The organism is Paenibacillus dokdonensis (genome assembly GCF_004916975.1).
Taxonomy (GTDB): domain Bacteria; phylum Bacillota; class Bacilli; order Paenibacillales; family Paenibacillaceae; genus Paenibacillus_AQ; species Paenibacillus_AQ dokdonensis.
Genome location: NZ_STGQ01000001.1, coordinates 1,953,762 through 2,011,432, shown reverse-complemented (window position 1 = coordinate 2,011,432; position 57,671 = coordinate 1,953,762). Strand labels below are relative to the sequence as shown.

The 57,671-nt window shown below is 45.4% G+C and carries 52 protein-coding genes, 2 pseudogenes and 1 other annotated feature (1 of these 55 only partly in view); of the genes and pseudogenes, 11 read left to right on the top strand and 43 right to left on the bottom strand.

Going from position 1 to position 57,671, the window contains the following annotated elements; all coding sequences use genetic code 11:
• Positions 1-204: 204 nt before the first annotated feature.
• Positions 205-900: pseudogene (locus tag E6W40_RS09360) on the bottom strand (aspartate/glutamate racemase family protein).
• Between the two features lie 533 nt (positions 901-1,433).
• Positions 1,434-2,273 (bottom strand): helix-turn-helix transcriptional regulator, encoded by an 840-nt coding sequence (locus tag E6W40_RS09355; RefSeq protein ID WP_136605235.1) that lies wholly within the window; start codon positions 2,271-2,273, stop codon positions 1,434-1,436.
• Positions 2,274-2,396: 123 nt separating this feature from the next.
• Between E6W40_RS09355 and E6W40_RS09350 the strand changes: the two genes are divergently transcribed.
• Positions 2,397-3,398 carry a Gfo/Idh/MocA family protein gene (locus tag E6W40_RS09350; protein ID WP_136605234.1) on the top strand — a complete coding sequence of 334 codons (1,002 nt, stop codon included), beginning with the start codon at positions 2,397-2,399 and terminating at the stop codon, positions 3,396-3,398.
• 26 nt (positions 3,399-3,424) lie between these two features.
• The gene (locus tag E6W40_RS09345) at positions 3,425-4,363 is read left to right on the top strand and encodes an aldo/keto reductase (protein ID WP_136605233.1); all 939 of its coding nucleotides are present in this window, start codon (positions 3,425-3,427) and stop codon (positions 4,361-4,363) included.
• A 26-nt stretch (positions 4,364-4,389) separates the two neighbouring features.
• Here E6W40_RS09345 and E6W40_RS09340 read toward each other — a convergent pair whose 3' ends face one another.
• The 6 genes from E6W40_RS09340 to E6W40_RS09315 all read right to left on the bottom strand — a co-directional run bounded on the left by E6W40_RS09340 (position 4,390) and on the right by E6W40_RS09315 (position 11,117).
• On the bottom strand, positions 4,390-5,841 hold the full coding sequence (locus E6W40_RS09340) for an LTA synthase family protein (protein WP_246072931.1): 1,452 nt from the start codon (positions 5,839-5,841) through the stop codon (positions 4,390-4,392).
• A gap of 370 nt (positions 5,842-6,211) precedes the next feature.
• On the bottom strand, positions 6,212-6,496 hold the full coding sequence (locus E6W40_RS09335) for a hypothetical protein (RefSeq protein WP_136605231.1): 285 nt from the start codon (positions 6,494-6,496) through the stop codon (positions 6,212-6,214).
• A gap of 51 nt (positions 6,497-6,547) precedes the next feature.
• Positions 6,548-7,201 carry a deoxynucleoside kinase gene (locus E6W40_RS09330; protein ID WP_136605230.1) on the bottom strand — a complete coding sequence of 218 codons (654 nt, stop codon included), beginning with the start codon at positions 7,199-7,201 and terminating at the stop codon, positions 6,548-6,550.
• Complete coding sequence (locus tag E6W40_RS09325) at positions 7,198-7,821, bottom strand: deoxynucleoside kinase (protein WP_136605229.1); 624 nt, start codon at positions 7,819-7,821, stop codon at positions 7,198-7,200. Before E6W40_RS09325 ends, E6W40_RS09330 begins: the two co-directional genes overlap by 4 nt.
• Positions 7,822-7,972: 151 nt before the next feature.
• Positions 7,973-10,273: a glycoside hydrolase family 95 protein gene (locus E6W40_RS09320; RefSeq protein WP_136605228.1), complete on the bottom strand. Its 2,301-nt coding sequence runs from the start codon at positions 10,271-10,273 to the stop codon at positions 7,973-7,975.
• A 172-nt stretch (positions 10,274-10,445) separates the two neighbouring features.
• The gene (locus E6W40_RS09315) at positions 10,446-11,117 is read right to left on the bottom strand and encodes an FHA domain-containing protein (RefSeq protein ID WP_136605227.1); all 672 of its coding nucleotides are present in this window, start codon (positions 11,115-11,117) and stop codon (positions 10,446-10,448) included.
• 189 nt (positions 11,118-11,306) lie between these two features.
• Here E6W40_RS09315 and pbp4 point away from each other — a divergent pair, with 189 nt between their 5' ends.
• Both pbp4 and pdxK read left to right on the top strand, forming a co-directional pair.
• Entirely contained in the window at positions 11,307-13,334 is a 2,028-nt protein-coding gene (pbp4, locus tag E6W40_RS09310) for a penicillin-binding protein PBP4(5) (protein WP_168928868.1), read from the top strand.
• Between the two features lie 241 nt (positions 13,335-13,575).
• Entirely contained in the window at positions 13,576-14,388 is an 813-nt protein-coding gene (pdxK, locus tag E6W40_RS09305) for a pyridoxine/pyridoxal/pyridoxamine kinase (RefSeq protein ID WP_136605225.1), read from the top strand.
• Positions 14,389-14,509: 121 nt separating this feature from the next.
• Here the strand turns inward: pdxK and E6W40_RS09300 are convergent, their stop codons facing one another.
• The 12 genes from E6W40_RS09300 to E6W40_RS09245 all read right to left on the bottom strand — a co-directional run bounded on the left by E6W40_RS09300 (position 14,510) and on the right by E6W40_RS09245 (position 26,700).
• Complete coding sequence (locus E6W40_RS09300) at positions 14,510-16,069, bottom strand: IS1182 family transposase (protein WP_136604998.1); 1,560 nt, start codon at positions 16,067-16,069, stop codon at positions 14,510-14,512.
• Between the two features lie 356 nt (positions 16,070-16,425).
• The gene (locus E6W40_RS09295; RefSeq protein WP_168928867.1) at positions 16,426-16,995 is read right to left on the bottom strand and encodes a DUF1700 domain-containing protein; all 570 of its coding nucleotides are present in this window, start codon (positions 16,993-16,995) and stop codon (positions 16,426-16,428) included.
• Positions 16,995-17,336, bottom strand: a complete 342-nt coding sequence (locus E6W40_RS09290) for a PadR family transcriptional regulator (protein WP_136605224.1) — start codon at positions 17,334-17,336, stop codon at positions 16,995-16,997. Before E6W40_RS09290 ends, E6W40_RS09295 begins: the two co-directional genes overlap by 1 nt.
• Positions 17,337-17,488: 152 nt before the next feature.
• Positions 17,489-18,307 carry an ammonia-dependent NAD(+) synthetase gene (nadE, locus tag E6W40_RS09285; protein WP_136605223.1) on the bottom strand — a complete coding sequence of 273 codons (819 nt, stop codon included), beginning with the start codon at positions 18,305-18,307 and terminating at the stop codon, positions 17,489-17,491.
• Between the two features lie 18 nt (positions 18,308-18,325).
• A complete protein-coding gene (gene nadD / locus E6W40_RS09280; protein WP_136605222.1) occupies positions 18,326-18,940 on the bottom strand; it encodes a nicotinate (nicotinamide) nucleotide adenylyltransferase in 615 nt (204 codons plus the stop codon).
• A 10-nt stretch (positions 18,941-18,950) separates the two neighbouring features.
• Positions 18,951-20,441, bottom strand: a complete 1,491-nt coding sequence (locus E6W40_RS09275; RefSeq protein ID WP_136605221.1) for a nicotinate phosphoribosyltransferase — start codon at positions 20,439-20,441, stop codon at positions 18,951-18,953.
• Between the two features lie 16 nt (positions 20,442-20,457).
• Positions 20,458-21,018, bottom strand: a complete 561-nt coding sequence (locus E6W40_RS09270; protein WP_136605220.1) for a cysteine hydrolase family protein — start codon at positions 21,016-21,018, stop codon at positions 20,458-20,460.
• A gap of 58 nt (positions 21,019-21,076) precedes the next feature.
• Positions 21,077-21,853 (bottom strand): NUDIX hydrolase, encoded by a 777-nt coding sequence (locus tag E6W40_RS09265; protein ID WP_136605219.1) that lies wholly within the window; start codon positions 21,851-21,853, stop codon positions 21,077-21,079.
• Between the two features lie 195 nt (positions 21,854-22,048).
• Entirely contained in the window at positions 22,049-23,677 is a 1,629-nt protein-coding gene (locus tag E6W40_RS09260; protein WP_136605218.1) for an MDR family MFS transporter, read from the bottom strand.
• A gap of 16 nt (positions 23,678-23,693) precedes the next feature.
• Complete coding sequence (locus tag E6W40_RS09255) at positions 23,694-24,137, bottom strand: MarR family winged helix-turn-helix transcriptional regulator (protein WP_136605217.1); 444 nt, start codon at positions 24,135-24,137, stop codon at positions 23,694-23,696.
• A gap of 224 nt (positions 24,138-24,361) precedes the next feature.
• Positions 24,362-25,396: a protein kinase family protein gene (locus tag E6W40_RS09250; RefSeq protein ID WP_168928866.1), complete on the bottom strand. Its 1,035-nt coding sequence runs from the start codon at positions 25,394-25,396 to the stop codon at positions 24,362-24,364.
• Between the two features lie 212 nt (positions 25,397-25,608).
• The gene (locus tag E6W40_RS09245; protein WP_246073066.1) at positions 25,609-26,700 is read right to left on the bottom strand and encodes a glycosyltransferase family 2 protein; all 1,092 of its coding nucleotides are present in this window, start codon (positions 26,698-26,700) and stop codon (positions 25,609-25,611) included.
• Between the two features lie 408 nt (positions 26,701-27,108).
• Here E6W40_RS09245 and E6W40_RS09240 point away from each other — a divergent pair, with 408 nt between their 5' ends.
• A complete protein-coding gene (locus tag E6W40_RS09240) occupies positions 27,109-27,981 on the top strand; it encodes a pentapeptide repeat-containing protein (RefSeq protein ID WP_136605214.1) in 873 nt (290 codons plus the stop codon).
• Positions 27,982-28,076: 95 nt separating this feature from the next.
• Here E6W40_RS09240 and E6W40_RS09235 read toward each other — a convergent pair whose 3' ends face one another.
• Positions 28,077-30,038 (bottom strand): elongation factor G, encoded by a 1,962-nt coding sequence (locus E6W40_RS09235; protein WP_136605213.1) that lies wholly within the window; start codon positions 30,036-30,038, stop codon positions 28,077-28,079.
• Between the two features lie 248 nt (positions 30,039-30,286).
• On the opposite strand from E6W40_RS09235, the gene E6W40_RS09230 reads away from it, so the two are divergent.
• Both E6W40_RS09230 and E6W40_RS09225 read left to right on the top strand, forming a co-directional pair.
• Complete coding sequence (locus tag E6W40_RS09230) at positions 30,287-31,354, top strand: YeeE/YedE family protein (protein WP_136605212.1); 1,068 nt, start codon at positions 30,287-30,289, stop codon at positions 31,352-31,354.
• Positions 31,355-31,367: 13 nt separating this feature from the next.
• Positions 31,368-31,595: a sulfurtransferase TusA family protein gene (locus tag E6W40_RS09225; RefSeq protein ID WP_136605211.1), complete on the top strand. Its 228-nt coding sequence runs from the start codon at positions 31,368-31,370 to the stop codon at positions 31,593-31,595.
• A gap of 51 nt (positions 31,596-31,646) precedes the next feature.
• On the opposite strand, the pseudogene E6W40_RS09220 reads toward E6W40_RS09225, so the two are convergent.
• Positions 31,647-33,330 (bottom strand): annotated as a pseudogene (locus tag E6W40_RS09220) (glutamine--tRNA ligase/YqeY domain fusion protein).
• A gap of 69 nt (positions 33,331-33,399) precedes the next feature.
• Positions 33,400-33,660 (bottom strand) — a binding site (T-box leader).
• A 271-nt stretch (positions 33,661-33,931) separates the two neighbouring features.
• On the opposite strand from E6W40_RS09220, the gene E6W40_RS09215 reads away from it, so the two are divergent.
• Positions 33,932-34,192 (top strand): hypothetical protein, encoded by a 261-nt coding sequence (locus E6W40_RS09215; protein WP_136605210.1) that lies wholly within the window; start codon positions 33,932-33,934, stop codon positions 34,190-34,192.
• A gap of 90 nt (positions 34,193-34,282) precedes the next feature.
• On the opposite strand, the gene E6W40_RS09210 is transcribed toward E6W40_RS09215, so the two are convergent.
• Genes E6W40_RS09210 through pqqA form a run of 6 tightly spaced genes read right to left on the bottom strand, consistent with a single transcriptional unit; the run spans position 34,283 to position 38,395 of the window.
• Positions 34,283-35,233: a dipeptidase gene (locus E6W40_RS09210; RefSeq protein WP_136605209.1), complete on the bottom strand. Its 951-nt coding sequence runs from the start codon at positions 35,231-35,233 to the stop codon at positions 34,283-34,285.
• Positions 35,234-35,262: 29 nt separating this feature from the next.
• Positions 35,263-36,372 (bottom strand): pyrroloquinoline quinone biosynthesis protein PqqE, encoded by a 1,110-nt coding sequence (pqqE, locus tag E6W40_RS09205; protein ID WP_136605208.1) that lies wholly within the window; start codon positions 36,370-36,372, stop codon positions 35,263-35,265.
• On the bottom strand, positions 36,363-36,641 hold the full coding sequence (gene pqqD, locus E6W40_RS09200) for a pyrroloquinoline quinone biosynthesis peptide chaperone PqqD (protein WP_136605207.1): 279 nt from the start codon (positions 36,639-36,641) through the stop codon (positions 36,363-36,365). Before pqqD ends, pqqE begins: the two co-directional genes overlap by 10 nt.
• Positions 36,638-37,348, bottom strand: a complete 711-nt coding sequence (gene pqqC, locus E6W40_RS09195) for a pyrroloquinoline-quinone synthase PqqC (RefSeq protein WP_136605206.1) — start codon at positions 37,346-37,348, stop codon at positions 36,638-36,640. Before pqqC ends, pqqD begins: the two co-directional genes overlap by 4 nt.
• A 2-nt stretch (positions 37,349-37,350) precedes the next feature.
• Entirely contained in the window at positions 37,351-38,268 is a 918-nt protein-coding gene (pqqB, locus tag E6W40_RS09190; RefSeq protein ID WP_136606916.1) for a pyrroloquinoline quinone biosynthesis protein PqqB, read from the bottom strand.
• A 55-nt stretch (positions 38,269-38,323) separates the two neighbouring features.
• Positions 38,324-38,395, bottom strand: coding sequence for a pyrroloquinoline quinone precursor peptide PqqA (pqqA, locus tag E6W40_RS30450; protein WP_136606915.1), 72 nt, complete (start codon positions 38,393-38,395; stop codon positions 38,324-38,326).
• A gap of 209 nt (positions 38,396-38,604) precedes the next feature.
• Between pqqA and E6W40_RS09180 the strand changes: the two genes are divergently transcribed.
• Positions 38,605-39,048: a WGxxGxxG family protein gene (locus E6W40_RS09180; protein ID WP_136605205.1), complete on the top strand. Its 444-nt coding sequence runs from the start codon at positions 38,605-38,607 to the stop codon at positions 39,046-39,048.
• A gap of 91 nt (positions 39,049-39,139) precedes the next feature.
• Here the strand turns inward: E6W40_RS09180 and E6W40_RS09175 are convergent, their stop codons facing one another.
• From E6W40_RS09175 to E6W40_RS09140, 8 genes are all read right to left on the bottom strand, one after another.
• Positions 39,140-40,267, bottom strand: a complete 1,128-nt coding sequence (locus E6W40_RS09175; RefSeq protein WP_136605204.1) for a carboxypeptidase-like regulatory domain-containing protein — start codon at positions 40,265-40,267, stop codon at positions 39,140-39,142.
• A 96-nt stretch (positions 40,268-40,363) separates the two neighbouring features.
• Positions 40,364-42,109 carry a pyrroloquinoline quinone-dependent dehydrogenase gene (locus tag E6W40_RS09170; RefSeq protein ID WP_136605203.1) on the bottom strand — a complete coding sequence of 582 codons (1,746 nt, stop codon included), beginning with the start codon at positions 42,107-42,109 and terminating at the stop codon, positions 40,364-40,366.
• Between the two features lie 175 nt (positions 42,110-42,284).
• On the bottom strand, positions 42,285-42,758 hold the full coding sequence (locus E6W40_RS09165; protein ID WP_425464941.1) for a DUF7002 family protein: 474 nt from the start codon (positions 42,756-42,758) through the stop codon (positions 42,285-42,287).
• A 49-nt stretch (positions 42,759-42,807) separates the two neighbouring features.
• Complete coding sequence (locus E6W40_RS09160; protein WP_136605201.1) at positions 42,808-44,811, bottom strand: Na+/H+ antiporter; 2,004 nt, start codon at positions 44,809-44,811, stop codon at positions 42,808-42,810.
• 175 nt (positions 44,812-44,986) lie between these two features.
• A complete protein-coding gene (locus E6W40_RS09155; protein WP_281281475.1) occupies positions 44,987-45,718 on the bottom strand; it encodes a metallophosphoesterase family protein in 732 nt (243 codons plus the stop codon).
• A gap of 175 nt (positions 45,719-45,893) precedes the next feature.
• Entirely contained in the window at positions 45,894-46,160 is a 267-nt protein-coding gene (locus tag E6W40_RS09150; RefSeq protein ID WP_136605199.1) for a hypothetical protein, read from the bottom strand.
• Positions 46,161-46,387: 227 nt separating this feature from the next.
• The gene (locus tag E6W40_RS09145; RefSeq protein ID WP_136605198.1) at positions 46,388-46,846 is read right to left on the bottom strand and encodes a hypothetical protein; all 459 of its coding nucleotides are present in this window, start codon (positions 46,844-46,846) and stop codon (positions 46,388-46,390) included.
• 121 nt (positions 46,847-46,967) lie between these two features.
• Complete coding sequence (locus E6W40_RS09140) at positions 46,968-47,378, bottom strand: LSm family protein (RefSeq protein ID WP_136605197.1); 411 nt, start codon at positions 47,376-47,378, stop codon at positions 46,968-46,970.
• A 275-nt stretch (positions 47,379-47,653) separates the two neighbouring features.
• Here E6W40_RS09140 and E6W40_RS09135 point away from each other — a divergent pair, with 275 nt between their 5' ends.
• Positions 47,654-48,493 carry a DegV family protein gene (locus E6W40_RS09135; protein ID WP_136605196.1) on the top strand — a complete coding sequence of 280 codons (840 nt, stop codon included), beginning with the start codon at positions 47,654-47,656 and terminating at the stop codon, positions 48,491-48,493.
• Between the two features lie 146 nt (positions 48,494-48,639).
• Here the strand turns inward: E6W40_RS09135 and E6W40_RS09130 are convergent, their stop codons facing one another.
• Positions 48,640-50,583, bottom strand: coding sequence for a glycoside hydrolase family 127 protein (locus E6W40_RS09130; protein ID WP_136605195.1), 1,944 nt, complete (start codon positions 50,581-50,583; stop codon positions 48,640-48,642).
• A gap of 190 nt (positions 50,584-50,773) precedes the next feature.
• Between E6W40_RS09130 and E6W40_RS09125 the strand changes: the two genes are divergently transcribed.
• Complete coding sequence (locus E6W40_RS09125; protein ID WP_136605194.1) at positions 50,774-51,664, top strand: helix-turn-helix domain-containing protein; 891 nt, start codon at positions 50,774-50,776, stop codon at positions 51,662-51,664.
• A gap of 33 nt (positions 51,665-51,697) precedes the next feature.
• Here the strand turns inward: E6W40_RS09125 and E6W40_RS09120 are convergent, their stop codons facing one another.
• The 6 genes from E6W40_RS09120 to E6W40_RS09095 all read right to left on the bottom strand — a co-directional run.
• Positions 51,698-52,801, bottom strand: a complete 1,104-nt coding sequence (locus E6W40_RS09120) for a Gfo/Idh/MocA family protein (RefSeq protein ID WP_136605193.1) — start codon at positions 52,799-52,801, stop codon at positions 51,698-51,700.
• Positions 52,802-52,831: 30 nt separating this feature from the next.
• Positions 52,832-53,551 (bottom strand): ThuA domain-containing protein, encoded by a 720-nt coding sequence (locus E6W40_RS09115; protein WP_136605192.1) that lies wholly within the window; start codon positions 53,549-53,551, stop codon positions 52,832-52,834.
• Positions 53,552-53,590: 39 nt separating this feature from the next.
• Positions 53,591-54,751, bottom strand: coding sequence for a Gfo/Idh/MocA family protein (locus E6W40_RS09110; RefSeq protein WP_136605191.1), 1,161 nt, complete (start codon positions 54,749-54,751; stop codon positions 53,591-53,593).
• A gap of 39 nt (positions 54,752-54,790) precedes the next feature.
• On the bottom strand, positions 54,791-55,873 hold the full coding sequence (locus E6W40_RS09105; protein WP_425464917.1) for a LacI family DNA-binding transcriptional regulator: 1,083 nt from the start codon (positions 55,871-55,873) through the stop codon (positions 54,791-54,793).
• A gap of 175 nt (positions 55,874-56,048) precedes the next feature.
• Positions 56,049-57,161: a DNA alkylation repair protein gene (locus E6W40_RS09100; protein WP_136605190.1), complete on the bottom strand. Its 1,113-nt coding sequence runs from the start codon at positions 57,159-57,161 to the stop codon at positions 56,049-56,051.
• Between the two features lie 242 nt (positions 57,162-57,403).
• Positions 57,404-57,671, bottom strand: partial view of an alpha-keto acid decarboxylase family protein gene (locus E6W40_RS09095; RefSeq protein ID WP_136605189.1) — the final stretch only. The gene runs 1,436 nt beyond the window's last position; only the last 268 of its 1,704 coding nucleotides appear in the window; its start codon lies off the right edge, out of view; its stop codon occupies positions 57,404-57,406.

Below are 57,671 nucleotides of genomic sequence, written 5' to 3'. Positions count from 1 at the left end.
TGGTCTGCCGCTTGAATGTGATCCCCACAAATTATCCCATGACGAAAACCTCTTGATTATCATAGGTCTGATCTCACGAACCATACTAGCACATTATTTAATTGAAATTTCATTGGTAAAGAAAATCGAGCTCTTTTGCTATGGCCAAAATTTCCGAAATATATAAATGCCCTCGGGTATTTTAAAAAATAACTAATATAATGTTTAAAATTTACTTATTGCTAACTTAGCTGCTATTTCTGCATGTATCTGTGTCGTATCAAAGACTGGTAATGAAGTGTCTTTTTGCTGAATAAGTAATCCGATTTCAGTACATCCCAAAATTACACCTTGGGCTCCTTGCGATGCAAGTCGTTCCATAATATCAAGATACTTTATCTTAGACAGTTTAGAAACAGTTCCCAAACACAGCTCATGATAAATAATGTCGTTGACCACTTCTATTTCCTCTTCGTTCGGAATCAGGACTTCAATCCCCGAATCAATCAGTTTCTTTTTATAGAAGTCCTGTGACATGGTGTACTTAGTACCTATCAGCGCAACCTTTTGAATCTTATGCTGTAACAATTCGTTTGCTGTCGCTTCAGCAATATGAATAATGGGAATATCAATATTCGCTTGAATTTGCGGAGCGACTTTGTGCATGGTATTTGTACAAATGACGATAAAGTCGGCTCCGCCCTTTTGCAAATTCTGTGCTGCTTCAGACAAAATGGCCGCACTCTTATTCCAGTCGCCATTCGCCTGACATTCTTCAATTTCAGCAAAATCCACGCTGTACATCAAGATTTTTGCTGAGTGTAATCCACCTAGTTCTTTCTTAACAACTTCATTCACAATCTGATAGTATAGTACGGTACTTTCCTAGCTCATACCACCGAGCATTCCGATTGTTTTCAATTTACAGTTCCCCTTGCAGTATATGATAAAAAACTTTTATATTGATTTCTTATCTTCTGACGTACAACATCATTTAAGTATAACAAAGAGAGAAAGGTATATAAATATTCAACAAATAAAGCTCTGAGAAATCTAATCTTAACCGTTGCGACTAGCCTTTACCCGAACTCACCAAATATGACCTCTGTTGTACCCGTTATGCGAATTAACCTTTTGCTTTAGATAAACAAGTAAGTACGAATCGCTAAAAAGGAATTCCATTATTACATCCATTTAGCATCCATCACCTCGTTAAAAGTTCCATTTTCCCTGCAGTTGAGTTCAACAAATCGCAATTGTGCATTTGTGTCTATACACCAACCTGTGATTTGAAAATCATATCTGCAGGATAAAAATTTACAGATACCGCACCAATAATAGTGATTCCAGCAACGTTATTCGCTGTAATCGGATAAGATGCTACGAAACCTCCGTTCGCATTTGCGCTTCATGTGCAAATAGAACCGTCCCAAAAAAGTAATCCGGAAATAATGTTAATGAATCCCATATAGCCGGCGATAAGCAGTCGGAGTCATCCCTTCATGCTCCATAAACCTTTTATTGAAATAACTGACGCTTGGGTATCCCGCCTCCTCCGCGATTTGTCCTACGGTTGTCTCCTTTCGTTCCAAAAGCCACTGCTTAGCCGCCTGAAGCCGGCAGCGAGTGATAAATTCCATTGGAGTCATCTCCATCACACTGCGGAACAATTTGCAAAAATAATAGCTGCTAACTCCCAGCCTTCCAGACCAGTCCTCCAGACTGAAAGGCTTCACAGCTTCCTGCTGCATCAATGGTAGGAGCTCTAAAATACGGCTGTTGGAAGTATTGGATTTGCTGCCTGTTAATGCGACGGCCTGTTCTACAAATGCACTGATTAATGCATAGGTAAGCGTGGACAAATGCGCCGGATGCAGCATCCGATGCTTTTCAGCCTCTTGAAGAAGAGCTTCATGCGCCTGCTCATACAGGTCTGTCTGACGTATCGTCCACAATAAACTCGTATGAAACCCTCTCTCCACCAAGTAATGCTGTAGTCCATTCCCATAGAAATGGAACCATCGGATATCCCACGGATCATCTTCACTGCTGTAATACCTCTGCTGCTGCATGGGAAAATATAGCACCGCTTCGCCAGCGCGCAGTTCATGAACGATGTTGTCGATCTCCACATATCCCTTGCCTGATGCTACGTAATGAATGTTGAAGTTATTCATCGCTCCTGCCTTCCGAGATACGCTGTGTTCCGGGTCATTCTGATAAATGCCCACAGACTCCGGAAAACAGAAGAAGGGCATTTGTGGTAGTGTTAGCAGATGGATCTGTCTCTTCATCATTTCTCCTTTGGATGACAATATTGTTATATCGGAAAGCAAAATAATATCATTTTAATTTTAAATTCAATCTTTTATAATCGCAATATCATCATATAAATCAGCTAAGGAGTGATGGAAATAATGAACCAAAAGTTGAAATGGGGTATACTCGGCTGCGCCAGCATCGCAAAGAGATCAGTCATTCCCGGTGTGCATTTATCCGAATTAAATGAGGTTGCTGCGATCGCAAGCAGAGATCTGGACAAAGCCAAACAAACGGCGGGTGAGCTCCACATTCCTAATGCATATGGCAGCTATGAAGCCCTTCTGGAAGATCCATCCATTGATGTTGTCTATATACCGCTCCCCAATCATCTTCATAAGGAATGGACCATTCGGGCTGCCCAAGCAGGTAAGCATATACTGTGTGAGAAGCCGCTTGCTTTGACAGAAGCCGAAGCCGCTGAGATGGCTGAGGCCGCTGAGAAAGCCGGTGTCTATTTGTCCGAAGCATTCATGTATCGTTATCATCCCCGGTACGATGCGATAAAGGATTTAATCGATTCGGGAGCAATCGGAGAACTACGGGGAATACGCAGCGCTTTTACTTTTAACAGTTCTGGTAATACAGGCAATGTCCGGTTCCGGAAGGATTGGGGCGGAGGTTCCATCTATGATGTCGGCTGCTATCCGATTAATGCCGCAAGACTGCTCCTCGGCAAAGAACCGGATGCGGTTACGGTAAATGCCCTCTTCTCTCCTGACCATGGCGACGTGGATATGATGGCTTCGGGATTGATTGAATTCGGTGATGTGTCCCTCTCCTTTGATTGCGGTATGTGGGCAGCATCCCGTAATCCGCTTGAGGTGCTTGGAACCGAAGGAATCATTGAGGTCCCTTCTGCATTTGTTACTCCTTCCCCGGGCAGTGGTAATTTCTTTATATCTGCCGGAGGCGGAGGCGAACGCAAGGAAATCCATGTCCAGGATATCAATGCATACACAGAGCAGGCCGATCATCTTGCCCGTGCAATTCATGATCGAACACCTCTGCGCTTCGATACGCAGGATGCCATACATAACATGAAGGTCATTGATGCGTGTCTGGTATCTGCCCGTGAGCATATCAGGGTTGTTCTATAAAAACCATCTGACAAGGAGGCGTCACTATGGAATATATTTCCGTTCAAGGTCTACAGAAGCCTATTTCGCGGCTAATGAAGGGTTCAGATTACTTTTTTCACGATTCCTATGATAAAGCTGCAGCCAATCTGGATTCTTTTATGGCGATTGGCGGCAACTCGATCGATACAGCCAACATTTACTGCGGCGGCCAAAGCGAGGAAGTGATCGGTCGCTATATGCAGGAGAGAGGCAACCGGGACCAGCTTGTTATCCTGACCAAAGGAGCCCATCATGACCAGAACGGTCCGCGCGTGAGCGAGCAGCATATCCGTGATGATATCACGAAAAGCTTTGAGCGGCTGCAGACGGATTTTATCGATCTTTACGCGCTGCACCGCGATGACCCTAATGTTCCGGCGGGTGAGGTTATTGAGGCCCTCAATGAATATGTGAAGGCCGGCACTGTTGGAGCAATCGGTGTGTCCAACTGGACTTGGCAGCGCATACAGGAAGCGAATGAATACGCGGCGGCGCATCAACTTGCGGGATTTTCGTTCAGCAGTCCTAATCTCAGCCTTGCCAAACCCAATGAACCATTCTGGACCGGATGTGTTTCCGCAGACGTGGAGACTTGTGCTTGGCATGAGAAGGAACAATTACCGCTATTTTCATGGTCATCACAAGCTCGGGGATTTTTCACAGGCAGGTTTACGCCTGACATTCGTGATAACGCAGACCTTGTCCGTGTCTTCTATAATGATGACAACTGGGAGAGACTTGAGCGTGCCAAGCGATTGGCAGCGACCAAACAGGTCACGGCCATTCAAATTGCCCTTGCCTATGTACTGAATCAGCCTTATCCGACCTGCGCTCTGATCGGAGCTCAGTCAGCTGAGGAGCTTCGTTCCTGTGACGAAGGCTCGCTCATTCATCTCACAAAAGATGAGCTCGATTGGCTTGATCTTACGAAAGATAAACTGTGACAAGAAAAAATAAAACAAACCCGCCATTATTTCAATGGCGGGTTTGTTTGCTTTTGAGGCTCCATTTCCTTCATATCCTGCCGGATAGGCAGCTGCTTTACATATCTGTCAGAGAGCTTCATCCATTGCATGATATAATCGTATTCAAATTTATATGGCGTAATATCTTTGACGGACTTTAGGGTTTTGATCGACGTTGCCGCTCCATCCCTAAACCCTTCTTTGCCAGGAACAAAAAGAATCTCATCATTAAAAAAAGACCCCGTCGGCAAATAATAACGCATCCCAACAATATTATGGCCCACATTCAATAGATCATGCCCAAATGCTGTGAATCCTTCACTCTTGAGATCAATACCCATGATATTGGCAAGTGTCGGGAGAATATCGACTTGTCCTCCAGTCCGATTAATTACTTTTCCGCTGAGCTGTTTGGGCAGATGAATTATCACGGGTACATTGAAGGTACTGATCTGTTTATGATAGGGAATTCCTAGTGCCTCATTAATTTCCTTCGGATCATGATACTTTTTATGAAGGCCAAAATGGTCACCATAAACGATAAATACGCTCTTATCCCACAGGCCCTCCTTTTTAAGTCCGTCAATAAAAGTTCCAAGGGCATAGTCTGCATAGTTAATCGCGACAAGATAGTTCTCCAGCCGACTATCACTCAATTTCTGAGGAAGCTGCAGCCTCCTTCTGTCTTTTGGTATCACAAAAGGAGAATGACTCGAAACGGTGACAAACTGACTATAGAATTTTTTTCGTTGCGTACTCAAAGTCTTTAGCTTGCTGACACCTACCCGGTACAGCTCCTCATCCGAAGCTCCAAATTTATTGAACTTTTCTTGTTGAAAATAAGGTCGATCATAATACGTATCAAATCCCAAAGCAGGGTATAATTGATCCCGATCCCAATAGCTCACATCATTGACGTGAAATGTGCTCGTAGTATAATTTTTGGTTTTCATCAGTCTTGCCATGCTCGAAAGCTTCCGGTTCCCGAATTTGGAAGACATGGGGTTCGACCCGATCGGATAGATGGAGGTATTACTAATAAACTCTGCATCAGAGGTATTCCCTATGCCGATCTGCTGAAATATATAAGGAAAATACAAACTCTCCGCAGCGAGCTTATTCATAACCGGAGTCACTTCTTGACCTTGGATCGATGAATTCACCACAAAATTTTGGATGGATTCAAACTGAACCATAATCAGATTGTAACCTCTCCCCACTCCAAAATAGGTCTTCCTGCCAGCAGTCTGATTTTGGTTATAGGGGTAAGCTTGATTGAGATGATTTTGTGTCTTCAAGATAATCTCTTTTTCCTTCATTTGCTTAATGGTAAGCTGTTTTTGAGGAGATTTGTTACTCTGTTCATCATCATGACGTTTAAGATAGGCTACTGTACAAATGGCGATTATAAGTATGAGAAGAATACCGGCAGAAATTCGAATATTTATTCTACGCATGATCTTTCCTATCGCTCCCCTGATTAGGATTATGATGGTCATATCCGCTATTATTTCCGTATACAGGATGCCCAAAGATGATTTCCAATAACCCGATTAGGGATGAAATCAATCAGCGCAGTTCAGAGACATGATCACAGGAGGACTATACATCCAAAAGCAAAGTTCCGGATTAGGATTGTCCATCGTAAACATGATCCTAGATAAAAATAATGGCTATTTAACTTGTGACTCTAGTGAAGAGAGCACGACCTTTTACGCCTAATTCAGGTTGCGAAACCAAATAACTAATTACTAATTCAAAAATCCCGCCAGGAGATCCGGACGGGATTTTACTATTTGCAGCACATAATACGTATGATTTTGTTCATTAAAACAAATTAATATACAGGACAGGACCGCCAATGCCCACGACCCACAGCATAGGAATTAAATTTATAAGGACTGCCGTACGAGTCTTCCGCTTATGCAACACCCAGGCTATGATCGAGCATGCGATTGCAACCAGTGGGTACACACCAATAATCGTCACAAGAGCAATAGCACCGCCGCTGACCCCACTGTCAAACCCCATAAACGATATCCCCCAAATAAAGAGCCACGGTAAAATAAACAACAAATAAATGATTTGACTGATAATCATAAACGTCTTCATGAATCAGCTCCTATGATTTGTTCAAATACCCTAATCTTATCCGCTTTTCTTTTAAATTATCGCTGCAGAACTGCCAATTTTCTGTCCTACCAGCTTCAAAATATTAGACATAGACGCTGGGTCATGGACATCATAATCATCAATGTTCAAACGCAGCACAGGACAAGCTGTAAATTCATTAATCCAGACCGAATATCTCTCGTGCATATGTTCCCAATAGGATACCTCTGTCTGAATCTCCATTTCACGGCCGCGTTCATTGATTCGGTTCAGAATGGATGGCAGACTGCCTTCAATATAAATAAGTACATCCGGATGAGGAAAATACGGCGTCATAACCATAGCTTCAAACAGGCTCGAATACGTTTCATAATCCGTTTTGGTCATCGTTCCTTGATCCGCATGCATTTTAGCAAATATACCGGTATCCTCATAAATCGAACGGTCCTGGACAAAGCCTCCACCCATTTCGAAAATCTTCTTTTGCTCTTTAAAACGCTCCGCTAGAAAATAAATTTGCAAATGGAAGCTCCAGCGCTCAAAATCATGATAAAACTTTTCCAGATACGGGTTGTGGTCAACCTGCTCCAGCGAGGTTTTAAAGCCCAGTTGCTCTGCCAGCGCGGCAGTTAATGTCGATTTGCCGACGCCAACGGTTCCTGCTACCGTAATGATTGCATGATCCGGGATATTATATTGATTCATACCATAAGCTCCTTTATATGAGAGGCGATCTCTTCAAAATGTTCTCTGTTCTCTACAAAATCAACCGTGTTCCCGTCAATGGTAATAATTCTTGTGGCTGGTTCACGGATCGCAAGCGATGCCATCGCAGCATCATAATCTTCGATTAATTGCTGTAAATAGTTCTGGTCGATGTCCTCTTCAAAAGAACGGCCCCGTTTGGCAATTCGTTTTAAGAGTGTCGCGAGATCTGCTCTAATATAAAATATGACATTCGGCTTCGGTAGATCATCCGTTAAGACATGGAAAATCTCCCGGTATTTTTCCCTTTCGATCCCTTTCAGGGTTCTATCGCTAAAAATAAGATTCTTATAAATGTGATAATCCGAGATGACAGGCTTCCCTTGATCAATAAACTCGCTTACCGTGTCCTTGAGCTGTTTGTAACGATTGCAGAGAAAGAACATCTCAAGTTGAAAGCTCCAATCATCCATGTTCTGATAAAATTTATCGATAAATGGATTTTCTTCAACGATTTCCTTGATAACAGGAAACTTCAATTGGTCCGCAAGCATCGAAGCCAGCGTTGTTTTCCCTGCTCCGATCGGACCTTCAACTGCAATAAATGGTACATGTTCCATTGATGCTGATTTCCTCCCCCGATGCTTTTAAAAAAAGACTAATTAATTGTATCACTTGCATTCGTTTTCTCATAGTAAAAAACACTCCATGAAATAAATGCCCTCAGGATGTGCATCCAGGGGCATTTTCTTGCTGATTGCAATATCCACATTATTTCATTGGGAAATAAACTTCTCCCGCAATAGTTCCGAATTCTTTCACTTGATCATTCCATCTAACCTTACACATGTTGCCCTGAAATGATATGATCCTGAATTCTTTTATTTCTCCATCCTTCCACTCCAGATCGACTTCGAAACCTCCGCGCGCTCTCAGTCCCTTTACCGAGCCGTCCCTCCATTCCGGAGGAAGAGCAGGCAGCAGCTCCAGAACTCCGGTATGGCTTTGCACCAGCATTTCGGCAATTCCCGCTGTACCTCCAAAATTACCGTCGATTTGAAACGGAGGATGGTTATCAAATAAATTAGGCAACGTGGAGAACTTCAGCAGGCTTTCCAGATTGGTATGAGCTTGTGCACCATTTCTCAGACGGCACCAGAAATTGATAATCCACGCCCTGCTCCATCCCGTATGCCCCCCGCCGTGTGATAAGCGGTACTCCAGTGTTTTTTGTGCTGCTGTCATATACTCTGAAGAATCCTCAAAGGTATATTGTGATCCAGGATACAGGCCATACAAATGCGAAATATGCCGATGTCCGGGCTCTACTTCCTCCACATTTTCACACCATTCCAGAATTCTTCCGTCAGTCCCTATACCTGGCATGGCCAATTCTTTCATGACATCCGACACTTGAACTATAAAGTCATCCGTTATATTTAATAAAGCAGCCGCTTCGATGACATTGACGAACACCTCATGGATAATTTGCTGATCCATTGCCGGAGCCATGCATAAGCCGATTTTAGCTCCTTCGGGTGAAAAATACATATTTTCGGGTGAAGAAGAAGGCCCGGATACCCATAAACCGGACTCAGGATGTCTGACTAACCAGTCCAGGAAAAAAAGAGCCGCTTCCTTCAGAATGGGATATGCACGCTCTCTGAGGAAGGCTTTGTCCCCCGTAAACCGATAGTATTCCATAAAGTCCCGGACGCACCACCCCGCTCCCATCGGCCACATGCCATAGCTGATCCTGCCAAGCGGCGCTGTAAACAGCCAAGCATCCGTCGTATAATGCGCTACAAATCCGCGGCAGCCATACACCTCCGAAGCGGTCTTTCTTCCCGGTTCCACCAATCCCTCCAAGAGATCAAAATACGGCAGATGACACTCGGAGAGATTCGTTACTTGTGCCAGCCAGTAGTTCATTTGGAGATTGATGTTAAGATGATAATCACTATCCCATGGAGCTTCCATCAGCGGATTCCAGATCCCCTGCAGATTGGCAGGCATATTGCCCGGCCGGCTGGAGGATATCAGCAAGTACCTTCCATATTGGAAATACAATGCGGCCAAATCCGCGTCCTTTCGGCCTTCTTGAAAGGCAGCCAATCTACGATCAGTCGGTAATGTCTCATGCATAGCGGCATCCGGATCGTTCGCATCAAGCTGCAGTTGTACACGCTGGAACAGACGTTGATGCGCCTCTATATGATCATGCTTCAATTCATGGTATGGTTTAATCAATGCCTTTTCGAGATCGGATTCACATTGGGCAGACAAGTCATGGCTCAGCGGTTCCATCGGATTTTTGAAATGATAATTGGTACGTACAGCGAGATATAGTGTCAGACTGTCAGCCCCGCATACTCGTAATTCTCCACCTTCCCGTTCTAATGTTCCACCTTCTGTAACTGCTCTCAAGACACCTATAAATTTCACGCCTTGATGTGTTGAACCATGGGCCGCCTGACCCTCAACAATTAATATGTTATGGTTTCTTCCTGAAACTGCCGCATCCGTTTCCCGCGTCATCCGGATCGATGTATGTATTTGTCCTGGTGCTTCCGCTGTCCACCGAATGACCAAAACCTCGTCAACAGCACTTACGAAGGTCTCACGGTAATGACGAACACCTTGCTGAACATAGGTAACAGACGCTAACGCCGTATCCAAATGAAGCTCTCGCCGATAACCGCCAAGCTCTTGAACATCGCAATCGTTGCTCTGAAGCCAAATATCACCGAACGGCTGATAGCTTCTTGGCCCTGTATGGGGAGATAATACTTTTTCTTGGATCAATCTCTCAGCTTCCTCATAATTTCCAGCAAACATCTGCTCTCTGGCTTGCAGAAGGGCATCCTTCGCTCCATGTTGATGGACCGGTACAGGTGGACCTGCCCAGATGGATTCCTCGTTTATTTGGATTCGCTCAACGGGGTAATTTCCGAAAACCATGGCTCCCACTCTTCCATTACCGATAGGCAATGCCCGGTTCCAATCCGAATTCTCTTTTGCTGCTGGAAGCGTGGAAGGCTGGTCATACCACAGCTTTAATTTCGCGCCCATTCATCTGCACCCTCTCATTTGTATATTTACCGATTGTCGGTTTATTTTCTTTCCATTAATAACATGCAGTTAAGTAATAGCCATGACTGCCTATTATGCTTTCGTCATCAAACGACGTTTTCCTCTGAAACAAAAAAAAGAACCCTCAAGGGTCCTCTTCATGCTGCTGAATTCAACTCACATCTCGCTTCATAAATACGCCTTTTTTATAGACGGATTTAATAATGAAGCTGGAACCCAGCTTTTTGTTAGTCCGGTAAATGAGCGAGTTGACTTCATCGATGCCGACGAGCTCTATATTATCCATGCATCTCTCCGGCCATACATGCTGCATAATCTCCTCTTTGGTAACAAAATGGTCCAGGCGGCTGTGCAGCAGCTTAAACAACTGATACTCCTTTTTAGACAGCGTAATATTATCGTCGTCTACCAGAATGGTCTGCAAATGATCATTCAATCGTACCTCACGAACCAGCAGATCAGAAATCAAATATTCCCGTGTCTCTTCAAAGTCACTGCTTATCTCTAACTGCAGCCCAACGAGTCCATTGACCAGAGTCAAACAATCTTCGAATGAAAAAAGGTATTTTTGATGCGGAACCAGACGATGACCATTAAGTTCTGTGCCATTTTTACTGCCCAGATCCTCTACATATATTTCATTATGTACACGGTGAACGCAGCAGTGCTGCTTGGATACAAGCTGATTATAGATGGACAGAACAGCATGATCCATACCTGTATGTCTGCCGATGGTGATGCTCTTCCCCTGCTCCAGATAGTGAAATGAACCATGACCTTTCTGGCCGGCTGTATCTACCACGATTTTTATGATATCCGGCATGATGAATCTCTCACTTTCTTTTCACATTGATAATTTCTAATGATAGCTGCGCCAAAACTGATAACTTCATCAGATTCATTCCATTGTTTGCTTACACGCCAGATTTTATAGTTATACATGGAATGGGTCGCTATCTCTTCAACTATATTAACAGTTTGTGAATTAATTTTCAAAAGCGAGGTTATCAAAGTGAAACCAAAACAAATGGTGATGTACGGTATACTCTCTTTCCTGGCTGCCAGCGTCCTGGCTTTGTATGTGTATTTTTTTGGCCGGCTGGATGAGCAATCACCGAACGAGACCGTACAGACATATATGCTCAGTTTACGGAATCAGGACTATGAACAATTATATGACCTCATGTCCACGGAATCGTTGGAACAATCAGATATGTCACGTGAACAGTTCGTCCAGAAATACAAATCTATTTTTGAAGGCATGGGTGTAACCAAGATTGAAGTGAACGCAGGAACGCCGATCAAGTTGGAAGATTCATCAAACTATATGCTGGACTATTCGGCTATCTTAAACACATGGATCGGTCAAATCCACGAGAAATATCAATTAATCCTGATCCAGGAAAAAAGCGATAAGGGCAAGCCTTGGAAAATACAGTGGATGCCCTCCCTCATCCTACCCGATATGGCTAAAGGGGATAAAGTAAGTGTCAAGATACTGAAGCCTGAACGAGGTGAGATAACAGATCGTGACGGGTATGCTCTTGCTACTAGAGTCACGGCCTATGAATGGGGAATCACACCCTCGAAATTGGGCGGGGATCCTGATGCGGCTATTGGGGAGATCAGTAACTATTTCCATATACCCGCAGATGCTATAAAAAAGAAACTCGCCCAGAAATGGGTTAAGCCTGAATATTTTGTGCCTGTCATGAATATAGACGACCCCCAGATTCCGGATGGCCTGCCTGGGGTATCCATACATACCAAAGAAGTACGTTCGTACCCGCTTGGCGAAGCTGCAGCTCATCTGACCGGTTATGTCAGGCAAGTAACGCAGGAAGATTTGCAAAAAGATAAAGAAGGCTACTATCAAGCAGATGATTGGATCGGCAAATCAGGGTTGGAACAATCTATGGAAACCCAGCTCCGGGGTCAAAAAGGTGGAAGCATTGAAGTAATCGATGAACAAGGCAAAAGTAAATCAATCATCGCACAAAAGCCCGCAGTAAATGGTCAGACGATCAAACTGACAATCCGTTCCGAAGTCCAACAAGCGTTATACGACACCTTATCCAGCGACGCCGGAGCAGCCGTTATGATGGATCCGGTTCATGGAGACCTCTTGGCACTTGTGAGTACACCTTCCTATAACCCTAATAAAATGGTCAGAGGACTATCCCAGAGTGAATGGGATTCGTATTCCCAGGACCCCACTCTCCCTTTCTTCAACCGTTTTACGAACCGCTACGCTCCCGGCTCTGTTTTTAAAGCAGTTACGGCAGCAGCCGGCTTAACCGAAAAGGTTACAACACCGGAAAAAACGCATCATATTCAGGGCTTGCATTGGCGCAAAGATGACAGCTGGGGCGGATATTATGTTACCCGCGTTAAAGATGCTGCGAGTGTAAACATGGTGGATGCCCTTGTGTACTCGGATAATATCTACTTTGCCCAGGAAGCTCTGGAAATGGGAAGCCAAAAATTTATTGAAGGTATCCGGAAATTCGGGTTCGAGGAAAATTTTAACCTGGCTCCCCTTTATCTCAAACCAAGCCAGTATGCAAATAAGAATCACTTGAATCTGGATTCGGAGGTTTTGCTTGCCGACACTTCTTATGGTCAAGGAGAAATGTTGATGTCACCCATCCATCTGGCTGCTTCTTTTACTCCGTTTGTTAACGATGGCAAGATGATTAAACCTGTACTTTTTGCAAATCAGGAAGATGAGGCAGCTGTTCAGCAAATCATCACACCTGAAGTCGCGAACACAGTCAAAAGCTCACTAATCCAGGTAGTAAAACGCTCTAGCGGGACAGCGCATGCCCTTTCTTTTGCAAAACGAAATCTTGCTGCGAAAACCGGAACAGCCGAGCTGAAATCAAAAAAAGGTGAGACCGGGCAGGAAAACGGATTTTTGGTTGCTTTCGACGTCGATTCCTCTTCCTACCTGCTTACCGCTCTAGTTGAGAATGTTAACGGCAGAGGTGGTAGTCATTACGTTGTGAATAAGCTTCGTCCTTTTTTAGAAAAATACTAAGTGATTGAATAAATTTCATAATACCTTAAGCCGCTTCAATCAAGGCTATATATAGATCCAAACGGTTTTATTGGTCTCTATATAGTTTCAATTTTATCGTTTTAGTGAGTTATGAAATTGATTCGATTGAATGTTTTGATCGATTTTTGTTTCAAAAAAACTACCTAAAAGTCGATTTTCTGGTATAATCAACTCGATTTGAAAGTTACATAATTCATTGCAGGAAAAGAGGAATACGATCGTGTCCAAAATCATCAAGACCTTAACTATTGCCGGAAGCGACTCCAGCGGGGGCGCAGGCATTCAAGCCGATCTCAAAACATTTGAAGAGTACGGCACTTATGGCTTCAGCGCATTAACTACCATTGTGACGATGGATCCGGACAACAGCTGGCATCATAGTGTCTATCCTGTAGATGCCGCCCTCGTTGCTGAGCAGCTCAAGACGATTTTCGCTGGCGGCCCTGTAGACGCCATGAAGACTGGAATGCTCGGCAGTGTTGAGATCGTCCGTGTCGCAGAAAAAGCGATTAAGGATAACCATCAGAACAATGTAGTAATAGATCCGGTGATGGTCTGCAAAGGGGAAGATGAAGTATTGAATCCGGATAGCGCCGACGCGATTCGTGATTTGCTCCTTCCGCTTGCGACAGTGGTAACACCAAATTTATTTGAAGCTGGCGTACTCTCCGGTCTTGGCAAACTAACTACTATTGAAGATATGAAAAAAGCTTCTCGCCGGATTCATGAGCTTGGAGCCAAAAATGTCGTCGTTAAAGGCGGTAAAGCTCTGGATGGCGAGAAAGCAATCGACGTTTTCTTTGACGGCAGTGAATTCACTGTGTTGGAATCAACCAAGATCGAGCCAGCCTATAATCATGGCGCAGGCTGCACTTTCGCCGCAGCCATTACCGGAGGTTTGGCAAACGGGTTGCCGGTGAGTGAAGCTGTTGCCAAGGCAAAGGACTTTGTATCGGCAGCAATTCGCAGCGGCTATCAATTTAATGAGTATGTCGGACCTGTCTTTCATGGCGGGTACCGCCTGGAGAAGTAATATAACCGTTGAACTGTCTTTTGCGCAGAGTACGACAAAGGCGCTGTCTCATAAGTGGATTTCCCACGACAGAGACAGCTCCGTTTTATTTTGGGATCCAAAAAAAGGAGCAATTCTCCCGTTATTGGAGAATCGCTCCTTTGCGTTTTTGCTCTACTCCGGCTTGCTTCAGCATATTATGGGCAAGCGAAAGCCATCCGACCTCCAGCGTCACTTTCTTCATGCCGCGAAGCAGAAACCGCCGGAAGCCCCGGTTGTTTTTCAGTTGGCCAAACACACTCTCCGGCTCAATCATTCGCCGTACGGCCAGGGCATAGCCTTCCTCACTTCGGAGGAGGTCCCGGGCCTGACTTTGGTATCGCAGCCTTTCCAGACTTACCGCTACTTCCCGGTTCCCTGCTGCTTTTGTGCACCGATCTTTCAGCGGGCAGCCTTCACAGCTTTGACTTCGGTAATGACGCCTGCGAATCTCATATCCACTTTCTAGTGTTTCCTTGCTTTCTCTGTGGAAATGCAGTGTTTGCGCGGCGGGGCACGTCCAGTTATCCTCGGCTGCGTTGTACGTCCAATTCTCGATTTTACTCACATCTGCTTTCCACGCTTTGCTCTTTTCTTTATGGTAACTGCCGTATTTAACGACTGCTGTGATCTCTTCCTTTTCCAGATAGGCATAGTTCTCTTCACTTCCATAGCCTGCATCTGCAATGATTGTCTGTGGATGTTGCCCCAAGATCCGCCGTGCTATTTCCAGATGAGGCTCTAAACAACGGGTATCCGTGGGTCTTTGGTGGACACTGTAGGCTAAAATGAACTGATTTTCCGTGCCAATCTGCACATTGTATCCCGGTTTTAACTGTCCATTTCGCATGTGGTCTTCTTTCATCCGCATGAAGGTGGCGTCCGTATCGGTTTTGCTGAAGCTGTTTCGATTTCCAAGCAACTTTTGGTAATGTTCGTACTTCACAAGTCTTGGAAGCAAGTCCTTCCGAAGCTTCCGAACGGCTTTCTTTAAGGGGTTATCCTTGGGATGTTTCAGCAGCTGAGCTTCCAGTTGCTGCGTGACTTGTTCGAGCTTGCTGCTATCTAACTCGGAAGCCTCACCGAGTTCGGTCAGGTCTTTGCCGTGATGCTCGCGCTCTTCCTGATGCTCTGCGGCTTCGATGGTGGAGAAAAGTGCATGTACCTTCTCTTGCAGTTTGGTCTTGTGTTTGCTGACCGCTTTACCCCAGACGAAGGTGTAACGATTGGCATTGGCCTCAATCTTGGTACCATCTACGAAATAATGTTCCAAGGAGATGTACTTTTCATCTGCAAGAAATTGAAGTACGGCGGAGAACACGGTTTCGAGGACGTCTTTCATCCGCTCAGAACGGAAGCGGTTAAGCGTGCGGAAATCCGGACGTTGCCGTCCGGCTAGCCACATAAAGGGGATGTGTTCCCGGATGGCTTTGGCGATTTGTCTTGAGGAATAGATGCGCTGTGTGTAGGCGTAGATGATGACTTTGGTGAGCATTTTGGGATGGTAACTGTCACGGCCGCCGCCGGGATAGGCAGCGTCAAAAATGGCGTCGTCCAATCGATTGACGGCAGCATTCACGACACGAACGAGGTGGTTTTCTGGAATATCTTCTTCCAGATCCATTGGCAAACAAAGTTGGTCCATGGTATATTGAATGTACAAAGAAACCTCTCCTTTGAAATGGTTGGTCACACTTCCATTTTACCAAAAGAAAGGTTTCTTTTTTGTGTTTTTTTAAAGATTGAAGATCCATTCCCCGCATAAACAGCGGAGAGGACGGACGGATTGTGGAAAAGCGGCAGCGTTCGCCTTGATCTCCGGATTTTCACCGCTAAGGGGAATGAAAAAAAATCCGGAGAGCACAGCGATTGGAACAATGGTCCGTTCGCGCAGCGTCCACCCAAAAAGTCTAAGTATATCCTACGTAAAAGACAAGGCTGTCCCAAGCAGCCATTTCATGGCTTTTGGGACAGCCCCTTTGTTATACAGTTGGATACAAGATAGGCTGCCCCGATCTATTAATAACCCACCTTATGACTGCCGGGCAATGAACGTCTGTATTGCTCAGACAGGAATGCAAGGTATTTCTTTAGACCTTTCCAGCTGAAATAAGCAATTCCTCCGACGATAGCCCCTAACACAACCGAAAACACCATGCTGTACTGGGCCGGTATTTCCATTCCCGGGCCAAGATTCATACTGATCCAAGTGGCTCCGAATGTCCGGAGAATACCAGCAAGGATAATTAAAATCGTAGAAAAACCAAAGCCATAGGCAACTGTAGCCAATATCGGTATAACCATGATGCTAAGCAGGCCCGTGGTACAATAAAATCCAATCATGGACAGGACATCTTTAAATGATTTCACATGATTAAGCCCTGCCATGTGCTCACTTCGATATGCCTTAGCTAACTTTCGCGGATCCCCCAGACGTGATAGAATCACGGTCTCCGACTGCCCATTCGCGATTCCTTCCGTAATATGGCTTTCAATTTCCATAACGGCATCCAATCTTTCTGCATCCGGCATTTTCTCTAAATACTGGTTTAACTTCTCCAGATACGACCTTTCATAAGAACTAATCATTAATTTTCTCCTCCAAATAACTGAATATGCCCTACTGCACTGCTGATTTTATTCCACTCCACAGACATCATTTCCGTCAAGTCACGACCGGAAGATGTCAGGCTGTAATACTTCCGTGGTGGTCCAGACTCCGATTCCTTCCAGAACGATTCTATATAATTGTCTTTAAGCAGTCTGCGAAGCAGCGGATACAACGTACCTTCTGTTATCGCAAGCGATTCCCAGCGATCAAGCAAAGTTACAAGCTCATATCCATATCTGGGCTCCTTGCCAATAAGCTGCAATATGCAATATTCCAAGATTCCTCTGCGAACCTGAGAAGTCCATTCTGACATTTCCATACGTTGCTAAGCCCCTTTCGGTACTATAATACCACCAAGTACTGTGCAATGCAAGGTACTATGTGATATACATCTGTATTTCCGAGTAAACCCCCATAAAAAAAGAAGCCTGGATGCGTCTCGCAACCTGGCTTCCTGCTTTGATCTGCCGATTATTTCCACCATTCATCAAATGGTGACACCGGCAGCTCGCGTTTATGTTGGGAGTTTCTAAAGCGTTTTTCGATATTTGCTTGATCTTCAGGATCCACTTTATTTCCAACCAAATACTCGTCAATCACGTTATACTCCATGCCCAGCTCAGTTTCATCCGCTTGCTGCGGCTTGTTATCCAGGAGATCCGCGGTTGGGGTTTTCAGATATAACCGCTCAGCGGCATCTAATTCTTGCAGCAGCTCCCGTCCTTGGCTTTTGGTCAGCCCGGTCAGTGGAATGATATCTGCTCCGCCATCCCCGAATTTCGTGAAAAATCCTGTTAGAGCTTCCGCTGCATGGTCTGTCCCTACGACTAAACACTGACGTTCGCCTGCAATGGCGTACTGTGCAATCATGCGCATTCTCGCTTTGACATTACCCTTATGATAATCAGGCAGCGTACCTTTCGTCGTGTCCATGTAGGTTTGGGCAAAAGCATTCACGGAATCCTCAATATTGAAATCAAAAGCTTCATCCGGCTTAATAAAGGCCAATGCCTCCTGAGCGTCGTCCTCATCCCGTTGAATACCAAAAGGCAGACGAACCGCGTAGAAGGTTGCTTCATATCCCTCCGCCCGCAGTTCTTCAACTGCAAGCTGCGACAATCTTCCAGCAAGCGTGGAATCCTGCCCGCCGCTAATCCCCAATACAAAGCCTTTTGCGCCTGCCTTTTTGCAATAAGCTTTTAGAAAATCAATCCGGCTGCGGATTTCCTCCTTTGCATGAATGACCGGTTTAACGTTCAAAGCTTTTATGTTTTGTTCTTGTGTATTCATCTCTGCATACTCTCCCTGTCACTTATATAATTGATTTGTATGAATATAATCATAGAATCTGTCAGGCACCAAATATCGGGGTTCTCCCCCTTTTTTAAACTCATCACGGATATAGCTTGAACTGATCTCCATGGCTAAACCCTTATCGATCAAATGAAATGTGTGCCCATCATCCGCATTGCGCAGGATGGGTGATTTGCTGATGGCAGACAGCATGTTAATACCATCCCTCGCCATCACAATAAACTTGTTTTCCTCAATCAGTTCTCTGGACTTTTTCCATTTCTCTTCACCGATATCAATCAGTAAATCGGCTCCCATAATAAAGTAAATTTCATCATCGGGATATTTTTCTTTGAAATGCTTGAGCGTTAAATAGGTTGCGATTTCCCATCCGACCTGCTTCATTTCATAATCGTCAGCAACGAACTTATCATTGCCTTCGATAGCCATCAAAATCATACTCCAGCGATGCTCGTCACTAATATTCATGTTTTTATCAGGTCTTTTGCTGGAACAAGGCAGGAAGATCACCTGATTCAGCTTACAGCGGTGCGCAACCGTGCTGGCAGTCCAGAGATGAACGTTCGTAATTGGATCAAAGGATGAACCGTATATTCCGATTTTAGCCATCTTGACCTCCTTAAATTTGAATCCGCTGATTCACTTTCTGTTGTATTTCTGCGATCAGCTTCATTTTGTTATCCCAGCAATCTTGGCTTAAATTCACCGGATATTCAGCCGGATTCAGCAGTCTTTTATATTCCTCCCACAGTACATTCAGGTTCTCATTCACAAATGCTTTAATTTCTTGCAAGGCAGGAATCGCATATACCAATTCACCGTTCTCAAAAATGGTATGGTGGAGTTCTTTGGCTTCAAAATTAGTAACGAACTTCGCAATATACGTATGAACCGGATGGAACATTTTCAGACATTCCTGGTTCTGCGGCTCCTCATTTTCTAGAGCGATGTAGTCACCTTCCGATTTCTGATTGGACTTATTGATGATGCGGAACACTCTCTTTCGTCCAGGTGTTGATATTTTTTCTGGATTCGAACTGATCTTAATGGTATCCACCATGTCTCCATGCTCATTTTCAATGGAAATCAGTTTGTAGACAGCACCTAGAGCAGGTTGATCATACGCTGTAATCAGTTTAGTACCTACACCCCAGACATCGATTTTGGCTCCCTGCGCCTTCAGGTTCAAAATAGTCTGTTCATCGAGATCATTGGAAGCATATATCTTTGCATTTGTAAAACCCGCCTCATCCAGCATTTTTCTTGCTTCTTTAGATAAATAAGCAAGATCTCCGCTATCCAAACGAATACCCTTAAAGTTTATTTGATTTCCGAATTCTTTGGCAACTTCAATGGCAGTCGGAACCCCAGACCGGAGCGTGTCATACGTATCCACCAGAAATACGCAATCCGTGTAGCACTCGGCATATTTACGAAAGGCGGTGTATTCATCCCGGTAAGCCTGAACCATGGCATGGGCATGTGTCCCCGCAGTAGGAATGCCGAAGAGTTTACCCGCCCTCATGTTCGATGTTGCGTCAAAACCGGCAAGATAAGCAGCTCTCGTGCCCCAAATTGCAGCATCCATTTCTTGTGCCCGTCTGGTGCCAAACTCCATCGTTGTCTCCTTACCGGCGACCTGCCTAATCCGGGAAGCTTTGGTTGCGATAAGGGTTTGATAATTTACGATATTGAGAATGGCCGTTTCATTCAGCTGTGCTTCTGCCAGTGGAGCTTCAATCCGCATGATCGGTTCATTGGCAAAAACCAATTCTCCTTCTTTCATCGAGCGAACCGTCCCGGTAAACCGAAGCGATGCCAAATATTCAAGGTAGTCATCACCATAGCCGTCTTCTCTTAAAAATGCCAAGTCGCTGTCCGTAAAGCGGAATTCATGAAGATAACGGATAACCCGTTCCAATCCCGCAAAAATCGCATACCCGTTCCGGAATGGAATTTTTCTGAAGTAGACTTCGAATACAGCCTTGCGCTCATGAATTTGATCTCTCCAATATGCCTGTGTCATGTTGATCTGGTATTTATCTGTGTGAAGTGCCAGACTGTCATCTGTATAAGGAGTCTCTGGTATTTGTATCTTTTGGTTTGTCATATTCGTTATCCTCCTTTTATTGAATTTCCGCACCCAACGAGCCTTTAAAATGCCGCAATGCCCATGCATGACCCTCTTGGTCAAAGCTTGCTACCGCATCCTGATGAATGACCAGATCAAAGCCTTTATTATAAGCATCAACAGCCGTGTGGAGAACACAAATATCTGTGCAAACGCCCACAAGATGAAGCTCGGTAATCCCTCTCGCCCGAAGCTTTAATTCCAGATCCGTCCCTGCAAATGCACTGTATCTTGTTTTGTCCATCCAATAAACGTCAGCCTTATTTTTGTTATCTTGGTACACGGCTTCCAATCCACCGTAGAGTTTGCGCCCTGGAGTATTTTCGATATTATGCGGAGGAAAAAGTTTGGTTTCAGGATGAAGCGTATCCCCAGCTTGATGCAGATCGATAGCAAAGACGACAAATTCTTGATTTTCTACAAACATGTTGGTGATGTCAACGATCCGTTGTTCAATCGCTTGACCGGGTTTCCCGCAAGTTAAAGCCCCATCGGTTGCGACAAAATCATTCGTGTAATCAATGTTGATCAGCGCTCTTACCTTATTCGTATTCATGAGTAATCCCTCCCAATATATATAACATTTAACTGATTGTTAGATATAAAATCAAAAATTACTTTTTGGCGTGGTAAATGGAGTTATTCACTTCCATATCTATAAAACGGTATAACTGCGTCGGCTTTTTCGATGTTCTTGTTGTCTTTTTACCTATTATTTCTTGAATGAAAGGCAATGATTTGATTTTTCTGGCAAATGCGGCATCCAAGGCAATCGCGGACTCGTTTGTAACGGTTAGCAAAACGGCTTGCAGCTCCGAGTACGTAAATTCTGCAGGTAAAAATTCTTTGGCGACTGTGGACTCAAGCAGCTTCTGGCGAATCACTTGAATCGCATCCTGGATGATTTGTGCATGATCAAAAGCGAGATCAAAATTTAACACATTTTCGACCGAAAAGAGTTCCACCTCACTGGCATCATCACTCGCTTCACGTTTCGCTATTTGATGTTCTGGTACGATCGCAAAGTGAGCATTAGAGATAATCCAACCTCTTGGATCTCTACCGGGTGTATCGTACACTCCAAAATGCTCGAGATGAATGTGATCGACGCCTGTCTCTTCTCTTAATTCTCTTTGTGCGGATTGAAAAGCGGATTCATTCGGATCAACAAACCCTCCCGGTAATGCCCATTTGCCTGCTTCAATATTGGGACGTCCTTCACTATCCACCATGCTGCGCTTGATAAGCATAATTTTCAGATCCATAACAGGCGGTTTGAATGTTTCCATTCTTGTCGACACGATGGTAAATACAGCGATATCTGAAGTATAACCATCCGGGGTTTTATATTTCTTAATATCGTATTGCTTTAGCGCTTGTTCGTTGGACATTTGACCTCGCTCATTTCTTAACGTTTTTATTTAACATTTAACGTTTTGTTAATTGTATTATAGATTTACCTTATTCGAATGTCAACCATTTTGTTCCAAGTCATGATTCCACTCACTAGATATTTTTACTTGTATAACACGAAAAACCCCAAGCAGCAGTGCTGCCCGGGGCATGATTTACGCTTAAATATGGTGTTACTCGGCAGTTAATGCCTTGCCTTGATTCACGTTAACATCGCCAGTTGAACCTTCAGCTGCTGGAGCCTGATTCGTTGAACGAAGCGGCAGCTCTTTGAGGAAAAATACGAGTATAAGCGCAACAAACAAAACTACCGTTCCTGTCAAGAAAACAGTGGAAAGTGTACTGCCAAGCGCATCACGGATACTATCGATCATCTGGATGAACAGCGTTTTCGCTTCCGCAGGCAGGCTTGCTTCCGTCTTTTCTACCAGAGGTTTGTTCATCAGCGTCTGCGGATTGGCGAATGACAGCATATTCTGAGCCACTTGAGGATCCACTTTACTGAAGTCTGGTGCAGTAGGCGATTGTAAAGCTTCCTTCAAATTCTTGGTCAGGCTGTTCGACATCACTGTACCCATGACTGCGATACCAATCGTACCACCCAGGTTACGGAAGAGCTGAGAGGATGCTGTAACAACACCAAGCTCTTTATGTGATACGGCATTTTGCGTAGCCAGGGAGAAGACCGGCATCCCGAGACCAAGACCAACACCGAATACGACCAAGCTGACTATGGTGAGTCCTAAGTTATTCATAAAGATCATAATTGCCATACCAACAATCATGATTGGCATTCCGATCAACGCAAAACGCTTATATTTGCCCGTTTTTGCGATCAGCTGACCTGTAATGGCACTGGTCACCACCATACAGATCGACATTGGCAGGGTTACATAACCTGCATAGGTCGGTGAAATTGCCAAGACTCCCTGTACATAGAAAGAGATATAAATCATCGCGCCCATGAGTCCAAAGTTCATAATAAAGCCGATGATATTCGAGATCGTTACAACGCTATTTTTAAATAAATGCAGTGGAAGGATTGGTTCCTTCACATAATTCTCAATGATAATGAAAATGATTGCGGATACGACTGAACCGCCAAGAAGACTAAGAATTTGCCATGAACCCCAAGGATGTTCTGTACCTGCCCAAGAGAATGCGAGCAGCAGCGGAACAATCGTGGTTGTCAGGAAGAGCGAGCCGAGATAATCAATGCTTTGCCCTCGCTTACGGTCAACCTTAGGAAACAGCATCATAATCATAACGAATGCTACAATACCCAGCGGGAGGAAGATCCAGAACAGCCAGTGCCAATCAATATGATCGACCAGATAACCGCCTAGTGTTGGCCCAAGTACGCTTGAGAAGCCGAACACGGCCGTCATAAGCCCCATCCACTTACCACGTTCACGCGGCGGGAACAAATCACCAACGGCTGTGAAGGCAGTCGACTGAATGATACCTGCGCCTATACCTTGTATACCACGGTAAATAATAAACTGGTAGACGTCTGTTGACGTACCTGTCAAGAACGCCCCTAACATGAAGATTAATATACCTATAAGAATAAAAGGCTTACGTCCAAACATATCTGACAGCTTACCGACCAGGATGGTCGCGATCGTGGATGTCAGCAAATAAATATTAATGGTCCATGTATAGTAGTCCATACCATCAAGAATCGCGATAATCCGCGGCATTGCCGTACTCGTAATCGTCTGGTTGATTGCGGCAAAAAACATCGCAGCCATGACCGCGATCATGATCGTTACTTTGCGTTTAAGTGTTAAATGCTCCATTCTTTCTGCTTCACCTCTATATGTCGTTATGATCTATATCCAAAAGCATGGATGAGAATATTCTTCTCAAATGCTGTATATCTTCCTCCGATAACATATTGAAAAACACTTGAATCATTTCTTTTTGATCCTCTGCAATCTTAGCGATAATTTCATACCCTTTTTCCGTAATCATGGTATACACCACTCTACGATCTTCTTCGGCACGTTCTCTCTGTACATAGCCCGCAGCAATGAGCTTATCTGTAAGGCTTGTAATGGCTGGTGATGTTAACGCTAACGCTTCTGCCAGTTCAGATACTTTTAGAGAGCCGCGTATTTTCAGCGTATATAGGACTTGAAATTGAGGAAAAGTCAGACTGTAGGTTTTTGCACTTTTTTTGTTCCATTCCTGCGATAGATTTTTCAACAACGTACGGAACATTGCCGAAACTTCAAACAGCAGTTCGCTCTTAGCCAAACTAAAACCCTCCTTAGCTTTGGAAAACGATATCTTTTTTAATATGTTGAGAAGCTAAATGATTAGGATTAATATAATAACCACTTAACTAGTAAGTAACTTAAATATTAAATACTTAAGCAATATTAACGGTTAGCACATTGTTCGTCAAGCTAATTTCATTAAGAAATATATGTAACCGCATACATAATGTCTCGCATGAAAAAACCTTGAGGAATTAACCCTCAAGGCATATTTTCTTCAATGAGCTTCCAAGCTTCATCAACCATACCAAGCAGCGCTTGGATGACATCTATATGATGACCCAATTCTACACTTCGGTTTGTGTCACCTCTTTCAAGACCTGTAAATAGCTTATCCATGCCCAGCACGAACCGGAGTCCCGCCGACACGTTAAATCCGAAGCGGGCCAGATCAGAATTTCCTTTCCATCCCGCATCGCGTAAACCTTGTACATAGCTTTCAAATATTGATTCCTTATATTCCTCTAAACTGCTGATCGGTATTTTGTTTTTCATTAATGCATACCCGAACATTCGGCCAAGGTCTTCCCCAATTCCAGAGACACTTGCGAACTGCCAGTCAATCGCAATCAGTGAAGTAATGCCGCCTTCTTGCTTCATGAATATGTTATCCCAATGGACATCCTGATGTGCGAAAACGCGGGGCAGTAAATCCAAATTTTCCAGTAAACCGTTCATCCGGGATAGGCTGCTCACATAGCTTGTCCACATGTCATCCTTGCCGTTCCATTCAGTCATGTTAGTATCCCATATCTTTTGTTGCCTCTCAAAAGGCCTGGAATAAGCACTACAAGCCTCTACCCAGGAACGCATCCAGTGATGGCACAAAAAGTTTTCAGCCGGAACTGGTGTACCTGACAAATAAGCCCCATTAAACGATCCAAGTAATCGGGCCGTTTTTTGTTGGTGGGTTAATGTCCAGTCATGCTGCATTGATTCAAAATCAATATCCTCCAGCCAAACCCACTGACTTCCGTCATCCTTCTCTGTCACTGCGTAGCATTTAGGAGCGCATATAACCCGCGGCAATCGGTCCATAATACCAGAACGATATACTAAAGCTTCTCGTTTCCAATAAAAGTAATGACTTTCCTGATCTCTTGACGAATCCTTCTTTAAAATCTTAAGTATCAGGGTACATGCGGATGTTTGTTCATTATTAGAAAGATGGCAGCAGACTCTGAATACCGCGCTTTCTTCTTTGCTTTTTCCAATCGGTTTGCAATTCCATGACATTAGCTGCATTTCATCAGAATCTGACATTCTCTGAATGAGCGATTGGAGAAAAGCAGGATCAATATGTACTCCTTCTTCTGTTTCAAAAAAGTTTTCTATTGGGCTCACCTCAGAATATGTTACTTCAAACGCTGAATTCTATTTATTAATATACGTAACAAAAGCACCAATTCCTTCATCAACTAAGCTGAAGTCTGCATGAATCTCCTTGATCATGCTTTCAGATTCGTACGATCATATGTCGTTCCCCGCCATGTCATGCCTCCACTACGTTGAGCGTTAAAAGCTCCTCGTAATCCCCCTATAATCAAAAACAAGCCAACGAAAGGATGAGCAATTCCATACCAGAACCCGCTGCCTGAATGCCTTGAATATATAAAATAAAGCCAGAATACAGATACTAGACTTACCGCGCACAGAATTCTCGCAGAAAGCGGACCCACAAACAAGCCAATCCAAGGATAAATCATCGTCAGAAGACAGGAAATGGTAGTGATGATTGCATTCTTATAGCTAAATACCGATTTCTCGACACTACCAATGAGCTGTTTCAGGCTCTCATACCAGTTCCAGACGCCTATCATCCGGGTTCCATAGATCGCATCCTGGCGGTATCCTGCCTGTTTGACTCTTTTTCCAAGTGCTGCGTCATCTGTTGTAATGTATGAAAACTCGGCATGGGTTCCAATCTGTTCATACACATCCCGTTTAACGAAGTTAAATGCCCCTACTCCCAGTGATTGCGGTGATTTGGGATCTTTAATCCTCCATAGCTGACCGAATGATGAAGCACTCATGAAAATAAAGGCAGCGTACCATTTGGAGAATACGTGAGGTCTTTCAAAATCAGGAATCATCGTTAAATGATCGAGCCCATGTTGCTCAGTATAAGTAACTGCCTTGGCTATACAGTGCGGGTGAAAAAGGATATCGGCATCCGTAAAGAGCAGCCATTCCCCTTCTGCTTGCTTCGTTCCCTGGAGTAACGCATGGCTTTTCCCCATCCATTGTTCCGGCAGTTCACTAATTTCAATACCCTTTACGTTTGAATAAGTTCCTGCCAGCCTTGCTATGATCTCACCTGTGGAATCATCAGAACGATCATTGACAACAATAACCTCCAGTCGCGGATATGTTTGGTTTATCAAAGATAAAACACAGCGCTCCAGCGCCTTCTGTTCATTCCTGGCAGCAATGATGACAGAAATCATCGGCTGTTCTCCGTCCATTTTCTCCTGCGTTTGATGTAATGCACCAATTCCTCTTACTTTAGCTGTAAAAATAACCGCAATGATACCCCACATTAACACATTCAATCCACCTAGTATCCAGTACACTCCATTCAATATCATCCACCACTTTCGAATAAATTGAACGTTCGTTCTAATCTCAACAACCAAAAACGGATTCCTTGCAGAAATAAATAGGGAATCGAAATATAGAACGACCGTACTAATGATAGTTTAAGAGATTATTCTATATTTGGCAAATACTTGTTTGTCGATCCAGGTATGGGAGTCATCTTCATTTCAATTATTAATTAAGCTAGATATGATTTTCACCGGTTAAAGTAGTACCTGCTTGATATTTACTTATTGTAAAATATAATTATATTAAAAAAGTATCTGGGAGACTGCCAATTTTTATTTTTAAATTAGACTATCCCATTCATTCATAAGACGATAAAGAATCAAAGGAGATTTCACAAACTTATGTCTAGGATTCATGAATATTCAGATCATCCGCAGGATCGAAGCCATCTGCATGCTGATTGTGAAAACTGCTTCGGTCTGTGCTGCGCTGCTCTTCCCTTTTCATCTTCGTCGGACTTTGCTTTTGACAAAGATGCAGGGACTCCCTGCAATAACCTGCAATCAGACTTCCGCTGCAGCGTACACAACAGTCTCAGACAACGAGGGATGCGCGGTTGTACGGTTTATGACTGCTTCGGCGCGGGACAGAAGGTTTCGCACATAACTTACGAAGGGCGTGACTGGCGCCAAGCTCCAGAAACTGCGAAGCAAATGTTTGCTGTGTTTCCGATCATGTGGCAGCTTCACGAGCTGTTATGGTATTTGACAGAAGCATTAACATTGCAGCCTGCAAGGCCGATCTTTGATGATCTTCGTTTAGCACTTGAAGAGACAGATCGTCTCACACAGATGAATCCTGAATCCCTCTTGGAAATCAATATATCGGTATACCGTGCTGAAATTAATACTCTTCTCCTTCGGTCAAGCGAGCTTGTAAGAGATGACGCCCGGAATAAGCATAAAGGATCTTTGAGACATCAAAAAAAGATCCAGTCTCGTGGAGCGGATCTCATCGGGGCCAAGCTGAGAAGTGCTGATCTCCGGTATCAAAGCTTCCGGGGTGCCTATCTAATTGCCGCTGATCTCAGAGGCGCTGATTTGAGAGTGACTGATCTCATTGGAGCAGATCTCCGGGACGCAGACCTCAAGGGTGCCGATCTCACCGGAAGCATTTTTCTTACCCAAGCCCAGATTAATTCAGCGAAAGGCGACGCCAGCACTAAACTGCCGTCTTCTCTCACACGCCCATCACACTGGATCACAGCCCAATAAATCGGGAAATTAAAAAATGAACATATTAAAAGGGAGTGGTTCACCAAATGATGGTGACCCGCTCTCTTTTTCGTGAAGTCACTAACTATGAATTTTCAGCTCTTGATCATATAATCCTCCGCCTCATGCCAGGCAACGCTAAACGCTTTCCCTTTTGAGCAAAAGATGGAAGAGGATGTGCATTCAGGATCGGCGTTTTTATCGTAATTTTTGGAGGCAATAATGTTCTCGAATGAACGGCACGGTTTGTAGCCGCTCAGTCTCAGCGTCAAAGCTCCCTTTCCTTTCGTGAACGAAGCCAGCACCGCCGCATAATCCATGAACGAAGCCACAGGGGCCTCTCCGCTGAAGATCGCTGTATCCCCATGGATTTCCGGAGCTTCAAAGCTGCCCTGCGCTTGCTGTATATCCGACATTACCCTGCCGATATGATCCGATCCGACTTTCACCTTAAATGCGTAATACGGCTCCAACAGCTTATTATCCGCTTTCTCAAGACCCTGCCTGAGTGCCCGAATAGTCGCTTCCCGGAAGTCACCGCCAGTTGTGTGCTTGTTATGGGAGCGGCCCGTCAAAAGCGTCACGATGATGTCCGTCAAGGGAGATCCTGTTAGCAGACCACGATGATCCTTCTCCGTCACATGTTGCCCGATCAGATTCTGCAAACCGATACTCAGATCATCTGGATGACAGCGGTTAACAAATGTTACTCCGCTGCCCTCGGGACCCGGTCCAATCTGTAAGTGAACCTCGGCATAATGCCCCAGAGGCTCGAAGTGGCCATAACCGATCATCTCATTGGATATCGTCTCTTTATATAAAATTTCCGGCTTGCCGAAGGTAACAGAGAGATGAAAACGATCAAGAACGACCTTCGCCAGTACCTCCAGTTGGATTTTACCCATCACGTGAATATGAAGCTCCTGCAAAGCCTCATCCCAAATCACGCCGAGTGAAGGATCCTCCGCATCCAATATCCGAAAACAGCGAAGCACTTCACGAATCGGAATGGACGGGTCGTACTTAACCTTGGATTGGAGTGCAGGAACAAGCTCAAATGGTATCTTCTCCTCCAGTGTACCCAAGACGTCCGAAGCCGAAGCACCGGATATTCCCGTCACTGCAATCAATTGCCCTGCTGCTGCCTCATCGGTGGATAGATGCTTTTCTCCATTGTATACCCGAATGGAAGTGATCTTCTCACACTTTAGTTCTCCATTGCTGTCTACATATGTAAGCTCATCCCTTACATTCAGCTTGCCCTGTAATACCTTCATAAAGGTTAGGCGTACTCCCTGCTGATCATGTCGTATTTTAAATACCCGCGCAGCAAAGGAACCGGAGGTATCATAAGCTGTCTCCGTCAACAACTCCAAATTGGCAAGAAATTCGTCAATACCTTGATCCTGAAGGGCTGAACCGGACATCACCGGAAAAACCAGACGACTTTTCATTAAGGAACCCATCGTTTCAGTAACCATAGACGCTTCAGCTTGCCCTTCCAAATAAGCGTTCAAAAGATTTTCATCACGCTCAGCGGCAAATTCAAGCACATTTGGTGCAATCTTCTCTGTTAAACTGCCGGAAATGAGAAGAGCGTCAGGAGTCAATTGAAGCCGGATCTCTTCCATGACAACTGCCACATCAGCTCCTTCCCGGTCAATTTTGTTGATAAAAAACAATACGGGTATGCCATATGTCTGAAGAAGCTGCCATACGGTCTCGGTATGTCCTTCTACTCCTTCTGCTGCGCTGATAATGATGACGGCATAGTCCATCACCTGCAATGCCCGCTCCATCTCGGCAGAGAAATCGACATGCCCGGGAGTATCGATCAGATAATAATCCGCATTCCCATAGGACATCACAGCTTGATCGGCAAAAATCGTTATTCCGCGGGCTCGTTCCAGATCATGGCTATCCAAAAAAGCATCCTTGTGATCAACCCTTCCCCGGCTGCGAATGCTGTTTGTATGATAGAGAAGCTGCTCCGCGAAAGTCGTTTTCCCCGCATCGACATGAGCCAGCAATCCGATTGTTTTGTTCCTTTTCCCCATTATGTGATCACGTCCGTCTGATATGATTTCATTTAATTATTCTCTTGTTTGCTTATCTGAGTATATCAGAAACAGGGTGATGCCAGTCGATTTGCATTCATATCCAAATCGCTACGCAGATCATACATATATGGAATTTATGACCATTGACATCTCATCCTAATTTGCTAAAATCGAAAATACCAATAATTCATAGTTAATTACTAGTATTTAAAATACAATATCCGAATTTGAAAGGAGCTCTTCTCATGATATTAACAGGCTTGCTATGCGGCGCCTTGCTTGGCTTCGTCATGCAGCGTGGACGTTTCTGCCTGACGGGCGGATTCAGGGATATGTATCTGACAAAGGATAATCGGATGTTTTACGCTTTACTGATTGCGATCTCGATTCAAAGCATCGGAGTCTTTGCCCTTATTCAATTTGGACTTATTGATTTCAGCGCCGGAGATTTCCCTTGGATTGCCACGATTCTTGGGTCCTTTATCTTTGGGATTGGCATTATTCTGGCCGGTGGATGTGCGACCGGAACATGGTACCGCGCCGGTGAAGGGCTTATAGGCAGCTGGATTGCCCTCTTCGGCTACATGGCAATGAGCGCGATCATGAAATCGGGTGCGCTTGTTCCAGTGAATGACGGAATCAAGAAATACGACGCTCCTGTCAACTCCATTCCGGAAACCTTTGGTCTCTCGGTGTGGCCGTTCATAGCAGCACTATCCATCATTACAATTGTGCTTGTCATCCGGCAATTGCGTAAGCCGAAAGTTGCGATTCCATCCATGAAAGCCAAACGGAAGGGCTTGAATCATCTGCTGTTCGAGAAGCGCTGGCATCCATTCTTCACAGCCATTCTGGTTGGTTTGATTGCTCTGCTTGCTTGGCCGCTCAGCGAAGCGACTGGCCGGATGTCCGGTCTCGGAATTACAACACCATCTGCGAATATACTGCAATACCTGGTCACTGGAGACCGTGATAAATACGTAAACTGGGGCATGTTCCTCGTTCTTGGTATTTTCCTTGGTTCCTTTATTGCTGCAAAAGGCAGCCGGGAGTTCCGGTTCCGTGCACCAGATGCGAAGACAGCCATCTCGAGCTTTTCCGGTGGTATTTTGATGGGATTTGGCGCCAGCTGGGCCGGAGGCTGCTCCATCGGCAACGGTCTGGTAATGACAGCCATGATGACTTGGCAGGGCTGGGTGTCTCTGGTATTTATGATTCTGGGTACATGGACAGCATCTTGCTTCGTTTTTGTCCGCCCACGGAGCAAGGCTAAACATAATCAAGGTGCGGCACTCCGCACAACGACAACCTAAGGAGGTTATTCACATGAAACAACAAAAACTGGCCGTCGTCGGAATGGTTTGTCCATTTCCATTAATTGAAGCAAAGCAAGCGATTGAAACACTCGACAGCGGTGATGAGCTAGTCATTGACTTCGATTGTACACAAGCAACGGAGGCTATACCACGCTGGGCTGCTGAAGCAGGACATGCGGTCACAAATTTCGAACAGATTGACGATGCTTCTTGGACCATAACTGTTCAAAAAAAATAAAACAAGAGTAAGGCGACCTCTTCCGCATGATGGGAAGCAGATCGCCTTTTTTTATCCTTTTGCCTTTTTCCACGAATCTTTTAAAGAAACAATCCGGTTGAACACTTGTTTGTTCTCTGTTGTATATCTGGTATCCAGACAATAATAGCCATGTCTAATGAATTGATAAGTCTCACCCAAACTCACATTCTTCATGCAGGGCTCCAGGATCGCTTCCTTTACTTTAACAAACGATTCCGGATTCATCATATCTTCCCACTTGTTATCGGATTCCAAGATCATGGACTTTTCCTTCAGAAGCTTATCATACAAATGGATCTCTGCTGTTACCCCATGCGCAGCCGAAACCCAATGGATAGTCGACTTTACCTTTCGCGCATTGAATCCGGACCCGCTCTTGGTCAAAGGATCATAGGTGCAGTGCAGCTCGGTGATTTCTCCAGTAAACGAGTCCTTTACCACTTGCTCGCATTTTATAAAATAAGCCCCTTTTAGCCGAACCTCGGAACCTGGAAACAAGCGGTGAAATCCGGTTACAGGTACTTCCATAAAATCTTCTCTTTCAATATACAGTTCTCTTGAAAAAGGGACCTCCCTGATGCCCATCACTTCATTAACTTCATTATTTTTGATGCTCAGCATTTCAGTTTGTTTTTCCGGATAGTTCGTAATGATGACTTTGATGGGATCCAGGACAGCCATCACGCTAACTGCCCGCTCCTTCAAGTCCTGCCGGATGAAATGATCCAGCATTGCAGCACCCACAGCAGTATTTTGGCGGAACACCCCGATTTCATTCAGAAATAGCTTGATCGCCTCTGGCGTGACTCCTCTTCGTCGTAGTCCTTTTAACGTTGGAAGTCTTGGATCATCCCAACCGTTTACATATCCCCAATTCGACCAGTTCTCTCAGATACCTTTTGCTCGTGACCAGACCAGATATATTTAACCGTCCAAATTCTCTTTGTTTGGGAGGTTCCACAACATCAAGCTCACTCAGCACCCAATCGTACAGGGGACGATGATCCTTAAATTCTGCCGAACATAACGAATGCGTAATTCCTTCCAGCCAATCCTGTATCGGATGGGCAAAATCATACATCGGATAAATACACCATTCATTCCGAGTGCGGTAATGCTCTGCATGAATTATTCGGTATAGAACAGGATCACGTAAATTCATGTTTGGTGAGGACATGTCGATTTTGGCCCGCAAAACCTTGGAAGAGGTCGGAAAACCCCCTTTTTTCATTTGTTCAAACAAGTTCAGATTTTCTTCTACAGACCGCTTCCGGTAAGGACTATCCTTCCCCGGTTCGGTCAACGTGCCTCGATACTCCATCATTTGTTCCGGGGTCAGATCGCATACATATGCCTTTCCTTTGCGGATCAATTGTGTAGCTGCTTCATAATATGGTTCAGAATAATCTGAACCAAAATACACAGGCGGTTTGATTCCGAACCATTCGATATCTTCCTTAATGGCCTCAACATACTTAATGTCCTCTTTTAAAGGATTGGTATCATCAAAACGCAGGTTAAATGTCCCGTTAAATGTATTAGCGATAGAGTGATTGACATGTATCGCATAAGCGCTGCCAATATGCAGGTAACCGTTAGGTTCGGGAGGAAATCTTGTGGCGACAGGTCTGTGATACTCACTGTTATGCACATCATCCCCCACCATCTTCGTTAAAAAATCCACGGCTGTTTCTTTCTCTTGATCATGATTCATGGGTGAAACCTCCTTAATTTGTTTATGAATTTTAGAAAAACAAAAAAATCCCGCCTCCAAGACTGTAGTCTTGGGGACGAGATTTGGTTTCGTGGTGCCACCCCTGTTCGCGGATCTATCGCTATCTCCGCCTCTTCAGGTACGGCAGTCACGTTGATTGCTTATACCCTAGCTCTGTAACAGGAGCTCCTGTTGCATCATCCCTTATTCGATAAGTTCCGATGCGCCGCTCAGAGGCTTGGTTCGATGAATTTCATCCTGCTCCTTTTCAGCTGCCGGAGCTCTCTGTACGGAATTCGTTTCATTTACTCTTCTCTTCATCGCGTTTATGGTTTGGTACATATTATCATCATCTTATGCAAAAGTAAACCGGTTTGCAGTAACCCTATTTTATACAATAAACAATTTCTCCAAGCTTAGTCGAATCACCAGGCGGTGATTCATTTTAAAAGGCATAAACATTCTTGTCTCCAACATATACTCGATTTTGAAGGTAAGCAATCGGCCTTTCCATGAAGCAACGTTGCGTTTAGGGGCGGGAACGTATACGCGATGCTGTAGCCATGTAATACAGTTCAATCAAATGATTGGGGGGTGCAAGATGGGGAAAACTTACTTAAAGTCATCCGTAAAAGGTGCAATCTTGGGAGGTACAATGACTGGTGGCTGGTTACTGGCAGACCTGCTTCTTCCGGAGCCCTGGGGAGACGTGGTCTTATTTGCGGCAATGGCCGTATTGAACATAGGGATCGGGTGGAAGATCGGCAAAATGTTCGAACAGCAAGAGTCCGCAAGAGCAGGCACTGAAGCCATCGAAACCTTTGAAGCCAAAAGTACGACCAACCTCGAATCTCATTCATAGGATGAGACCATTATTTTATCCTCTATAAATAAACAAAAAAAGATAAGGTGCTGATGATTGATTACCAGCTCCTTATCTTTTTTATTCACGTTATTCTATACGATGATGGGATGGCAAATGATCCATATAAAAATGATACCAATTTTTATAGATGAAATGTTCCACATCTTCTTCGCTGTAATTCTTCTGTAGCAATTCGATAAGTTGATGATATTTCCCTGCATGTTCCAAGCCGGTGATTTTCTCTTTGATTCCGTCGAAATCAGAGCCGAATCCGATATGCCGGCTGCCGCCTAGCGAACAAATATGATCGATGTGAGACAGTAAACGATCCATCGTTACCGGTTCCTCCGCATGCACGAAAGGCGGAACAAAGGTTAGCCCTATAACTCCCCCGGTTTGGATGATTGAAGTTATCTGCTCATCATTCAGATTTCTGAGTTTCGGGCATATTCTGCTGGAATTGGAGTGAGAGGCAATAAACGGCTTATCGGATCGTGTCAGCAGCTCCCAGAAGGCCTTTTCGGATAGATGCGATACGTCCAGGATCATGCCCAGCCGGTTGCATTCTGTGATCAGGTTCATCCCTTGTGCCGTGAATCCACCCTGCCGCTGCTCCAGGACGCCATCCGCAGCCCAATTCGCGTAGTTCCAGGTAATGCCGATACTCCGAACGCCCAAATAATATAAAATTCTTAGATAAGTTATGTTCCCCTGAAGTGCATCTACGCCTTCAAGCGACAACAGCGCCCCGATCAAGCCTTTGTTATGGGCATACCTTAAATCGTCTTCAGTTTGGATCAAATGAATTTGCCGGTTTGAGAGAATTCGTTCGTAAAAAAGATCGATACTTTGAAGGACATGCCGGAATTCTCCGGCAAATGATACAGGTAAATAGACCGCGAAATTTTGAAAGCCGATCTTGGATTCGAGCATGCGTTCGAGCGTCACGTCCAACCGATCCTTCTCCTGTATAAAATCAAGCCGGGGATCTTCCAATAGTTTGCTCAGCACATCACAATGGGCATCAAATATTTTCATGGGCAAGTCCTCCGTTTATGGTTACCTGCTCACCTGCTGCGATAAGAGTATGAGGGCAAAAGCCGATTAGGATCGGAGTCGGAACGGTAAGCGTCTTTTTCGTTCATGGAGGCGACGAAATCGGTGACCAGATGATGATGAGGCGAAAACTTACATACCGGATCTGCTTGACTGGAGTCGCCTGTCAATAGATATGCTTGACAACGGCAGCCCCCAAAATCCCGAAAACGGTGTTCACAATTTCGGCAGGGCTCTGTCATCCAGTCGAGTCCGCGATAGGCGCGAAAAGAGGCAGAATCCTCCCAAATCCATTTTAAACTCTTCTCTTTCACGGATTCGAATGTCATCGTTTGGATATCGGATGCCGCGGTACAGGGCAGTACTTTTCCATCAGGCGTCACCGTCATGGATAGTTTCCCCCATCCTCCCATACAAGGTTTGGGGAACTCCTCATAATAATCCGGGATTACCCAGATCAGTTCGATCTTGTTGTCAAAGCGTTCTTTTGCACGTACATAAGCCTCTTCAGCGCCTGTGAGCTGCTCCCTTGTTGGAAGCAAGTGCTGGCGGTTTATAAGAGCCCAGCCATAATACTGGGTGTTGGCTAGCTCGAGCCGCTCCGCTCCCCACGACACGCAAAGCTCGATTATATTCTCCACCAAATGTATGTTTTGCCTGTGCAGTACAACGTTCATATGTAAAGGGAGACCCGCAGCACGTATCCATTTCGCGGTTCTTTTTTTGAATTCGTGTGCATGGGAGCCTGCAATCGAATCAGCGAGGTCAGCCGTTGGAGCTTGCATGCTTAATTGAATACTGTCAATCCCTGCGCTTGCCAACTGCCGGATACGGTTTTCAGTGACTCCGACACCGCTTGTAATTAAATTTACAAAAAGACCTAACTCGCGGGCTCGCTCAATAAGCTGGTTTACGTCTGGCCGCAAAAGCGGCTCCCCGCCCGTAAGATGAACCTGTACTATCCCCATGTCGCTTGCTTCTTCCAATACTTTGATCCACTCCCGAGTCGTAAGTTCATGTTCCCTTTTTTGGAGCTCGATCGGATTCGAGCAATACACGCAGTGCAGGGGACAACGATGTGTAAGCTCCGCCGTAAGCGCATAGGGTATGCTTACTTCCATATTTCCACCCACCCTCTGTCTGTCGCTTGTGTCAGAAAGTCCAGAATATCCGTTTTCAGTTCCGGTTGATTGTATTTGGTCTCCAGTTCCCCAATGATTTGTGAAACAGTCCGCTCACCATCGCATAACCAAAGAATCGCTCCGGCGGTAGGGTTCAGATGAACGACCCGTTCGGGAAGAAGAAGCAAATCGGTTTGCCTTGTTTTGTCAAATTTTATCCGAGCCGGGCTGCGCAGCCGGAGCCGCTCCGATAGCTCCCATTGTATCATCGCTCGTCCTCCATATTTGGATATGCCAAGCTTAACGCATCAAGAAGGGCCCACAGTACGTCGCATTTGAACTGAAGTGCGGCGATGGTTTGATCTTGATCCATGCGATCTTTGCATTCGCGCAATACGAGTTCAAGTCCGTGATCCGCATCGCGTGGCGCCTGGTGCAGCCTGGATTGGAAATACTCCAGCCCTTCCGGTTGTATCCATGGATACAGCTGTTCAAACACTGCGATTCTGTGGGAAATGAGAATAGGTGCAAACATTTCCGTTAATGAGGAAGCAACGGCTACGAGCCAAGGTTGATTACGGCAGAAGTTCACGTAGGCATCCACCGCGAAACGAACGCCCGGCAGCACATGACGCTCATCCAGCATTTCCTCTCTAGGGATCCCTACAGCTTCGCCAAGACGAATCCAGGCTTCGATTCCACCTTCATTACCCGTTGTCCCATCGTGGTCCATGATACGCTGAATCCATTTGCGCCGATCTTCACTCGTCGGGAGTTTGGACAGAATGAGAGCATCTTTGACCGGGATGTTCTTTTGATAATAAAATCGATTCGCAACCCAAGCTCGAAGCTGCTCCGGACTTAACTTTCCCTCATGCATCCGTATGTGATAGGGGTGTTTATCGTGGTATCGTAATTCCCCGACTTGCCTTAACCTCATTGTTAATTCTTCGTTGGACAATAAATAAGCGTTCAAATTTAAACCTCCAATTCCAAACCGTCATAACTAACCTCAATGCCCAGCTGCCTGAGGCGAAGATTCTCCTGAGAGTCTTCGTCAAGAATCGGATTGGTATTATTGATGTGAATATAAATTTTACGATCTGCAGATACCTTGGCAAAGCGCTCAAGGCTGCCACTCGGACCGGTAATGGGGATATGCCCCATATCTGCCGCAACCAGCTCGGAGATGTTTAAACGGTTAAGTTCATCCGAATGCCAAAAGGTTCCGTCCATGAAAACGCAGTCCGCATGTTCCAGTTGTTGTTCCAGCTCTTCCGTCCATTGTTCGACTCCGGGCGCATATATGGCCGTCCCCCCCGTACTTTGATCCACGATTCGATATCCGATTACCCAAGGGGAAGATGGCACAGTACTCTTATTTTCATGAATGGAAGCGTATCGCGGAGGCTTGCTGCCTAAATAAAACGGATATACGATTACTCTTCCCCCAAAAAGTGGCAAAGATTCATCAGGCCTCGCTGCCAACCATCGAAATTTCGCATAGGGTTCGAGCATTTTTCGAACAGGAAATTGCTCTTGAAGGGCATTGAGTACAGGAGGCGCCGCGTAAACCTCCAATTCCGCAGATTCTCTCAACTGAAGTAATCCGATTGTATGATCCAGTTCCGCATCGGTAAGCAGCACCCCTAATACAGGCGTATTTCGTATCCTTAAACCCGGCTGAAGCTCGGCATGGGATTCAATTTGCGAACGCACATCCGGGGTCGCGTTAAATAAATACCATTTTTCCCCATTATCGCTAAGGGCCAGGGAATTATGCATTCGGTTGTAAAATGAACGGTCATTCGACCGGACACGGCGGCAGTTAGGGCAGTCACAATTCCATTGCGGAAAACCTCCTCCTGCCGCTGATCCCAGCACCTTCAAGAACATGTTCTTCCCCCCTAAAAAATAGATGCCGGATTGCTCCGGCATATGGTTGATGACTTTACTTTTGATACGCATATGCAGTAACTTCGGCGCATACTTCAATGACTTCAAACTCAGGCTTAACCCACATTCCCTCACCCCCCGGAGATCCTGCTATCCATCTGTATAAGGAGAAAAAAACTGAGAATCATTGTTATATCCTATGTTTCTGTTTGGCGTTCTATAACAATGAAACCCCCTTCGCCTATTCGGCCAGTTCGCTAGGATTGTATAAGACCGGAAGCGATGTCACACACTAATTGCAAGGAATAAAAATCACACACCAAAGGTAGGTACCCTATGAAAAGACAAATCAAAGGCGGCTTATTGGTCGCAGGCTTGTCCTTGATGTTGGCGGTTCCAGCCTATGCGCATACAGCGGCAGAGGATGGCGGCAATGGCGGAATGGGTAACGGCATGGGAACCGCGAAAACGAACAACGGTTCTAACTATAAAGTAAACGAGGTGGGGACAGGACCAAACTATGATGTAAGCGTCTATGGAACAAGTACGGGAAGCCAGTATTTGAATACGAAGAATCGAATGATTGATACAGGAAGGATGGAAACAACCAACTATAACGGCAATCGGCCGGATATGCTGTCGAACTCCACAGACCGTGGGCTGCACACGAATTCAACCACAACTAATCGAGGTGTCGGCAGTTGGGGATGGCTTGGTCTACTCGGTTTATTCGGACTTGCGGGAATGCGGAACAAAAATTCGGATCGCGAACGCAGTTAACTCATAAAAACTTAATTGTAGGATAGAAAAAGCCCTGACAATGCGTTATTGTCAGGGCTTTTGAAGGACGGTTTCAATATCAAGGTTTCTGCTACATAAATGGCTTAATATTCTTCGGGTCTTCTTCGACTGCCTCGATATAGTTAGGAGGAAGAGTGTCTCCCCCGTATAATCTGCCCTCAACAAATTTAGAGGCTGTTGTTTCGAAAAAGGCCGGCTCTTGCTCCCATACTTTTTTCGAGACCGTAAGGATGAAACTTCCATGTTTGTCCGGAATTGAGACAGAGTACGGGACGTCTTTAGGCACATTCAATCCTACCAATACCCCGGTGTACATAGCTCCCGCTGATGTGACGCTGACCAGGGCCGGAGGTGCATCGACGAGGACCGTACCTGTTCGTGGTAAAGTTATGTCGATCTCAACGCTCGTATTTTCAGGCATCTTAAACACTTTGCCTTTGGGCAGCGTGTATCGCTTGGTTCCGAGCGTTACCGATAAATTCGTTTCTTCATCTTCGGGCCAATAGTAAATGGAATAGCGTCCCTCCCGATCTGTGGGAGTCGATTTTCCAAATCCCTCCCCCAAATCCCGGTCGAACCAAACAACCGCATGCTCAACAGGTTTACCGTCCGCGTCCTTGATAACCCCGCCCATTCGGTATTTATCCACTTGGAAATAAGATACCACATCACCCTTGGCGGGAATGATCTGCCCGTGTACTTGAACCTTTGAAGCATCCGCAGGAAAGTCTTCGACCCTTATCACTCGAATAGGATAATACACGCTGACTGCCGCCGAGGCAGCTTGGAGTTCCTTGGACATCACTTCAGTAAGATGCTTTCCGGAAACGGTCGCTTGGTCAAGTGAAGCTACATTGACTTTGATGTCAGACAGAAGGCTCTGGTCAATGTTCAACCGGAATGATCCGTCCCGGCCAGTTACGACCTGATTCGAGCTGTTCGTTATGTGCAGAATGCCATTCACGACGGGCTGATTATCTAGAAGCAGCTTTCCTTTCACAGAGGCTATATGGGATCCGTCCGCTTTCCACTGTTTAAGCGGTACATGAGGTTGATCGATGTCTAATCGAACGATGTGTTTCGTCCCCGATGGCAATAACGGAGACGTTGCAGAGGCCGACTGCGGCGGTTTCACCGTACAACCGGCAAGGTATGCGGCCAGTAAGAGAAGAATTGGCGCATTATAAAAGAACTTCATCGGTTCATTTCTTACTCCTTTCTAACGGCTTTGCAAAATGCGGTCTGAAATGCAAACAGGGTAATGCTTGGAATAGCCTTACCCTGTCTTCCATATCTATTTTTTCTGGTGCGCATTCGTATCTTCGGCGGTGCCGGCTTTGCCTTGCGTTTTGTCTCCACCGAGCCCAAACACGAAAACTTGGGGGGTTACACCACCGGTCGTGAAGGTAATGTATTGTTTATCGTCTACTGTAAAAATCGCCGGTGCAGCTTGAACGCTGTTGCCCGTTGTTTGAAAAGTCCAAATCACTTTTCCTGATTTGATATCAAGTGCGTTAATTTTCCCGTCTAACTCACCATAGAAGGCCAACCCGGCTACGGTACTCGTGAACCCCCCGCGCATCGGGTCTTTCGTCTTGACTTGATATGCTTTTTTCCCTGTGTTTACATCCATGGCGGTGATTGTCCCGAAAGCTACGTCGTTTTGGGCCGCCAATGTTGTCGTACCAAATGCGGCAGCTCCCGGCGCGTCAGGCGTGGACGCTTCATCCTGATTTTTCGCCGACTTCAGGAGAGCCCCCTGTTCAATACCCGGAATCAGCACGTAATTGGTCTTGGGATCATACGTTTCGGGGGCATAGTTTTCCCCGCCAAGCACGCCCGGATAAACGGTTACGCCTTCCGGCGTCGGTTTCGGATGATCGATCTTGGCAAAAGGAATGCCATCCCAGACCACTTTCCCCGTTTTCGCATCCCATGCAAACCATTGTCCCGACTTCCCGCCCTGAACAACGATTTTTTGTTTCTTCCCTTTTACGGTTGCATTCAGGATCATCGGCGAAGCAGCGGCATCATAATCCCAGAGGTCGTGGCTAATTTCCTGCTTCGCCCAGATCAGCTTGCCCGTTGATGCATTGACGGCAACAACCGAGTCTGTGTAAGGGTTGTCTCCCGGCCTAGATTCGCCGTAAAAATTTGGTGCGGGGTTGCCGACCGCAAAATACATGATTCCCGTCTCTTCGTCAATGGCCGGAGGATTCCATACTGCCCCCCCGCCTTGGAACTTACTGTTTGCCAGCCAGTCTTGGCCTTTGGGAGGAACTGTCCAGAATGGCGTATCCCATGCGGGCGTCAAATCGCTCGCTTTGTAAGCATTCACGAAACCACGGATGCCATTATCGCCGCCACTGCTGCCGATATAAATATTTCCCTTATAATACACGGGAGCCGTTGTCTCGTAATACCCGTTTTCCAAAGTTACTCCTTTGACGGAGTCGGAGATCGGCACCATTTTGACGAGTTTGCCTGTCTTCTGATCCAAGGAAACGATTTGATTGTCCACGGTGAGCATGAATACTTTGCCTTCGCCAACGGCGACACCCCGGTTTGCAATGATCCCTGCCTTGCTGAAGTTTGCGGCCTGTTCCGCGGAAGGCTTCCAGTGCCAGATCGGTCCGCCCGTTACGGCATCGAAGGCGAAAACCTGATTTCCTGCTGTGGTAATATACACAACACCATCAACGACAACAGGGTAGCATTGGTTTCCGTTCTTCACGTCCTTGTCCAGCGCCTTGAGATCCGCGCTCCAAATCATTCCCAAATCTTTCACGTTCTCGGCGGTGACTTCTTTATAAGGCACATGACGTGTATTTTTTAAATCAAAGCCATATGTACCAAAGTTTTTAAAAGAAGTTCCCGTGACCTTTCCTGGTTCTGCAGGTGTTGGTGTGCTCTCAGAAGGATTAGGTGCAGGGGCAGGTTCGGTTTTATTGGCATTCTTGTCCGTGCTTGTACTGCAAGCGCTCAATGCAAGACTTGTGCTCAAAATAGCAATCCCAATCTTTATGCGAGTTTTTTTCATTGGAGAAATCCCCTTTTGTAATATTCAGACACTTTTTTAAGGTAATATGTCCATCATTGTTGGTAAAAATTCAAAATATGTACCTTTATTACTTATTTGCGTGATCTTGGAATGCCGAAACGAATTAACTCAGCCTTTGGTATTGCGTAAATGCTCCTTTTCCTCAACATTTGTTTTATACAATAAACAATTCCGACAACGGCTTTGCAAGCTGCTGCCAACGCTCGGGTATCATCTTGCTATCCTCAACATAGATGGAGCGTAAATATTTCGTGATATGTTTCACCTGCTCCTCAATGAGCACCTCGCGTATTTCAGACGGGATTACAGGCACCGTGTGATTTCTTTTGATCTTGAATTCATCCAAGGGCAAAAACATATCCGGACTCTTTTTATATGTACAATGCTTCGGGAATCGCGGCGAGCTCCCTGAGTCGTATTTGGATAACTTCACCGCTGGATAATGATCCAGCATCAGAGAATACGCATCGAGTTCCAAAACGGCAAACATTTCACCCGGTTCTCTACGGGTGTAAGTGTCGAGCATTTTTTGACAATCCTTCAGAGTAGGCCAAAAAAACACATGCCTGTCCAGCGCTGCCCGAAATTGTTCCAAGGTCCATGGAGCATCCATCATGCTCTCAGGAATTGCTTGGGGCTGAAGTGATGGTCGTTATCACCTGTTCTCGATTAAGCATTTAATGCTCCGTTTCTTCATCATGAACTGTCTGCGTCTCATAGACATGGCCTTCGTGATAATTCACGTCCACCCGAAGCGTGTTGGCCAGGGTACGGCTGATGTCACCTCGTTCGTACAAATTCTGAATTTCATTACGCTCTGCCTGAATTGCTTTAAGTTCAAGCTCCCTTCGTTCCACGCTGAGCTTCTTGCCTGATTCACTCGCGAAAGTATCATTCACAAGCTGAAGCTCCAGACTTTGGTAATCAGCAATGATGGTTTGAATCGTATCCTGATTGCCGGCTGTCTCCAATTCCTTGACTCGGTGGATTGCTGCACGGACAGCTTCAAGCTTAAGTGCTTTATAAGCTCCCCATGTGGGATGGGACTTATTGAATTTTTTATCCTTCCGTTTGAACCTGATTAACATCCGCTGCAAGGTTGCCCAACCCAAAATCAGCAGCTTTTTCCACTTGAATCGGGTCGTCAGCAGCATCTCAATCTTGCTGAGGGAGGTTTGGAATTTATCAACCAGTATAGGGGAAATCCGTTCTTCCCGAAGCCATTTTTCAGCAACCTTTTTTTCCGCATGTAATCCTTCCAACCTGATGTTCAAAGCCTCTTTCCAGGCATCTCCAAGTTCTGTTTTATTTTTCAGTTTGGCGAGCTGCAGTCTATAGGTGTAAGAAGAGATCAGGCTCATTCCCTCCTGGGTATTCTCGTCATTCATCTCCTCACGGATTGCATTTAAACCGGCTTCCAGTACTCTGACCCGAGCCGTTCGTTCAATTTCCTCCAACTCATTCGGATCCGCTTTTGTGTCGCGCGTGAGTATTGGCAGCAAGGCGCTAGCAACAATGAGCGTGATCAGGATAACACCCGAGCATATAAATAGAATTAAGCTTCTCTCAGGAAACGGGCTGCTGTCGGCAAGAGTCAACGGTATGGAAAAAGCCGCAGATAACGTCAATGCTCCGCGGACACCAGATAAGGCTGTAAGAAGAGCTGCCCGGAAATGTCGGTTTGCCGCCCAGACCCATAGAAATCGCAAAAGAATCAACACTGCAGTAATCAGGACAATGTAACCGATGACTTGCCCATTATTATAAGCCGGATCTTTCCACACCTCAGATATAACGCCTGGTATTTCCAGCCCGAGCAATATAAATACAAGACCATTAAGTGAAAAAAGAATAACCGACCATGTGCTGTCCGATACGATGCGCAGTCGTGCTGATCCCCTTCTCATTTTATCCCGTTCGATTGCATGCGTTACTCCGGCCGCAACTACGGCTAAAATACCGGATACATGGAATTCTTCGGCGATCCAATAGATGATAAAGGGTGTCAGGATGATGATCAGCATATGCAGCGTTACGTCCTCCATCCCAAGTCTCCGCAGCTGCATTCGGATGCCAATAACCAGAAAACCAAGAAATGCGCCCACAATAATGCCACCTACGGCAATGACAAGAAAGCTGCCAATCGCTTTTGGCAATGAGAAATGTCCGGTCACGGTGGCTGCAATGGCAAAATTAAAAGCGACCAAACCGGAAGCGTCATTCATCAAGGCCTCGCCCTCGAGCAAACGCATAATTTTACCCGGAAGCTTCACCCTCCCTGAGAGTGAGCCGACGGCTACCGCATCCGTTGGAGATAAAATAGCCGCCAAAGCAAAGGCTGCCGACAGCGGTACCGCAGGGATCATCCAGTGAATGAACGGGCCTGCAATCAGAACGGTGGCAAAGACAAGCCCAAGCGCCAGCAGCAAAATACTGGAGCGGAGCTGCCACAACTCATCCCGCGGAGTAATCTTACCATCGTTAAAGAGCAGCGGCGCAATGAACAGCAGTAAGAACAGTTCCGGATTTAATGGGATATGATGCATTCCTGGCACAAATGTCGCAATGACGCCCAGTGCAATCTGTATTAATGGAACCGGGATTACGGGCAGGAAGTGATTGACCACATTGGAAATGCCTATAAGGATAAGCAATACAAGAACCATTAAAAAGATTTCCACTAGCCAATCCATCTCCTTTCATCATCTTAATTATGGATTTATTTACATTTATTTTGATCCATTTCAGCCAAGATCATTCCAGACATTCCATTACCCAGCAATTTGCTGATTAGACAAAAAGAAGACCCGCTCAAGAGCGGGTCTTCTTTTTGTGATTTATTCTATTCCCTGGAAGTTATACAGCATCAAAAAGGGAAGACTCTCCCTTTCTTATATAATGCATGGTATACTCGTCATCCTCACTGATTTCCAGGCAATTCAGCTGCTTACCGAACACACAGCCTCCATCGATCCCGATTTTATCACCCGCCGGACTGAACCAGATGTGTTCCGATTCATGCAGATAAATCACCGGAGTATGACCAAAAACAACCTTTTTATCCAACCCGGTCGGATTACTGTAAAAAGGATCCCTGATCCATATAAAATCATCATGAGGCTGCTTCCTCCAGTCTTCATACAATGGGTTAATCCCTGCATGGACAAAGATATGTGTGTCAGATTCATAATAAAAATCGAGGCTATTGATAAAATCCAAATGATGCATGTATTGGCTCTTGATGTATTTTTTCGCCTCCATAAATTTTTCCTTTTCCATTTCTTCACCGAAATAATCATGCCCACAGTAACTTTCGATGGTTTGGCGTGCACCGTTTCTGATCCATCTCGCATTCAGCTCTTCCGTATCTTTTATCAGGACATCATACATCATCTGGTCATGATTGCCTCGCAGTGTAATAACCCCATAATCTTCCTTTAATGCTTTGACCTTTTCAATAACCTCTCTACTGTTAGCGCCTCGATCCACATAATCTCCCAGCAGTACTAGTGTGTCCTCCGCAGGATCAAACTGGATTTTTTGTAAAAGCTGGTTAAACTCGCCGTAACAGCCATGAATATCACTAATCGCTAATGTTCTAATTGTAATCTCCCCCTCACATGTCGATCATTCGTCTACTATGAACCCTATAATATAATTATAACACCTGGCCCAGGATTGTGGGTATCTGGTGACCAAACGAATAAAAACCAACCCCACAGAGGAGTCGGTTTCATGAACAAATCATCGAATGTGCAGTGGTTTAAACGAGAGAATCCGGTTTATTCGTGCGGCTTTTCTTCATCACGGCAAAGAGTCCAATTACGCCGTACATTGGGATGACAAAGTAAAAAGCAATCGTCAGATAAAACAGTCCACTCGGGTTATTGTTCAATCCAAATGCAACCGCAAGTCCGATAAACAGCATCGCATTCATGAGGTTTGCAATTAAAATTTCATGTTTCTTTCCGAAAATTAATACTCCGATTAATGCAGCAGTGAACAATACAAGAATCAACGTGGTGATCATGGATAACTCCTCCTAATAACAATGATGCTTTATCATACGCTCAGATTTCGCATCGATTCACAATTTAGACACATTTAAGTTATTTCCAAGATACCACATTTAAACAAAAGTGAAAAGGCTTTCACGAAAAAATAGGTAAAGACAAACATAAATCATAGATTGATGTTTGAGTCTTTACCCATATGACTTCCAAAATGACAATGATCCGTTAGTAAAACTTACACATATTATTGGGATGTGAACGCGTCTTCAATGGATTTCAGATCATATTTATTTCTTATTTTGTAAACGCGGCTTTTATCTTTGGTTTTTTCAGGATTATAAATGGTTAAAAATTTATCGTCATATAGAGTGAGTAGTAATCTTCTTTCATTATCGACATGGATCATCATCCAGTACGACACCTTAAACCGAATATGCGATGAGTTCGTTTCTCTTAACTTCACTTTTGAGAAAGAAAACATTATTTCTGCTATTTCCTTCTTGTCTTTTACGATGATTTCTTGATCTGCCGACGATTCCATTCTGTTTATTTGAATAGAAGTAACTTCTTTACCTTTAATAATTCCGGTCGTTACTTCCCTCTCGAATGAAGTAAATAAACCAACGGTGTAAATAACCGTCCCAAACAAAGCCAATATGTAAAGAATAACGAACAAAGGAATGTATTTATCGTATTTTTTCATAACGCTTCTCCCTGTAATGTTCCGAATTTTCAAAAAGAAAACACCCTGAAGGAACGGATTACCCCCCTTTCCTCCGGATGCCCGATGCTTGAAATGATTGAGAAAAGCAGTCCATCTTGAACTATTTGAAAAATCCTCCCATCAAAGGCATGATCGTTCTCATCACATTCATTCCAATACGAATATGCGGGATCATTTGTCCGATGAAACCAAACATCCCTTTCCCATTACCGCCATTGCCACCGCCGGCTCTTACGCCTCCCGGACGGGTCGGACGGGCCGCACGGGCACGGGAAGAACCACCAAAGAATAGAGAACTTAACAGGCCAGAGACTTGGGCTTTGTCCCCGCTTCGCATGATTGCATCCGTCATCTTTGGGTCCGCCCGAAATCCGGATAAAGTCACACCATGCTGGTCTATCCCGCTCATCGTCCCTACATAATAGCTGCCATCTTTCAGTACCACCAGAACCGGTTTTCCCAACCACTTCGCTGATGATCTCTTTTTGCTCATCTTCTTTTTCGCAGGCATCCTCTTCACCTCAGAATTCATTTTATAAATAATAATGTATTCTGGTATGAGTGATATGCTTGTGCGTTTTGTCCATATATTATTTCATTAGATTCTAATTCCCCACAGCATGTGTTTCTCCTTGTTTTTATGGTATTTTATGGTGAATAGACTTCCTATCAATTATAAGGTAGAGTTAGTAGAACTCAATATATACAAGGTGAAGCTGCTTGGTAAAACAACATCTTGATTTTTGAGTATTCGTCCATCATGGACATAAAAGGAGCATCTGCTTTATGCCGATCAAGATTATTACCGACAGCGGTTCCGACCTGCCCCTTGAGTATATTGAGAAATTTAATATTTCCATTGTCAAGCTTGCGGTGCATTTTCACAATGAAAAGATGGATGACAATATGGATGCCTGCGAGTTTTATTCCAAAATGAAGGAATCCAAAGACCTGCCGACTACAGCTAGCCCGAGTCCAATGCAGTTCCTTGAGAAATTCAGGGAAGTTGAAGCAGGCACTGATATCCTTGTCATTAGCATGTCATCCAATATAAGCAGTACGTATCAGGCGGCAATGATCGCAAAAGAAATGTATGAGGAAGAAGGCCATACGAGCCGTGTTGAGGTTGTTGACTCCAAAACTTTCTCTGGCGGACTCTCTCTGCTTGTAGCCCTGGCCGCTAAGTGGTCCCAAACCAGCACATGTATACATGAATTAAAAGATAGAGTTCTTAAGCAGGTAAAGGATGTAAGCGCGTTCTTCACACTGGATACATTGGAGAATGTAATCAAGGGTGGACGTCTAAGCCGTCTATCCGGGGCGGTTGCTTCCGTACTCCATATTAAACTGTTGCTGAAAATCAGTGAAGATGGAACGGTTGAAGTCGTTGAGAAAAATCGAGGGTTCCAAAAAGCTTTGTCCAGTATTATGGCACGGCTGGAAGATAAACAGCATGACTATGAAAAGGGTATCCTTGCGATCGTGCACAGTAACTGTGAGAAGCGTGCACTCGAATTCAAAGAGCGAATCTTGGAAAAGCATCCGTTTAAAGAAATCCTCTTCTCCAACATGGGTCCAATTATGGGCGTGTACGCAGGGGAGGGTGGAATCGGAGTAGCCTTTTAAACGAACAGCCCTGATATAAAAAAGCTGACCACGGTGAATTCCGTAGTCAGCTTTTTTGAATCCGCGATTCATTCGTATCCCCTGCAGCCATTTCGTTAAATAGAACGAATGCTTCCTTGCCCAGCATCCCGAATCTTGATGATGTATTACATTTCATGCAGCCAAACGCGCATTTCTCCCTTTTCCCTGTTGCACCACGCATAATAAGGAATTGCCGTGATGGTCTGTGGACTCAGCTTGGGCGCTTCGGTCGTATATAATGCAGCTACAGGCTCCACCCGATAACCCTCAGCCGTGATTTTTACAATCCCATTCAAGAGATGTTCATCATAGTCAGCCTTCATATCGCTATCCTGGGGTAGCCGAAGAGCTGCCAAGTTGGCTCCGTTATCCGCTTCTTCCACACAATACACAACCGGACCGCGCTGCAGGGCGATTTGTCCCTGATTCATGGACACCAGCGGATTACTTCTTAGACGTTCTACTCGCATGGGCAATTCGATCGAAACGATATCATCATCATTCCATGTCCGGTGAATATACAGATACCCCTTCTCCAGATGTTCAAGCGAAGCCTCTTCCCCATTGATCTTAACTCTTGCATCCTTACACCAGCCCGGAATTCGTAAGGCAAGATTAAACTTCACAGCGTCTCCGGTATGGATCAGGAACTCAATGCTTCCATCCCATGGATACAGGTGGGTTTGGGAAATCTCAACCTCTGCGCCGGAAAGGGATGTTTTCATTTTCCCTGCGATATACAAATGCGCAAACAATGTATCTTCGGTTTGGCTGTATATATGATCTTCTACGGATGCAATCATTCGCGCCAGGTTTGGCGGGCAGCATGCACAGAAAAACCATTTTTGACGCTCCGTTTTGACATGTTCCTGATCTTTTCTGGCCTTTTGATAAGGATTCACTTCCAAGGGATTGACGTAAAAGAATCGTTTTCCGTCCAAATCCATTCCACTTAAGGTTCCATTGTAGAGGGCGCGCTCCAGAACATCCGCGTATTGCCGATCCGGCTCCAAACGCAGCATCCGGCTTGCCCAGAAAGCCAGTCCTACAGAAGCGCAGGTCTCACAATACATGCTGTCATTAGGCAGATCGTGATTACATGTGAATGCCTCCCCGTTAACTGCCGAACCGATCCCTGCCGTGATATACATTTTATGCTCCGTTACATCTTGCCAGAGAAGCTCACAGGTTTTCTTGAGCTCGGGGTCTCCGGTTATCGCTGCCAGATCGGCCATCGCAATATACAAATACATCGCCCGTACCGCATGCCCTACAGCTTCTGTCTGCTCCCTCACCGGTTGATGCGCTTGTTGGTATTCAAAACCCAGTCCAAAATTCACCTGATTCTCGTCATTCCATGTTGGTGCGGAGATCCTCTGCTTCCTATTTTCTTTTTCTTCCACAAAATAGACCGGATGCTGGCCGCGTTGATCAATAAAGTACCGGGCTAAATTTAAGTATGGTTCTTTTCCGGTTACTTCGTACAATTTGACGAGAGCAAGTTCGATCTCTTCATGCCCGGGATATCCTTTTAACTTTGCCTCTTCAGGGCCAAATACGCTGTCGATTAAAGCTACATACTTCTCGATGATGTCCAGTAATTCTGATTTGCCTGTCGTCTCATAATACGCCACAGCCGCTTCAATGAAATGGCCGGCGCAGTATAGCTCGTGGTTATCGCGAAGGTTCGTCCACCGGTTATCCGGTTCTTGCAACAAATAATAGGTGTTTAAGTATCCGTCCTCTCCTTGTGCACGGCCTAGTAATGCGATCAGCTCATCTGCCTCCTTTTCCAATAATGGATTGGGATGATCCCTTAAGCTGTAAGCTACGGTTTCGAGCCATTTCGCTACATCGCTGTCCTGAAACACGGTGCCGTAATATTCCCCGCTGGACTCGCCGGCGGCAATCCTGAAATTTTCTATCGCATGACTTGGTTCGGTATCCGGCAATTCATCATTTAATGCCTTCCATTGATATGGAATAACCTCTTCTGCGACGATATCCTTATATTTCTTCCAAAAATGATCTTCTACGATTGCATGCTTGACTGGCGTAATTAGTTTCATTATAGCAACCATCCTTTTCAAAATTTATATAACGCTTTCATTTCTTTGCCATTCACGGTAAAGTAAAATATAATCTTGCTATGACTGTCATTATCCTTGTTATGGTGATCATTTTAGCAGATCATTTTTTTAGTAGAAATCACTTATTCAAACCAACAGTTGCACAATTTCATACAAAAGGGGATGCATCATGACAACATCCGGTTATCTTTCCTTTCTTGTTCCTCCCTTTCCATATTTCATTGAAGGAAACATCACAACCTATCGCAAAGGCGACGTTCACCCGGATCGGTTCAAACTGGGATATTTTGATGTAATCATCGTTAAAAAGGGGATATTGTTTATAGGCGAAGAGGATCAGCAGTGGGAAATAACAGAGAATCATGCGTTGATTCTTGAACCGGACAAGCATCACTTTTCGATTGAAGCTTGCCCTGAAGAGACATCCTTTTATTGGTTTCATTTTCAAACACATAATCGTTGGAACGCTCAGCTGGAGCCTGCTTTCATGACAGGGAACTCATCCATTTCAAAGCTCCATTTTCATACCGAGAATACCACGGTCCATCTGCCCAAATTTCAGCGGGTTGCTTACCCACATGAGTTATTTAGAATTCTAGACCTATTAATGGCATCCACGCTTAAGCCTGGTAAGCTTGCATTATGGGAAACGCAGCAGACTTTTATGCAGGTTATCCAAAGTCTTGAACTGGGCGAGAACCAGAAGGATAGCTCCACCCAACTGGCGGAACAGGTTGAAATCTATCTGAGGCAAAATTTCAGCAACTCGATTACCAACCATGATCTGTCCACACATTTTCATGTGCATGAGAATTATTTGGCGAGATGCATGAAAGCCACCTATAACTGCACGCCGCTGGAGTATTTACTGCAGTATCGACTAGATCAAGGACGAAGCCTCTTAATCCAAACGGATGCATCCGTCCAGCGGATTACGGAAGACATCGGTTTTTCTCAGGTCAGCTATTTTTCGAGATGCTTCAAGCATAAATTCGGTTTATCGCCTCAGAATTACCGGAAGCAGTACCGGAAGCCATCGGATCCTAATGAATCACAATAAAAAACCCATTACATAAGTAATGGGTTTTTGACTTTAATCCAAAACGCCAAACGGTAAATGCTGCGGCATCGGCATCGGCCGTTCGCATGTGCTTTTCATCATATAATATCGGTCTTGCTCGGAAGAGTCATGGAAAGCATGCATCGCTTCAAGTACGTGATAACCAAGCTCACCATTTACGCGGTTGATCCTGCTGCCATTCAGCGCATAGACCATGTCGAGAACGCCAATCCCCCGAGAGTTCGCCGTATAACCGTGGGAAAGAGGTATCTCCTTCCAATCCGGTGAGTCATGACGCTTAAGCAGCACAGGGCCCCCAAAGGTATTTGGATCCGGAACATGAATCGTTCCCTGGCTTCCATAGATCTCAATCCACGGCAGATGGCTGTCACCAAATACATCAAAGGAAGTGATCATCGTTCCCACGACGCCGCTGTGAAAATCAAGAACCCCTGCCACATGGGTTGGCGTTTCCACAGGAATGACCTGTCCGAACTTTTTCTTGCTTGTAATCGTACGTTCCGGATAGGATATTTTCGCCATACCCGCCACGCGTTTAATAGGGCCCAGCATGGCAATTAAAGCAGTCAGATAATAAGGCCCCATATCAAACAGCGGTCCTCCGCCCTTGGCATAATAAAACTCCGGATCCGGATGCCAATGCTCATGCCCCCGGGACATCATAAAGGCGGTTGCAGCGACTGGCGTGCCAATCCACCCGTCCTCAATCAGTTTGATGCAGGTCTGGATTCCACCACCGAGAAAGGTGTCCGGAGCGCTGCCTACAAGCAGACTCTTCTCCTTCGCTTTGGCAAGGATCGCCTGACCTTCTTCCCGCGTAACCGCAAGCGGTTTTTCAACGTAGACATGTTTTCCTGCTTCTAATACTTGAAGGCAAACCTGACTATGCGCAGCGGGAATGGTAAGATTCACGACCAGCTCAATTTGCGGATCCGCGAGCAGTTCGGCTACCGTGCAGCCTTTGGGAATCCCGAACTCTTCAGCTCTTGCCTGTGCCCGATTAAGATCCAGATCAGCACAAGCGATAACATCGACTGCACTGAACATCCTCAGATTTTCAAAATAAATCCCGCTGATATTCCCGCAACCGATAATGCCTATATTTACTTTTCTCATGTACACGGACTCTCCAATCTATGTAGTCTATCAGACCTGACTATCCTGCATTCCGGTATATACGCCTTCCGCGCTCTGCTTCTCAGACTTTGATTTGCCTTCGGCAGCCCACATCAGGCCTCTGCGCATGATCTCCTTCACCGGAGGGAGCTCGATTACGTCCGCCTGATGTCCAAGTGAGCAATAGAACACCCGGCCAATGCCCCATCTCTTCGTCCAGACTACCGGCATATCAACGGCTTTATTGAATATATGAGGACCATCTGCAACCGGAAAACGAGTCGTAGCCAGCACTTCGATTGCCGGATCAATATGAAGATAATATTGCTCGGTGGATACATCAAAATCCTGAATGCCTTCCATCAGTGCGCTCGATGTATTGACGATATTAATGCGATGCGCTGTTCCGTCATTGCCGGGATGAGCCACCCAATTCCCACCCGTCATGAACTGCCAATCGACGTTGCTGCGGAAAGAATCGCACATACCGCCATGACAACCAGCCAAGCCAACGCCGCTTTGTACGGCTGCCGACACATTATTAACTCGGTCCTGACTGATTTCATCCATGGTCCACACCGGAACAATCAAGTCAAGCGATTTCAGCTTTTCCGCGTCATCAAAAGCCGCGAGTGTATTTGCCACTTCCACTGCATAACCCTCATTTTCCAATATCCCGCGGAATATCGCTGAGACTTCCTCGGGTTGGTGCCCGAGCCAGCCTCCCCAGACGATCAATGCCTTCTTCATAAGATGGACATCTCCTTTACAATCAAATATTGTTGTACCTTACAGCTCTTTCGTTTGTACCCAGCGTCTTTCGGTTATCGATAATTCCACGGCTTCAAGCACCTGCTGGCATTTTACGCCATCGGCGAAGTTAGGGACAGGCTGACGGTCTTCTTCAATAGCCTGCAGCAGCTCAACCGTTTCATGGATGAACGTGTGTTCAAAACCAATCGTATGACCTGGAGGCCACCAGGCTTCGGCGTAAGCATGCGCGGGATCTGTTGCGAGAATACGACGAAATCCCTGAACATCTTCGGCATCATCCGTGAAATATACCTGCAGCTCGTTCATCCGCTCGAAATCAAATTTCACACTGCCTTTGCTTCCATTGATCTCAAAGGAATTCGTACAGCGGTGACCTGCCGCGAAGCGTGTTGCCTCGAAGCTGCCCAAGGCTCCATTTCCAAAGCGGGCGAGGAACATCGTCGCATCGTCCACGGTAACTTCACCTTTTTCATTACTTTGACTCCCTTTGGCACTGAGCCCGCTCATCGATCCCGGAAGCGGGCGTTCTTTAATAAAGGTCTCACTCATTCCAATCACTTCTTCGATATCACCAATAAGATAATGGGCCAAATCGATGGTATGTGCACCCAGGTCGCCATGTGAACCTGATCCCGCTACATCCTTCTGCAAGCGCCATACAAGCGGGAAATCCGGATCCAAAATCCAGTCCTGCAAAAACCAGCCGCGGAAATGATAGATCTGTCCCAGACGGCCTTCCTGGATCAGTTTCCGGGCGAGCTGAACGGCAGGAGCAAAGCGGTAATTAAAACCAACCATATGCTTTACACCCGCGGCTTCTGCAGCTTCCAACATTTCTCGCGAATCCTTTAAGGACAGCGCGAGTGGCTTCTCGCAAAAAAGATGCTTTCCTGCTTTCGCAGCTGCCAACGTAATCTCTTTGTGCATATCACTAGGTGCGTTGATATCGATAAGATCAATGTCTTCACGTTGTACGAGCTCTTTCCAGTCAGTCACATATTCATTCCAGCCGAACTGCTTGGCAGCCTTGGATACTCCATCTGCATCACGTCCGCAAACAGCCTGCATCACTGGCTGAATTGTATTTGGAAAAAACATCGGAATATCCCGGTACGCATGACTATGTGCTTTCCCCATAAATTTGTATCCTACCATCCCCACATGAATCTGCTTCATCGATTTCCGTCCTCCTTTTCATTTACAACTCTATGAATCCTATGCCTGGTTACCCTTGCTTGATGAACGAACAATCAGTTTCGTCCCCAATTGGACCTGCTGCCGATGATCAAATGCGCCATCCATCTCAGAATCTTCTGATCCAGAATCCGATAGCAGCAGCTTGGCAGCCATCACCCCCATCTGGTAAAAAGGTACCGCGACACTCGTCAGCGGAGGATCCGTAATCCTCGCCGCGTCCGAATCATCGTATCCCGCAATGGCGACATCCTTGCCCGGAAGCACGCCCAAATCCCGAAAACCCTGCATCAGCCCGATCGCCATACGGTCATTCGCAGCAAAGACCGCTTCAATATGATCTTTATTGCAAAAGAAACGTGAAGCAGCCTCATATCCGCTTGTTCTGCTGTAATTCCCCGAATTCAGCCATTCTGGAGGAACCGCTTCAGTTATGCTTTTATCAGGGTTAAACAGTCCTGCTTCAGTCATCGCCCGTACATACCCCTTCAAACGATCCAAACTATTGGAGTATTGCGGCGGACCATTCAGAAAAGCAATCTTGCGGTATCCCTCATTAAGCAAATGCTTCACCGCTTCATAAGCACCTTGTTCATGATCTGCATCCACTTCAAGGAAATGCTCCCCCTCAAAATGCTGGTTCACCAGGCAAAATGGATGTCCCGCTTCTTCCAGTGCTTTCAAAGCTGTCCGTTCCTCAGGCGTATCCGTCGTACCCAGCAGAATACAAGCATCCACCTTTTGCGAGCGGAATAGATCCATGTAACCGTTCTCATGCCTGGGTTTCCGAAAAATCAGAAGCATGTCATATCCAAGCTCTCGTACCTGCTCTCCAATACCATTTAAAATCTCCGAGAAATAATAGGTTGAAAAAATATGCACTTTCGGTACATAAGGGAGAATCACTCCCAAATTCCCGCTTCGGCGGCGGGCAAAGCTTTGCGCAATGGCATTGGGATAATAGCCAAGAATCTCCGCGGCCTCCAGAACCTTTTGCTTCGTCTCTTCCCTCATCGGCCCCACATTGTTGAGTACGCGGGAGACTGTGGCTTCTGAGACTCCAGCCATCTCGGCAACCGCTTTTCGTGTAACGATATGGCTCACACCTTTGAAAAAAACTGTGGTTATTCAATTTAAATATCTATTATCAATTTTATGTACGCGCGTACATTATCACTCAACTCTTATCCGTATGTCAATAGTTTAAAGTAAAATAAAAGACATGAGGAATATGTCCCCGTGCCTTTTAAATACATCAATATTCGTGTGCGATTAGCCTTTATTGGGAAGCCTTGTCAAGGACGAGCATCGTTTCCGCGACTTCCTGTCCATTCACCAATAACACGATCCGGTGCTCTCCCGGGTAATGGCGCCGCGTCGTCAAATCTGCCCAACTGTGCTTGCGTTCTCCATTCAAGCCGGACCCTCCGGGAACGGTTTTATCAGACAGTAAAAATAATTTACGGGAGGTCTGTCCGTTCGCTTTCACAAAATATATCCCATATTCAATCCGAACACGGGCAGATGCCCCCTCACGGATGCGGAGCGCGTATTGCAGCACGCTGCCGCTGCCAATCGAGAGCATTTCAGGTTCAATAGACAAGCTTGCGGTCGCAGCAAGAGGATCGTCTTCGTCCGAATTCGCATAGCCAAAAAGCTCCAGAATTTCCGGATCAGCCTTGCGTATCAGGGTTCGGCAGGCATGCCTGACAATCCAGTTCGTATCGGCATTGCTGCCCAACCACCGTTTGGCAAGACTAATCACTACAGCAGGATGATCTTTAGCTATGTCATTGAGATTGTTGGCCACGCTTTTGCGGACATACAGCGAGGAATCCTCTTTCAACTGCTCCAAAATCATAAGCACAGGAGCAGGATCCTTCTTGAACATCGTCAGCGCTTGCCCCCATGGGAGACGAGGCCTGCATCCTTCACTTGCCAGACGCCTGACATGTTCACTCGGATGCTGCGACCAGTCCAGCATTTGCCGCATCATTCGTATCGGATCGTGGATAATGAACGATCTTACCGCAAATTCAGCAGATGACCTTTGGGTGAATCTCTCCAGAGCCGCCATGGAAAGACTCCAATGCTCTTCCGTCAGTCCATAAACCTCTACGAAATCCGGAAAAAATAAGTATCGAAATCCGACGCATTTCTCATCAATTTGAAACAGTACACCTACGGCATCTTCATAAGCTGACGGCAAAAATTCACCCAGCGTTTCGCTGATCCGGCGGGTTCTCGCTTTTAACGCAAGCTCTTCCCATGTATCATCCATGATTTTTGTTATAAATCCTTCGATCTCAAAAGCGGAGTATGCTTCTTTAACCTTTTCCCCGAAATCCCGAAAAAAATCCCGGTTATACATCGATTTTAATGCGTCAGCCATAAGATTCCCCCTTATCTACTTTGTCCGAAAAAAGAACGCCGTTGTCTAAATATAATAGAAATGCATCATCCTCTGCAAGAATGTCGGCACTCATCATTGAGTTCAGCTCGTACCGCCCTCCGTTAAGACGAGATGAAAAAAAACCGTTGCCCGGTGAAATACAATGACCGAACAACGGGGAATTCTTGATTTGCCTGAAAGACATGCTGTTATATATCAAATCCAGAACCATGTATTACACTCTAGCTGCGCTGCTTTTCCTGCTGCTCCATATAATCGCGCATCTTATGCATATAATCCGGAGCATCCATGGGATCGCTTGCGATCATTTCGATGATGCATAACCTGCTGCTGCACTCGGTTTCCGCACGGGTGATCGCCTCATCCAATTCCTTATTGGTGCACACGGTGACCGTATAAGCATCCCCTCCGAATGCCTCTGCCAGCTTGGTATAAGACCACTTCGGAATCTTATTATATGTCTGGTTTTCGGTTTTCACATTTAAGTAC

What these genes read in the sequence shown, in the direction of transcription:
- E6W40_RS09120 (WP_136605193.1), bottom strand. Translation starts at nt 52,801, where the DNA reads ATGAGAAAAGTAAATATAGGCATTATCGGTTGCGGGAATATCAGCGGG.
- nadD (WP_136605222.1), bottom strand. Translation starts at nt 18,940, where the DNA reads ATGGCTAAAATCGGAATATACGGTTCATCCTTTGATCCAATTACGAAC.
- E6W40_RS09230 (WP_136605212.1), top strand. Translation starts at nt 30,287, where the DNA reads ATGATATTAACAGGCTTGCTATGCGGCGCCTTGCTTGGCTTCGTCATG.
- E6W40_RS09115 (WP_136605192.1), bottom strand. Translation starts at nt 53,551, where the DNA reads ATGAAGAAGGCATTGATCGTCTGGGGAGGCTGGCTCGGGCACCAACCC.
- E6W40_RS09175 (WP_136605204.1), bottom strand. Translation starts at nt 40,267, where the DNA reads ATGAAGTTCTTTTATAATGCGCCAATTCTTCTCTTACTGGCCGCATAC.
- E6W40_RS09135 (WP_136605196.1), top strand. Translation starts at nt 47,654, where the DNA reads ATGCCGATCAAGATTATTACCGACAGCGGTTCCGACCTGCCCCTTGAG.
- E6W40_RS09150 (WP_136605199.1), bottom strand. Translation starts at nt 46,160, where the DNA reads ATGATCACCACGTTGATTCTTGTATTGTTCACTGCTGCATTAATCGGA.
- E6W40_RS09145 (WP_136605198.1), bottom strand. Translation starts at nt 46,846, where the DNA reads ATGAAAAAATACGATAAATACATTCCTTTGTTCGTTATTCTTTACATA.
- E6W40_RS09345 (WP_136605233.1), top strand. Translation starts at nt 3,425, where the DNA reads ATGGAATATATTTCCGTTCAAGGTCTACAGAAGCCTATTTCGCGGCTA.
- E6W40_RS09130 (WP_136605195.1), bottom strand. Translation starts at nt 50,583, where the DNA reads ATGAAACTAATTACGCCAGTCAAGCATGCAATCGTAGAAGATCATTTT.
- pqqD (WP_136605207.1), bottom strand. Translation starts at nt 36,641, where the DNA reads ATGATACAATGGGAGCTATCGGAGCGGCTCCGGCTGCGCAGCCCGGCT.
- E6W40_RS09290 (WP_136605224.1), bottom strand. Translation starts at nt 17,336, where the DNA reads ATGGAAATGTCAGAATGGACTTCTCAGGTTCGCAGAGGAATCTTGGAA.
- pqqB (WP_136606916.1), bottom strand. Translation starts at nt 38,268, where the DNA reads ATGTTCTTGAAGGTGCTGGGATCAGCGGCAGGAGGAGGTTTTCCGCAA.
- E6W40_RS09240 (WP_136605214.1), top strand. Translation starts at nt 27,109, where the DNA reads ATGTCTAGGATTCATGAATATTCAGATCATCCGCAGGATCGAAGCCAT.
- E6W40_RS09260 (WP_136605218.1), bottom strand. Translation starts at nt 23,677, where the DNA reads ATGGAGCATTTAACACTTAAACGCAAAGTAACGATCATGATCGCGGTC.
- E6W40_RS09225 (WP_136605211.1), top strand. Translation starts at nt 31,368, where the DNA reads ATGAAACAACAAAAACTGGCCGTCGTCGGAATGGTTTGTCCATTTCCA.
- E6W40_RS09340 (WP_246072931.1), bottom strand. Translation starts at nt 5,841, where the DNA reads ATGCGTAGAATAAATATTCGAATTTCTGCCGGTATTCTTCTCATACTT.
- E6W40_RS09355 (WP_136605235.1), bottom strand. Translation starts at nt 2,273, where the DNA reads ATGAAGAGACAGATCCATCTGCTAACACTACCACAAATGCCCTTCTTC.
- E6W40_RS09265 (WP_136605219.1), bottom strand. Translation starts at nt 21,853, where the DNA reads ATGTCCAACGAACAAGCGCTAAAGCAATACGATATTAAGAAATATAAA.
- E6W40_RS09335 (WP_136605231.1), bottom strand. Translation starts at nt 6,496, where the DNA reads ATGAAGACGTTTATGATTATCAGTCAAATCATTTATTTGTTGTTTATT.
- E6W40_RS09170 (WP_136605203.1), bottom strand. Translation starts at nt 42,109, where the DNA reads ATGAAAAAAACTCGCATAAAGATTGGGATTGCTATTTTGAGCACAAGT.
- E6W40_RS09235 (WP_136605213.1), bottom strand. Translation starts at nt 30,038, where the DNA reads ATGGGGAAAAGGAACAAAACAATCGGATTGCTGGCTCATGTCGATGCG.
- E6W40_RS09110 (WP_136605191.1), bottom strand. Translation starts at nt 54,751, where the DNA reads ATGAAGCAGATTCATGTGGGGATGGTAGGATACAAATTTATGGGGAAA.
- E6W40_RS09275 (WP_136605221.1), bottom strand. Translation starts at nt 20,441, where the DNA reads ATGACAAACCAAAAGATACAAATACCAGAGACTCCTTATACAGATGAC.
- nadE (WP_136605223.1), bottom strand. Translation starts at nt 18,307, where the DNA reads ATGAATACACAAGAACAAAACATAAAAGCTTTGAACGTTAAACCGGTC.
- E6W40_RS09295 (WP_168928867.1), bottom strand. Translation starts at nt 16,995, where the DNA reads ATGATTAGTTCTTATGAAAGGTCGTATCTGGAGAAGTTAAACCAGTAT.
- E6W40_RS09330 (WP_136605230.1), bottom strand. Translation starts at nt 7,201, where the DNA reads ATGAATCAATATAATATCCCGGATCATGCAATCATTACGGTAGCAGGA.
- E6W40_RS09250 (WP_168928866.1), bottom strand. Translation starts at nt 25,396, where the DNA reads ATGTCATGGAATTGCAAACCGATTGGAAAAAGCAAAGAAGAAAGCGCG.
- E6W40_RS09245 (WP_246073066.1), bottom strand. Translation starts at nt 26,700, where the DNA reads ATGTGGGGTATCATTGCGGTTATTTTTACAGCTAAAGTAAGAGGAATT.
- E6W40_RS09100 (WP_136605190.1), bottom strand. Translation starts at nt 57,161, where the DNA reads ATGGCTGACGCATTAAAATCGATGTATAACCGGGATTTTTTTCGGGAT.
- E6W40_RS09180 (WP_136605205.1), top strand. Translation starts at nt 38,605, where the DNA reads ATGAAAAGACAAATCAAAGGCGGCTTATTGGTCGCAGGCTTGTCCTTG.
- E6W40_RS09125 (WP_136605194.1), top strand. Translation starts at nt 50,774, where the DNA reads ATGACAACATCCGGTTATCTTTCCTTTCTTGTTCCTCCCTTTCCATAT.
- E6W40_RS09210 (WP_136605209.1), bottom strand. Translation starts at nt 35,233, where the DNA reads ATGAAAATATTTGATGCCCATTGTGATGTGCTGAGCAAACTATTGGAA.
- E6W40_RS09350 (WP_136605234.1), top strand. Translation starts at nt 2,397, where the DNA reads ATGAACCAAAAGTTGAAATGGGGTATACTCGGCTGCGCCAGCATCGCA.
- E6W40_RS09320 (WP_136605228.1), bottom strand. Translation starts at nt 10,273, where the DNA reads ATGGGCGCGAAATTAAAGCTGTGGTATGACCAGCCTTCCACGCTTCCA.
- E6W40_RS09140 (WP_136605197.1), bottom strand. Translation starts at nt 47,378, where the DNA reads ATGCCTGCGAAAAAGAAGATGAGCAAAAAGAGATCATCAGCGAAGTGG.
- E6W40_RS09325 (WP_136605229.1), bottom strand. Translation starts at nt 7,821, where the DNA reads ATGGAACATGTACCATTTATTGCAGTTGAAGGTCCGATCGGAGCAGGG.
- E6W40_RS09270 (WP_136605220.1), bottom strand. Translation starts at nt 21,018, where the DNA reads ATGAATACGAATAAGGTAAGAGCGCTGATCAACATTGATTACACGAAT.
- pqqE (WP_136605208.1), bottom strand. Translation starts at nt 36,372, where the DNA reads ATGGAAGTAAGCATACCCTATGCGCTTACGGCGGAGCTTACACATCGT.
- E6W40_RS09215 (WP_136605210.1), top strand. Translation starts at nt 33,932, where the DNA reads ATGGGGAAAACTTACTTAAAGTCATCCGTAAAAGGTGCAATCTTGGGA.
- E6W40_RS09315 (WP_136605227.1), bottom strand. Translation starts at nt 11,117, where the DNA reads ATGCCGGATATCATAAAAATCGTGGTAGATACAGCCGGCCAGAAAGGT.